The organism is [Clostridium] citroniae WAL-17108, assembly GCF_000233455.1.
Lineage (GTDB): Bacteria > Bacillota > Clostridia > Lachnospirales > Lachnospiraceae > Enterocloster > Enterocloster citroniae.
This window is the reverse complement of record NZ_JH376424.1, coordinates 104,678-162,348: the sequence shown is the minus strand read 5'-3', so window position 1 is coordinate 162,348 and position 57,671 is coordinate 104,678. Positions and strand designations below refer to the sequence as shown.

At 50.9% G+C, this 57,671-nt stretch carries 52 protein-coding genes (2 of these 52 running past the window's edge); 3 read left to right on the top strand and 49 right to left on the bottom strand.

Annotated features, from left to right (window positions below):
* The 3 genes from HMPREF9469_RS17925 to HMPREF9469_RS17915 all read right to left on the bottom strand — a co-directional run.
* Positions 1-154, bottom strand: partial view of a diguanylate cyclase domain-containing protein gene (locus tag HMPREF9469_RS17925; protein WP_242827924.1) — the start only. The gene continues 2,732 nt to the left of window position 1, outside the view; only the first 154 of its 2,886 coding nucleotides appear in the window; its start codon is at positions 152-154; the stop codon falls past the left edge of the window.
* A gap of 227 nt (positions 155-381) precedes the next feature.
* On the bottom strand, positions 382-819 hold the full coding sequence (locus tag HMPREF9469_RS17920) for a flavodoxin (protein ID WP_007864590.1): 438 nt from the start codon (positions 817-819) through the stop codon (positions 382-384).
* A gap of 4 nt (positions 820-823) precedes the next feature.
* Positions 824-1,447, bottom strand: coding sequence for a DUF3793 family protein (locus HMPREF9469_RS17915; RefSeq protein WP_007864587.1), 624 nt, complete (start codon positions 1,445-1,447; stop codon positions 824-826).
* A gap of 521 nt (positions 1,448-1,968) precedes the next feature.
* Between HMPREF9469_RS17915 and HMPREF9469_RS17910 the strand changes: the two genes are divergently transcribed.
* Positions 1,969-2,859, top strand: coding sequence for a LysR family transcriptional regulator (locus HMPREF9469_RS17910; protein WP_007864585.1), 891 nt, complete (start codon positions 1,969-1,971; stop codon positions 2,857-2,859).
* A gap of 41 nt (positions 2,860-2,900) precedes the next feature.
* Here HMPREF9469_RS17910 and atpC read toward each other — a convergent pair whose 3' ends face one another.
* The 9 genes from atpC to yneA form a co-directional block, all read right to left on the bottom strand.
* Positions 2,901-3,314 carry an ATP synthase F1 subunit epsilon gene (gene atpC, locus HMPREF9469_RS17905; protein ID WP_007864583.1) on the bottom strand — a complete coding sequence of 138 codons (414 nt, stop codon included), beginning with the start codon at positions 3,312-3,314 and terminating at the stop codon, positions 2,901-2,903.
* A 33-nt stretch (positions 3,315-3,347) separates the two neighbouring features.
* A complete protein-coding gene (atpD, locus tag HMPREF9469_RS17900) occupies positions 3,348-4,748 on the bottom strand; it encodes a F0F1 ATP synthase subunit beta (RefSeq protein ID WP_007864581.1) in 1,401 nt (466 codons plus the stop codon).
* Between the two features lie 17 nt (positions 4,749-4,765).
* Entirely contained in the window at positions 4,766-5,662 is an 897-nt protein-coding gene (gene atpG / locus HMPREF9469_RS17895; protein ID WP_007864578.1) for an ATP synthase F1 subunit gamma, read from the bottom strand.
* 19 nt (positions 5,663-5,681) lie between these two features.
* Positions 5,682-7,190, bottom strand: coding sequence for a F0F1 ATP synthase subunit alpha (atpA, locus tag HMPREF9469_RS17890; RefSeq protein WP_007864575.1), 1,509 nt, complete (start codon positions 7,188-7,190; stop codon positions 5,682-5,684).
* Between the two features lie 10 nt (positions 7,191-7,200).
* Positions 7,201-7,683 carry an ATP synthase F1 subunit delta gene (gene atpH / locus HMPREF9469_RS17885; RefSeq protein ID WP_227161307.1) on the bottom strand — a complete coding sequence of 161 codons (483 nt, stop codon included), beginning with the start codon at positions 7,681-7,683 and terminating at the stop codon, positions 7,201-7,203.
* A 25-nt stretch (positions 7,684-7,708) separates the two neighbouring features.
* The gene (atpF, locus tag HMPREF9469_RS17880) at positions 7,709-8,200 is read right to left on the bottom strand and encodes a F0F1 ATP synthase subunit B (protein ID WP_007864568.1); all 492 of its coding nucleotides are present in this window, start codon (positions 8,198-8,200) and stop codon (positions 7,709-7,711) included.
* Positions 8,201-8,224: 24 nt separating this feature from the next.
* Positions 8,225-8,449, bottom strand: a complete 225-nt coding sequence (gene atpE, locus HMPREF9469_RS17875; RefSeq protein ID WP_007864555.1) for an ATP synthase F0 subunit C — start codon at positions 8,447-8,449, stop codon at positions 8,225-8,227.
* 48 nt (positions 8,450-8,497) lie between these two features.
* A complete protein-coding gene (locus HMPREF9469_RS17870) occupies positions 8,498-9,187 on the bottom strand; it encodes a F0F1 ATP synthase subunit A (protein ID WP_007864552.1) in 690 nt (229 codons plus the stop codon).
* Positions 9,188-9,748: 561 nt separating this feature from the next.
* Positions 9,749-10,033, bottom strand: a complete 285-nt coding sequence (gene yneA / locus HMPREF9469_RS17865) for a cell division suppressor protein YneA (RefSeq protein WP_007864531.1) — start codon at positions 10,031-10,033, stop codon at positions 9,749-9,751.
* A 180-nt stretch (positions 10,034-10,213) separates the two neighbouring features.
* Here yneA and lexA point away from each other — a divergent pair, with 180 nt between their 5' ends.
* Positions 10,214-10,828 (top strand): transcriptional repressor LexA, encoded by a 615-nt coding sequence (gene lexA, locus HMPREF9469_RS17860; protein WP_007864529.1) that lies wholly within the window; start codon positions 10,214-10,216, stop codon positions 10,826-10,828.
* 90 nt (positions 10,829-10,918) lie between these two features.
* Here the strand turns inward: lexA and rsfS are convergent, their stop codons facing one another.
* The 18 genes from rsfS to HMPREF9469_RS17775 all read right to left on the bottom strand — a co-directional run bounded on the left by rsfS (position 10,919) and on the right by HMPREF9469_RS17775 (position 29,462).
* Positions 10,919-11,269 carry a ribosome silencing factor gene (gene rsfS / locus HMPREF9469_RS17855; protein WP_007864527.1) on the bottom strand — a complete coding sequence of 117 codons (351 nt, stop codon included), beginning with the start codon at positions 11,267-11,269 and terminating at the stop codon, positions 10,919-10,921.
* Positions 11,247-11,858, bottom strand: coding sequence for a bis(5'-nucleosyl)-tetraphosphatase (symmetrical) YqeK (gene yqeK, locus HMPREF9469_RS17850; protein WP_007864526.1), 612 nt, complete (start codon positions 11,856-11,858; stop codon positions 11,247-11,249). The genes rsfS and yqeK overlap by 23 nt, the downstream gene beginning before the upstream one ends.
* 12 nt (positions 11,859-11,870) lie before the next feature.
* Entirely contained in the window at positions 11,871-12,518 is a 648-nt protein-coding gene (gene nadD, locus HMPREF9469_RS17845) for a nicotinate-nucleotide adenylyltransferase (RefSeq protein WP_007864525.1), read from the bottom strand.
* A gap of 14 nt (positions 12,519-12,532) precedes the next feature.
* The gene (yhbY, locus tag HMPREF9469_RS17840) at positions 12,533-12,832 is read right to left on the bottom strand and encodes a ribosome assembly RNA-binding protein YhbY (RefSeq protein WP_007864524.1); all 300 of its coding nucleotides are present in this window, start codon (positions 12,830-12,832) and stop codon (positions 12,533-12,535) included.
* A gap of 11 nt (positions 12,833-12,843) precedes the next feature.
* Complete coding sequence (gene obgE / locus HMPREF9469_RS17835; RefSeq protein ID WP_007864523.1) at positions 12,844-14,133, bottom strand: GTPase ObgE; 1,290 nt, start codon at positions 14,131-14,133, stop codon at positions 12,844-12,846.
* An 88-nt stretch (positions 14,134-14,221) separates the two neighbouring features.
* Positions 14,222-14,512 carry a 50S ribosomal protein L27 gene (gene rpmA, locus HMPREF9469_RS17830; RefSeq protein ID WP_007864521.1) on the bottom strand — a complete coding sequence of 97 codons (291 nt, stop codon included), beginning with the start codon at positions 14,510-14,512 and terminating at the stop codon, positions 14,222-14,224.
* 3 nt (positions 14,513-14,515) lie between these two features.
* Positions 14,516-14,857, bottom strand: coding sequence for a ribosomal-processing cysteine protease Prp (locus HMPREF9469_RS17825; protein WP_040416756.1), 342 nt, complete (start codon positions 14,855-14,857; stop codon positions 14,516-14,518).
* 11 nt (positions 14,858-14,868) lie between these two features.
* Positions 14,869-15,177 (bottom strand): 50S ribosomal protein L21, encoded by a 309-nt coding sequence (gene rplU, locus HMPREF9469_RS17820; protein ID WP_007864499.1) that lies wholly within the window; start codon positions 15,175-15,177, stop codon positions 14,869-14,871.
* A 165-nt stretch (positions 15,178-15,342) separates the two neighbouring features.
* Positions 15,343-15,960: a hypothetical protein gene (locus HMPREF9469_RS17815; protein ID WP_007864497.1), complete on the bottom strand. Its 618-nt coding sequence runs from the start codon at positions 15,958-15,960 to the stop codon at positions 15,343-15,345.
* A gap of 438 nt (positions 15,961-16,398) precedes the next feature.
* Positions 16,399-17,838 carry a TrkH family potassium uptake protein gene (locus HMPREF9469_RS17810; RefSeq protein ID WP_007864494.1) on the bottom strand — a complete coding sequence of 480 codons (1,440 nt, stop codon included), beginning with the start codon at positions 17,836-17,838 and terminating at the stop codon, positions 16,399-16,401.
* Between the two features lie 12 nt (positions 17,839-17,850).
* Entirely contained in the window at positions 17,851-19,206 is a 1,356-nt protein-coding gene (gene trkA / locus HMPREF9469_RS17805) for a Trk system potassium transporter TrkA (protein WP_007864492.1), read from the bottom strand.
* A 60-nt stretch (positions 19,207-19,266) separates the two neighbouring features.
* Positions 19,267-20,472: a ribonuclease E/G gene (locus HMPREF9469_RS17800; RefSeq protein ID WP_007864489.1), complete on the bottom strand. Its 1,206-nt coding sequence runs from the start codon at positions 20,470-20,472 to the stop codon at positions 19,267-19,269.
* A complete protein-coding gene (locus HMPREF9469_RS17795; RefSeq protein WP_007864487.1) occupies positions 20,472-21,218 on the bottom strand; it encodes a TIGR03936 family radical SAM-associated protein in 747 nt (248 codons plus the stop codon). The genes HMPREF9469_RS17800 and HMPREF9469_RS17795 overlap by 1 nt, the downstream gene beginning before the upstream one ends.
* A 5-nt stretch (positions 21,219-21,223) precedes the next feature.
* Complete coding sequence (locus HMPREF9469_RS17790; protein WP_040416753.1) at positions 21,224-23,092, bottom strand: TIGR03960 family B12-binding radical SAM protein; 1,869 nt, start codon at positions 23,090-23,092, stop codon at positions 21,224-21,226.
* Between the two features lie 669 nt (positions 23,093-23,761).
* Positions 23,762-23,935, bottom strand: coding sequence for a TetR/AcrR family transcriptional regulator (locus HMPREF9469_RS33835; RefSeq protein ID WP_227161368.1), 174 nt, complete (start codon positions 23,933-23,935; stop codon positions 23,762-23,764).
* Between the two features lie 35 nt (positions 23,936-23,970).
* Positions 23,971-25,575, bottom strand: a complete 1,605-nt coding sequence (locus HMPREF9469_RS17785) for an ABC transporter substrate-binding protein (protein ID WP_007864481.1) — start codon at positions 25,573-25,575, stop codon at positions 23,971-23,973.
* Positions 25,572-28,154 carry a hybrid sensor histidine kinase/response regulator gene (locus HMPREF9469_RS17780; RefSeq protein WP_007864479.1) on the bottom strand — a complete coding sequence of 861 codons (2,583 nt, stop codon included), beginning with the start codon at positions 28,152-28,154 and terminating at the stop codon, positions 25,572-25,574. Before HMPREF9469_RS17780 ends, HMPREF9469_RS17785 begins: the two co-directional genes overlap by 4 nt.
* 267 nt (positions 28,155-28,421) lie before the next feature.
* Entirely contained in the window at positions 28,422-29,462 is a 1,041-nt protein-coding gene (locus HMPREF9469_RS17775) for an amidohydrolase family protein (RefSeq protein WP_007864476.1), read from the bottom strand.
* A gap of 123 nt (positions 29,463-29,585) precedes the next feature.
* Between HMPREF9469_RS17775 and HMPREF9469_RS17770 the strand changes: the two genes are divergently transcribed.
* Entirely contained in the window at positions 29,586-30,461 is an 876-nt protein-coding gene (locus HMPREF9469_RS17770) for a LysR family transcriptional regulator (protein ID WP_007864473.1), read from the top strand.
* Between the two features lie 36 nt (positions 30,462-30,497).
* Here the strand turns inward: HMPREF9469_RS17770 and HMPREF9469_RS17765 are convergent, their stop codons facing one another.
* The 19 genes from HMPREF9469_RS17765 to hisZ form a co-directional block, all read right to left on the bottom strand.
* Positions 30,498-31,241, bottom strand: coding sequence for an SDR family NAD(P)-dependent oxidoreductase (locus HMPREF9469_RS17765; protein ID WP_007864470.1), 744 nt, complete (start codon positions 31,239-31,241; stop codon positions 30,498-30,500).
* A 46-nt stretch (positions 31,242-31,287) separates the two neighbouring features.
* On the bottom strand, positions 31,288-32,550 hold the full coding sequence (locus HMPREF9469_RS17760; RefSeq protein WP_007864467.1) for an alpha/beta fold hydrolase: 1,263 nt from the start codon (positions 32,548-32,550) through the stop codon (positions 31,288-31,290).
* 29 nt (positions 32,551-32,579) lie between these two features.
* Entirely contained in the window at positions 32,580-33,536 is a 957-nt protein-coding gene (locus tag HMPREF9469_RS17755; RefSeq protein WP_007864464.1) for an ABC transporter ATP-binding protein, read from the bottom strand.
* A gap of 3 nt (positions 33,537-33,539) precedes the next feature.
* Entirely contained in the window at positions 33,540-34,520 is a 981-nt protein-coding gene (locus tag HMPREF9469_RS17750; protein ID WP_007864463.1) for an ABC transporter ATP-binding protein, read from the bottom strand.
* 17 nt (positions 34,521-34,537) lie between these two features.
* Positions 34,538-35,401: an ABC transporter permease gene (locus HMPREF9469_RS17745; RefSeq protein WP_007864462.1), complete on the bottom strand. Its 864-nt coding sequence runs from the start codon at positions 35,399-35,401 to the stop codon at positions 34,538-34,540.
* Complete coding sequence (locus HMPREF9469_RS17740) at positions 35,398-36,357, bottom strand: ABC transporter permease (protein ID WP_007864461.1); 960 nt, start codon at positions 36,355-36,357, stop codon at positions 35,398-35,400. The genes HMPREF9469_RS17745 and HMPREF9469_RS17740 overlap by 4 nt, the downstream gene beginning before the upstream one ends.
* 24 nt (positions 36,358-36,381) lie before the next feature.
* The gene (locus HMPREF9469_RS17735; RefSeq protein WP_007864454.1) at positions 36,382-38,073 is read right to left on the bottom strand and encodes an ABC transporter substrate-binding protein; all 1,692 of its coding nucleotides are present in this window, start codon (positions 38,071-38,073) and stop codon (positions 36,382-36,384) included.
* 416 nt (positions 38,074-38,489) lie between these two features.
* Positions 38,490-40,094, bottom strand: coding sequence for a phosphoenolpyruvate carboxykinase (ATP) (gene pckA / locus HMPREF9469_RS17730; RefSeq protein WP_007864450.1), 1,605 nt, complete (start codon positions 40,092-40,094; stop codon positions 38,490-38,492).
* Between the two features lie 107 nt (positions 40,095-40,201).
* The gene (locus tag HMPREF9469_RS17725) at positions 40,202-44,482 is read right to left on the bottom strand and encodes a PAS domain-containing protein (RefSeq protein ID WP_007864449.1); all 4,281 of its coding nucleotides are present in this window, start codon (positions 44,480-44,482) and stop codon (positions 40,202-40,204) included.
* Positions 44,482-44,847, bottom strand: coding sequence for an Hpt domain-containing protein (locus HMPREF9469_RS17720; protein ID WP_007864448.1), 366 nt, complete (start codon positions 44,845-44,847; stop codon positions 44,482-44,484). Before HMPREF9469_RS17720 ends, HMPREF9469_RS17725 begins: the two co-directional genes overlap by 1 nt.
* A 2-nt stretch (positions 44,848-44,849) precedes the next feature.
* Positions 44,850-48,437, bottom strand: coding sequence for a response regulator (locus HMPREF9469_RS17715; protein WP_040416751.1), 3,588 nt, complete (start codon positions 48,435-48,437; stop codon positions 44,850-44,852).
* On the bottom strand, positions 48,434-50,635 hold the full coding sequence (locus tag HMPREF9469_RS17710; protein WP_007864445.1) for an EAL domain-containing protein: 2,202 nt from the start codon (positions 50,633-50,635) through the stop codon (positions 48,434-48,436). Before HMPREF9469_RS17710 ends, HMPREF9469_RS17715 begins: the two co-directional genes overlap by 4 nt.
* A 194-nt stretch (positions 50,636-50,829) precedes the next feature.
* Positions 50,830-52,143: a bifunctional phosphoribosyl-AMP cyclohydrolase/phosphoribosyl-ATP diphosphatase HisIE gene (gene hisIE / locus HMPREF9469_RS17705; protein ID WP_007864439.1), complete on the bottom strand. Its 1,314-nt coding sequence runs from the start codon at positions 52,141-52,143 to the stop codon at positions 50,830-50,832.
* A gap of 11 nt (positions 52,144-52,154) precedes the next feature.
* Positions 52,155-52,874, bottom strand: a complete 720-nt coding sequence (hisA, locus tag HMPREF9469_RS17700; RefSeq protein ID WP_007864434.1) for a 1-(5-phosphoribosyl)-5-[(5-phosphoribosylamino)methylideneamino]imidazole-4-carboxamide isomerase — start codon at positions 52,872-52,874, stop codon at positions 52,155-52,157.
* Positions 52,852-53,859, bottom strand: coding sequence for a hypothetical protein (locus tag HMPREF9469_RS17695; RefSeq protein ID WP_416387687.1), 1,008 nt, complete (start codon positions 53,857-53,859; stop codon positions 52,852-52,854). The genes hisA and HMPREF9469_RS17695 overlap by 23 nt, the downstream gene beginning before the upstream one ends.
* A 99-nt stretch (positions 53,860-53,958) precedes the next feature.
* Entirely contained in the window at positions 53,959-54,546 is a 588-nt protein-coding gene (gene hisB, locus HMPREF9469_RS17690; RefSeq protein WP_007864412.1) for an imidazoleglycerol-phosphate dehydratase HisB, read from the bottom strand.
* Positions 54,547-54,623: 77 nt separating this feature from the next.
* Positions 54,624-55,913, bottom strand: coding sequence for a histidinol dehydrogenase (hisD, locus tag HMPREF9469_RS17685; protein ID WP_007864409.1), 1,290 nt, complete (start codon positions 55,911-55,913; stop codon positions 54,624-54,626).
* The gene (gene hisG, locus HMPREF9469_RS17680; protein ID WP_007864406.1) at positions 55,910-56,581 is read right to left on the bottom strand and encodes an ATP phosphoribosyltransferase; all 672 of its coding nucleotides are present in this window, start codon (positions 56,579-56,581) and stop codon (positions 55,910-55,912) included. The genes hisD and hisG overlap by 4 nt, the downstream gene beginning before the upstream one ends.
* 36 nt (positions 56,582-56,617) lie before the next feature.
* Positions 56,618-57,671: the 3' portion of an ATP phosphoribosyltransferase regulatory subunit gene (gene hisZ, locus HMPREF9469_RS17675; RefSeq protein ID WP_007864403.1), read on the bottom strand. Its footprint extends 212 nt past the window's final position; only the last 1,054 of its 1,266 coding nucleotides appear in the window; the start codon falls outside the window, past its right edge; it ends in the stop codon at positions 56,618-56,620.

The following is a 57,671-nucleotide window of genomic DNA, read 5'->3' as shown; positions in this document are numbered from 1 at the left end:
CGCCATTTTCAGCCTCCAACAGATTGTAATCCTTCTCGAAAATCCCCCTGAGGATAATCCGGTTCACCTCTATATCATCTACAATAAGAACGGTATCCCGGCCTCCGTATTCCCTTTCCCCTTCCTTTCCCAACTCCAATTTTTCTTCCAGCACCTTGTCCGTTCCCCTTCTTTCTTCTGCTGTCACAACAGACAAAAGCTGCATAGCAGAAACTTTATTTCTATCCTATACCATAACATTTTAAAAAGGAAAATGCAATTTTTTTACCTTTTATAACAGAAAGATCCCCCGGGCTCTATTTCCCGGAGGATCGTTCCTATCCCTTACCCTATTGTTTTCATAACCCGTCACCTATGACGGACCGGACAGGGTGATGTATTCTATGCCAGCAGTCCTGCCAATGATTTTCCCAGTTCCCTGCACTGACTCAGGGCATCCTCATCCGGAACCTCCTGGGCGATCACACCCTGGCCCCCTACCAGAACAGCCCCGGCATTCTGAACGCGCTCCTCCCAGTCACGCATCCACTGGCCGTCTCCCCATCCATAAGAGCCAAACAGACCGATCTGTTTCCCGCCCGCAAATGCCTCAACAGCCTCCATAAAGGGCTCCATCTCATCCTCCTCAAGGACTTCCGCCCCCATGGCCGGACAACCCAGTGCAAATACAGGCGCATCCTTCAGCACATCCGCGGATACGGACGAGACTTCCGCAACCGTACACTCCTTACCGGCTTCCTTCACACCTTCCGCCACTGCATTGGCCATTGCCTCCGTGTTGCCGGTCTGGGACCAATATACTACCATAATCTGATTCATGTTTTCATCCTCCTATTGTCATTGATTTATATTGTTTTAAACCATAAATCTCAAGAATATCCGCAATATCCATGCCGTGTGATACCATATGGATCACATGCTCCCTGGCATGATTATACCGCCTGAAAATGGACCTGCACTCATTGAGATTGGAGTATACCTTCCAATATCCAACGCACAGGAAATTCTTTCCGTTATTCTCAATAAATCCGATCACATCCTCCGGGGGATATCCCAACAGCACGCCGATCTCATGAGGAAAGCCGCGTCCCCCTTCCATATGGGCTTTATATCGCCGGGACACAAGCCTGAGTATGGAAACCGGATCCTGGCAGCCGTATCCAAACCGCTCCATCAGCTGCTTGATCTGCGGCTGGTCAAGATAAGACTCCAGCTTCTGTTTCCTGTAAAGGAGAAATGTGGTCTTTTCCCCGGATTCGTACAGTACATAGCACGAGATGGACGTTCTTCTGAAGGTTCTCAATACTTCCTGCTTTTTCCTGCTGCCGACAGTGAGAAGATTGGATATCTTCATCCCGGTGAGAAGCGGGGCACACTGCATGGCAATCTGTGTTTCCAGATTGTCATGGTTCATGGTCATCAACAGATGCAGGGTTTCTTTGCTCATATAGGGCACCTCCTGGGGCAGATGATAATTCGTTTTAGGCGCTATCTAACTGTTATATAAGGTTAGTTCTAGCTAACTTCTGTTCTATATTCTATCAGCTGCATCAGGAATTTGCAAGATAGGTAATTGGGAATGTTTCTCACTACAGGGATCTGAACCTAATTTTGGGCTTCAAGGCAGGGATGCTGTTGCGCGGAATCTTTGTGAGTTTTTTTCTCATTCATTGCTTGTGACATTTTTCCATCAAATTCAGTCGTATTTGCGCGATAAACTCTCGCGTGTTTTTTTCTCTTCGTTTTTATCTCATGTATTTTAACCATATATCCGGCCGCTGACACCAGACCCGACTGTCGTCAACTGTAACTAACTGCAAATAACAGTTTTTTATATTCTGAATGCAAATTCCGGGGAAATGTTATATAATGAACCCTAGGGTCTGTTTGAGGATTCATATCCGCTATCCGGCAAAAAGCAATTTTCAAACATACTCCGGACCAATGATAGATAAGTAGAGGTAAGTTATGGAATTATTACAATTGCGTTATTTTTTGACAGCAGCCGAATACCAGCATATGACAAAGGCTGCTGAGCATCTTCAGATAGCACAGCCCGCCCTTTCACAGGCCATCCACAGGCTGGAGGCGGAACTTGGCATCCCTCTGTTTGAGAGGAAAAGCAGGAGCATCGAGTTGAACGAAGCAGGACGTCTGCTCCAGAAGCGTCTGATCCCCCTTATAAGCGCCCTGGACCGTATCCCGGGAGAGCTGCGTGCCGGACAGTACCGTTCCAGCCATACCATCCACCTGAAGCTTCTTGCAGCGTCCACTTTGATCACCAACCGCATTATCGCCTATCGTTCCCTGCGGCCGGATGTAAATTTCCAGCTGAACCAATCTGACGCCACCACGGATTATGACCTTTGTGTATCTGCCATCCGCTCCGATGTTAAAAGCGATGAGTACTCCGACTACATGGTCATGCTGGAGGAGGACCTGTACCTGGCCGTGCCCACCCATTCCCCATATGGGGACAAGGACTCCATCTGCCTGGCTGATACCAATAATGCAGGCTACATATGCCTGGCCGGTTCCCGCCCCATACGCCAGATCTGCAACAGCTACTTTTCAGAAGCCAGTTTTACACCTAAGATCATATTTGAAAGCGACACCACCGAGTCCGTGCGCAATCTGATCGCGGCAGGTCTGGGCATTGGTTTCTGGCCCCAGTATTCCTGGGGGCCCCTGTCAGCGGAGTGGGGTCCTCTGGCCCCTCAATCGCCGGTCAAGCTCCTTCCCATCAAAGACCAGGTCTGCCGCAGACAGATCATCCTGATGTGCTCTCCCCATGGCAAGGAGAACCCCATTGTCAGGGATTTCTGTGATTTTCTGATCCAGAACTCAAAATGGCTGTAGGAAATCCCTACAGCCAACTTTTTGTTCCAAACCATATTTTATTATAATTCCTTCAGATGACTTCCCTTAAGCCTTGTCAAGGCCCTGGCCATGGATGCCTGGGACATTCTGAACTCCCTCAGGCTCTGCTTCTGGCGCATCTGCTCCTCCGCCCGTTCCAGGGCTTCCTTGGCTCTGACCGCGTCAATATCCTCCGGGCGTTCCGCCGTGTCCACGATCATGGTCACACGGTTATTGACCACCTGGACAATCCCACGCCCCACAACCGCTTCCTTCCACTGCCCCTCTCCGGGTATCCTAAACCGCAGTTCGCCCTCCTGGGTAGCCAGGATCATGGCTTCGTGATGGGGAAGAATACCAAACTCTCCGTCATGGGCGGGAACGACCAGTGTTTCACAGTTTCCATTATAAAAAATATGGTCGCTGGCCACTATCTTCAGCCAAAATGTAGACATATCCGGGCTCCTTTCCGTGAATCAGCCATATGCTTACCCTTCACTGTGTTCCATGGTTTCGGCTTTTTTTACAACCTCATCAATGGTGCCCACATTAAAGAATGCAGCCTCAGGATACTGATCCATCTCTCCGTCAATGATCGCCTTAAAACCACGGATCGTCTCTTTCACAGGAACGTACTTTCCAGGCACGCCTGTAAAATTCTCCGCCACATGGAACGGCTGTGACAGGAACCTTTGGATCTTCCTGGCCCGGTTAACAGTCAGCTTATCCTCTTCCGACAATTCCTCCATGCCAAGGATTGCAATGATGTCCTGAAGCTCCTTATATTTCTGAAGCATCTGCTGTACCTTGCCTGCAACCTCATAATGCTCTTTACCCACCACATCCTCCTCCAGGATACGTGAGGTGGATTCCAGCGGATCCACTGCTGGGTAAATCCCCTGTTCCACAATCTTTCTGGAAAGGACCGTGGTGGCGTCCAGATGGGCAAAGGTGGTGGCCGGAGCCGGATCCGTCAGGTCATCCGCCGGCACATAGACTGCCTGTACCGAGGTAACTGAACCATTCTTTGTGGAAGCGATCCTCTCCTGAAGCTCGCCTACCTCTGTTGCCAGGGTGGGCTGGTAGCCAACCGCGGAAGGCATACGCCCAAGCAGGGCGGATACCTCAGAACCGGCCTGCACAAAACGGAATATATTATCAATGAACAAAAGTACGTTCTGGTGCTCCACGTCCCTGAAATACTCAGCCATGGTAAGCCCTGTCTCAGCCACGCGCATACGTGCCCCGGGCGGCTCATTCATCTGTCCGAATACCAGGGCCGTCTTATCCAGAACCCCGGACTCGCCCATCTCTGTCCAAAGGTCATTTCCCTCACGGGAACGCTCACCCACGCCGGTGAATATGGAATATCCGCCGTGCTCAGTGGCAATATTGGTGATCAGTTCCTGGATCAGTACGGTCTTGCCCACGCCGGCTCCGCCGAACAGGCCGATCTTTCCGCCCTTTGCATAGGGAGCCAGCAAATCAATTACCTTGATGCCTGTCTCCAGCATCTCCACCACCGGGCTCTGGTCCTCAAAGGAGGGCGGGTCCCTGTGGATCACCCATTTATCTTCATGATCCAGGCTCTCTCCGCCGTCAATCGTCTCCCCAAGGACATTAAATAGCCGTCCCAGGGTTTTCTTGCCTACGGGCACCTGGATACCGGATCCCGTGGGCTCTACCTCCATATCCTTGCACAGCCCGTCACTGGAAGCCAGCATGATACAGCGGACCACATTGCCGCCAATATGCTGTGCCACCTCCATGACACACCGCTTTCCCTGGTTATCTACTGCCAGGGCATCCTTGATATGGGGAAGGTGCTCATCTTCAAACGCCACGTCAACCACAGGTCCCATAACCTGTATGATCTTTCCCTTGCTCATGGCTGCCTCCTTCTAAATTACGTAGTATGTTTCTTTTTCTGTGCCTTGGCACCGCTGATCACCTCAGTTATCTCCTGGGTAATGGCAGCCTGCCTTACACGGTTATATTCAATGGACAGTTCGCTCAAAATCTCATTGGCATTGTCGCTTGCCGACTGCATTGCCATCATTCTGGCATTCTGCTCACTGCAAAAGGACTCTACCAGGGCGCCGAACACAAATCCTGTCACATAGTTGGGTACCACATTGTCCATGACAGCACTGGGGGAGGGAACCATCTGTATCTCCTCCTGTATGATGTCGGCCGGAATCACAATGTTGCTGAAATCCTCCCGTTTAAGGGGAAGCAGCTGTACGATCTGGGCCTCCATCTTCATGCTGTTGATCATCTGGGTGTAGAGGATCCACACCTCATCCAATCTGCCTTCCTCATAATCATCCAGCACCGTGGACGCGATCATCCGCGCCCTGTGCATGGTAGGATTCTGCACCGTATAATGGAACTGCTCCTCCACAGGAACATGCTTTGCGCTGAAATAATGACGTCCCAGCTCTCCCACCACATAGAGGCGGTGATTGCTTCCCTGGTTCATCCACTCATGAGCCATCTTCAGCACATTATGGTTGTAAGCGCCTGCCAGGCCCTTGTCGCCCGTGATAACGATCAGGCCCTTCATCCTGTCCTGTTCCTTGATCTCTTTCCTGGGATTGAAGTAAAAATGCTCCACTTCCGGCATATGGCGCAGGATACGGCGTATCAAATCCTGTAATGTATAGAAGTAAGGCTCTGTCTCCTCCAGCAGTTTTTTGCTTTTCTTAAGCTTTGTGGAGGAGATCAGGTACATGGCATTGGTTATCTTCCTGGTATCCTGGACGCTTTTCATACGGCCCAGGATTTCTCTTGCATTTGCCATACTATCTCCTTCTTCCCTGTCAGATGGATGCCTTGTACTGGTTGGCGCTGTCCAGAATCTTCTGTACCAGCTCTTCGGTGAGATTCCCGGCTTCATCGATCTCTTTACCGATCTCCGGATGCTTTTCATCAAACCAGGCCAGCATGTTCATCTGAAATTCCTTAATCTTATCCACATCCACGCTAAGCATTACCTTGTGGGTGGCTGTACAGAGGGTAATGACCTGCTCATGCAGGCTGAGAGGCCTTCCCAAAGGCTGTTTGAGAAGTTCCATCAGACGCTTGCCGTAAGCCAGCTGCTCTTTTGTGGATTCATCCAGGTCTGAGCTGAACTGGGTAAATACTTCCATCTCGCGGTATTGGGCCAGATCGATCCTTATGCTTCCGGACGCCTTTTTCATGGCCTTTGTCTGGGCAGCACCGCCCACGCGTGATACGGAAAGGCCGACATTCACAGCCGGTCTCATTCCTGAAAAGAACAGATCACTTTCCAGGAAAATCTGTCCGTCTGTGATGGAAATGACATTGGTGGGAATGTATGCGGACACGTCCCCTGCCTGCGTCTCAATAATGGGCAGTGCCGTGATGGATCCGCCTCCCTTTGCATCGCTCAGCCTGCTGGAACGCTCCAGAAGGCGTGAGTGCAGGTAAAACACATCCCCCGGGTATGCTTCACGTCCCGGGGAGCGCTCCAGCAGCAGGGACAGGGCGCGGTATGCAACCGCATGCTTAGACAGATCATCATATACGATCAGAACATCCTTTCCCTGGTACATAAAGAACTCCGCCATGGCTGTTCCTGAATAGGGAGCTATGTACTGCAGGGGCGCTGCCTCGCTGGCCGTGGAGGCCATTACAATGGTATAGTCCATGGCGCCGCTCTTTTTAAGGGTGGATACCAGCTTTGCCACCGTGGATGCCTTTTGCCCGATCGCCACATAGATACAGATCACATCCTTCCCCTTCTGGTTCAGTATGGTATCTATAGCAATGGAGGTCTTTCCGGTCTGGCGGTCGCCGATGATCAGCTCACGCTGTCCGCGGCCAATGGGAAACATGGAGTCAATGGCCAATATACCCGTCTCCATGGGAACCCCTACCGACTTCCTGTCCACGATTCCCGGCGCTTCCTCTTCCACCGGCCGGTAATCCTCCTCCTTCACAGGGCCAAGTCCGTCAATGGGATTGCCCAATGCGTTCACAACCCGGCCTAAAAATCCGCTTCCCACAGGCACCCCGGCCCTCTTCTTTGTGCGGACCACCTTTGTACCCTGGGATATCTCCGTATCCTTGCCAAACAGGATAACACCGATCTCATCCTTACGGATATCCTGGACCATTCCCCGGACACCGTTTTCAAATATTACAATCTCTCCGTACATGGCATGTTCCATGCCGTATACAATTGCGATACCATCGCCTATCCAGATAACAGAACCTGTCTCCTGTTCCTGGCCGGCATGGGTATCATAATCCTCAATCTCACTTTTGATAATGGAGATGATTTCCTGGGAACTGATTGTGCTCATATCAATACTCCTATCTTACTACTGCCCGGCACAGCTGGTTCAGCTGTCCCTTCAGGCTGTAATCATATTCTGTATCCCCGGCTTTCAGGACAAATCCGCCCACCAGGTCAGGCTGCATTACCAGTCGGAGATCTATATCCTTTTTATGGTATCTGCTGCACAAAAACTGTTTCATTCCTGCAATCTGGGCCGCACCCGGCATGGTCACATAGTGGAGTTCCGCCTCCATCACGCCTTCCATCCTGAGGGAGTAGGATTGCCATGCATCTGCAATATCCCCCATCTGTCCGATGCACCCCGCATCGCAAGCCTTTTTCAGGAAACGCACCATCAGACCGGAATATTCCGGTTCTCTGAATACCTTTTCTATGACGGCATGCTTACTTCCCATGGGAACCACAGGACTTGTAAGTACCCTGTTCAGTTCAGGGTTTTCCTTAATCACATCCGCAGCGTTTTTTACCATTTGCCCCGGTATTTCTAATTCATACAAAACAATCGCATATCTCCTGGCCGTCTCAGTCATTTCGATCACCTGATTCTGCTAAAAAGCGGTTGTAAAGGTTCCTGTCATTCTCAGGTCCGCTCTGCTCGCTTAAAAGTTTTGCAGCAGCACTCATGGCCAGTCCGGCAACGGAGACCTTCAGGTCATTCATGGCCTTCTCCCTTTCCAGGGCGATGGTCTTATCAGCATCCTCCATCTTCTTTGCAGCGTCTTCCCTGGCCTGGGCAATGATACGGTTGTATTCATCCCCTGCCCTGGACTTGGCGCTCTCAATGATCCGCGATGCCTCCTCCTCGGCCTTGCCCATGGAAACCTCATAGCTGGCTTTCATCTGTTCCGCCTCTGTTCTGGTATTCTTTGCATCGTCCAGATCACGTTCAATCATCTGCTTCCTTTCATCCAGTATCTTACGTACCGGGCCAATAAGGAAGTGCTTCATGAATATGTAGAGCACCAGAAGGTTAATGACCGTAAAGGCTATATTCCAAATGTTTATATTTAACATATTCAAACGCCTTCCTGCTTGTTTTTATTTTAAGAACAGAATAATCAAAAGACCGATCACAAATCCGTAAATAGCGGTTGCCTCGGCAAGGGCACATCCCAGCAGCAGGGCCTTTGTGATCTTACCGTCTGCCTCGGGCTGCCTTGCGATGGCATCCACTGCCTTGGAGGTAGCCAGACCAATTCCAATTCCCGCACCAACACCTGTAACTACTGCAACACCTGCACCTAAAGCAATTAATCCTGTCATAATATGATTCTCCTTTTTCTCTTAAATTTTCTCATATACTGTTAATGGTTAATCTTCGATTGCCTCTTTTATATATAGTGACGTGAGGAACACAAACACATAGGCCTGGATCACTCCGTCAAATATATCAAAGTAAAAACTGAACGGCAGCGGCACGATCAACGGAAGGAGATGCTTGATCAATGCCATGACCACAATGGCGCCCAGAACATTGCCGAACAATCGCATACACAGCGAAAGCGGCCTGATAAACAGCTCCAGCACGTTAATGGGCGCTATAATGGCAATGGGCTCCGCAAAACTCTTGACCCAGCCCTTTACTCCCTTTTTCCTGATTCCGGCAGCTTCCACCAGCACAATGCTCATAACGGCCAGGGATACCGTCACATTCAGATCCTTGGTGGGCGACTTGAATCCAAAAAGGCCGATCATGTTGGCAACCCCAATGTAAAGCACCACGGTGATCAGGTAGGGAATATAATCCCGGCCATCCTTACCCAAAAGACCCTCAAAGAAGTCATAGATAAAAGAAAGGCCACTTTCCAGCGCGGCCTGCTTGTTGTTGATCTGCCTTACCTTAAGGCCATGGACAAGAAGCAGGGAACATGCCATCATCACTGCCATGATGATCCAGGTGACCACAACTGATTCCAGCACATCGATCCCTCCAAACAGCGGTATGGTAAACACCACATTGCAGTTCAGTTCGTCCATCAGCGATTCCACTAAACCATCCATATCTTCCAACCCCCTTTCTCTTCTTTTGCTTTGCCTAATTATAGTCACTGTGTTTTATAATTTCAAATACATATTATTTATAAATTGATAATATAAAAGTTATGAAACTAAAATATATACAATATACACTAAAAACAATATTGATTTTTGTTTATATTTTTATTGACCACCTTTGGTTTCTTTACACGGATTTTACATAGACCTAAAAATTTGCAAGTATTTATACAAAAAAATTCAGGAAATTATATGCAAGAATACATGCGGCAAAAAAATGCAGAAAACCCCTGAAGACATGCCGCTAAGGCTGTCTCCAGGGGATGTTAACGGATTCATCTTTCCCTCAGGCAAAATTCCCGCTTCTTTAGACGGTGAGCAGTAATAAATTTATCATAGAGGGAATCTGGCCACGGCAGAAACCTGGTCATGGCAGGAATCTCAGTTCCATGACAAAGCCTCCGTCAGATTCCTTAAGATGCGCTGATGCATTATAACATGCTAGGCATGGCCTGCGCCTCACAGGTATCTGAGATGTGCTTGACACTATATTATATATATAAGGAACTATTCAAAATATACCACTGTAAGATACTGTCCTGCATGGATCGTGTCCTTCTTCAGATTGTTCATCTGGATCAAACGGTCCACATATTCATGAGTGCTCATGGAACTTCCCTCTTTATACTGGTCAGCTATCTTCCACAGGCTGTCCCCTTCCCGGATCTGGATACTCTTATAATACGGCGCAGCCGTAGTCTCCTCTTTCGCCATGGAGGTGAACATAGCACGCCCCATAAACATGGTGACTAACAACAGCACTGCAAAACAGGTAACTATTAACTTTCTCATATGCAACCTCCCTAAGGCGGTTCCTTCATGCGCACTCCAGAACGTGTGTTCTTTTGTATATATATAATATAGCACCCGAACACACGTTTGTCAATGGTTTTTGCCGAAAAAACCGAACAAAGGTTTGCATTTTTACCGAACATATGTTACTATAGATTTAGAAAATGCAGGAGGTTGAATATGGCTCAGGATAAAATTACTTCTAAACAGCAGGAGATATTAGAATACATAAAAGACACTATACTTAAGAAGGGGTATCCCCCGGCTGTGCGTGAGATATGTGAGGCGGTTCATTTAAAGTCCACTTCCTCTGTCCACTCCCATCTGTCGGCCCTGGAGGATAAAGGCTATATCCACCGCGACCCCACTAAGCCCAGGGCGATCGAGATCCTGGATGACACCTTTAACTTTAACCGCAGGGAGATGGTGAACATTCCCCTGATCGGTACGGTTGCTGCAGGAGAGCCCATCCTGGCAGAGGAACGGATCGAGGATTACTTCCCATTTCCAGCCGAGGCGCTTCCCAACGCAGAGACCTTTATGCTGAAGGTAAAGGGAGAAAGTATGATAGGCGCCGGAATCCTGCCCGGCGACCAGCTGATCGTGGAGCAGCGCCCTACTGCTGACAACGGCGAGATTGTTGTGGCCCTGGTAGATGACTCCGCCACCGTGAAGCGTTTCTATAAGGAAAAGGGCCATTACCGCCTGCAGCCCGAGAATGATGCCATGGATCCCATCATAACGGACCACGTGGAGATTCTTGGCAAGGTGATCGGCCTGATCCGTATGATGTAGTCCGCAGAACATGCAAAGTCAAACCTATAATATAAAACGTGCGGTCACCGGAATACATGTCTTATCCCGGTGACCGCACGTTTTAGCATATTATAACTCGTCTATATCCACGAAGGTCTTTCCGTCCCTCCAGATCCGCTCCAGATCATAGAACAGCCTGTCTTCCTTGCAGAATATATGGACGATCACATCCTTATAATCCATAAGGATCCAATTGGCGTTCTGATATCCCTCGATCTGCTTGCACTCGCAGCCCTCCCTGCCCAGGACTTCCTCCACATTGTCAGCCATGGCCTGAACCTGATTGGGGTTGCTTCCATGGGCAATGATAAAGTAGTCGGCCAGAACAGACACGGACTGGATATCGATGATCTTAATGTCCTCGCCCTTTTTATCACTGAGGGCATTGTAAGCCAGCTTAACCATTTCCTTTGAGTTCATTGCTGTCTCCTTTCATCTCCTTAAAATATTCATATGCTTCAACTGTCATAGGGTCAATACTTCCGCCTTTTTTATCAAGATATTCCAGGGTTCCCGATAATATGGCATACATGGTTTCATCAAGGTTCTCGTATGCCAGCCTGCGGATCAACGGCAGATTCTCAGCCTTAAAGCGTCTGGGCTCAATGTAATCCGCAATATAGAGAATTTTATCCAGAACCGTCATGTCCGGTTTTCCCGTTGTATGGCATCCAATGGCATCCAGGATCTCCCTGTCCGTAATCTGGTACTTGTGCTCTGCCAGCCACGCCCCGTATTTTGCATGGAGCACTGGCAGGGCATTCAACTCCGCTTCCGTAACCTCAATGCCATGCTTGATGCATTTCTTCAGGATAATGTCATCCGAATAGCGTTTTCCGCAATCGTGCATCAGCCCGGCCAGTTCAGCCTTATCCAGGTCATATCCGTAGCGCATGGCCAGGTTCATACAGGTAAAGGAAACACTGAGGGAATGCTCGTAACGCATGGGAGCCAGCTTTGAACTGAGTTTTTTTCTCAGTATCATGATTTGACTGCATTGATTTTCCATATGCTCATCCTCCTAACATGTCTTTTTCCCACCGTCATAGCCTCCGGCTGCATTTTCCCTATACAGGCCGTGGACCCTGATATATTCTTCCACCGGTTCCGGGACTGCGTCCCGTATTGGCCGCCCTTCCGCCACTGCCTTCCTGATCCCCTCTGATGATATGTCCATCTCAGGACAGTGGATGGGATAGATCCTGGCGCCGTACCTAAGGGACAAACGGGCGATCTGTTCCTCCATATTCCTGTGGGGATGTCTGTAAGCCCTGCCTGCCACCAGGAGCACGGCCTGCCCCATCACCGCCTCGGGATGGTACCAATGTTCAATCTCATACAGGGAATCTGCTCCTATAATAAAATAAAATTCATCCTCCGGACGCTCCCTGTGCAAAAGGCTCAGTGTCTGCGCCGTATAGGTATCGCCTTTGCGCTTTAATTCAAAATCAGAATACAGAAAACAGGGGGTATCTGCAATTGCCAGTTTTACCATATCCCTGCGCATCTTACCCTCTGTGATCCTGTGGTCCTTTTTATGGGGCGGCACTCCGGATGGCATGAACCATATGCTCTCCAGCTCAAATTCCTCATATGCCCGCTTTCCCAGCCGCAGATGGCCATTGTGGATGGGGTCAAATGTTCCGCCCAGAATTCCTATCCTTGCCATAGAAATCCTCTCCCTTATTTTTCAGGCAGTACGATTTTTCTCTTTGTTTCGTCCTTTGCCGGCCGGTAAAGAACGATCTTTCTTCCGATCACCTGCACCACCTGGGAATGGGTGCGCTCTGCCAAAACCTCCGCAATGGAGCGGCCGTCATCCAGGCAGTTTTTCAGCACAGTGATCTTGATCAGTTCTCTGGCTTCCAGGGCCTCATCCACGGCCTGGGTGATCTCAGGCGTAAGGCTGGATTTCCCAATCTGGAATACAGGAACAATGTTCATGGCCAATCCCTTGAGATATGCTCTCTGCTTACTTGTCATATTATCTCCTTTTACTTATAGTAATCAAACTCCAGCCCGCACATACGGACCGTATCCCCTTCTTCAATGCCGGCTTTTTCCAGGTCGTTGAGGATCCCGGTACTCTTAAGGAACTTCTGGAAGAAATCAAAGCCTTTTTCAGAATCCAGATTGGTGTATCCCAGCATTTTCTCGATCCTGGGGCCCTCTACCACGTAGACTCCGTCTTCTGCCTTGGAAACAGTATACGGCAGGTTCCGGTCGCCCTCATACCCAACCTCGAATTCCTTTTCAAATATGACAGGCGCATCATCCACGGTCTTTAACAGATCATTGATATAATAGAGCAGTTCTTTCACGCCCTGTCTGCTCACAGCCGAGATGGCAAACACCCGGATGCCCTGGGGTTCAAACTCTGCCCGCAGTTTATCCAAAAGTTCACTTGCCTCCTCCTCCGTGTAAAATGCGTCCATTTTGTTGGCCGCAATCACCTGGGGGCGCTTTAACAGGTCCGGATTATACGCTTCCAGTTCCCGGTTGATAGTACGGATATCCTCCAGCGGATCACGGCCCTCCACGGATGCACCGTCCACCACATGGACCAGTACCTTGGTGCGTTCAATGTGCCTGAGAAAGGAATGTCCCAGGCCCACGCCCTCGGAAGCTCCCTCTATCAGTCCCGGGATATCGGCCATAACAAAGCCAGCCCCATCTCCCAGGTCCACCACGCCCAAATGGGGATTTAATGTGGTAAAATGGTAATTGGCAATTTCCGGTTTTGCATTGCTGACAACGGACAGCAGGGTGGACTTTCCAACATTAGGAAATCCTACCAGTCCCACATCCGCGATCACTTTAAGTTCCAGCTGTACCCACAGCTCTGCTCCCGGCTGTCCGGGCTGTGCATACTTGGGCACCTGCATGGTCGATGTTGCAAAATGCATATTGCCAAGGCCGCCCTTGCCGCCTCTGAGGATCACTTCACGCTGATGGTCACCCGACATATCCGCGATCACCTTGCCGGATTCAAAATCCTTGATCACGGTCCCCTCAGGCACCTTGACGATCAGATCATCGGCATCCGCGCCGTGACAGCGCTTTTTGCCGCCCTCCTCGCCATCCCTTGCAACATACTTGCGGATATGGCGGAAATCCACCAGGGTATTCTTTCCTTTGTCAACCTGAAAAATGACATCGCCGCCCCGGCCTCCGTCACCTCCGTCAGGACCGCCGTTGGGGACGTAAAGCTCCCGCCTGAACGACACATGGCCGTCTCCGCCCTTGCCGGATTTAATAAATACTTTTGCACTATCGGCAAACATACATAGCACCTCCTGTGGTGTGGTTCTTCAACAAAAATGCAGTTGAAGAAAAAAGGACTCCATACGCTAAGTATGGAGCCCTTCGAAATTATTCGTTGATTGCCCTTGGGTAAACAGAAACCTGCTTTCTGTCTCTTCCCTTTCTTTCAAACTTAACAACTCCGTCTACTAAAGCAAATAAGGTATCATCGCCACCCTTGCCTACGTTGTTGCCAGGATGAATGTGGGTTCCGCGCTGTCTGTACAGAATGTTGCCAGCCAGCACGAACTGTCCGTCAGCCCTCTTGGCACCAAGTCTCTTGGCCTCAGAGTCTCTACCGTTCTTGGTAGAACCAACACCTTTCTTATGAGCGAATAACTGAAGGTTCATCTTTAACATGTCTTACACCTCCTTATACTTAACATTAATATATGATTTCCCATAATCCTTCTCAATATTCCGAAGACCCAGAATAAGAGAATTCATAAGGAGCTTTGATTCAGGACTTATCTCTGAAGTAAAGCGGAACTCAAACTGCATGTTCTCCTGTCCTGCCCCGCCTTCAAATTCATCTTCCGTAAATGTCTCCACTGAGTTGAAAAAGTTCAGAGCTAATGCAGATACTGCAGCGCAGATGATATCCTCACCTTCCTCTGCATACTCAGCATGTCCCTCCATCACGATCCCTCTGTAGATGACATTGCCTGAATCCGTGGAATCTTTTAATACGGTTGCTTTAATCATCTCATTTACAATTAAGCGTTGATCTTGTCAATCTTAACCTGGGTATAAAGCTGTCTGTGGCCGTTCTTCTTGTGGTAGCCAGTTTTCCTCTTATACTTGTAAACGATAACTTTCTTAGCCTTACCTTCCTTCTCAACTGTTGCTGTAACAGTTGCTCCGGAAACGGTCGGGCATCCAATCTGCAGTTCGCCGTTGTTCACAACCAGCACCTGGTCAAAAGTTACGGTCTCGCCTGCGCCTGCGCCCAGTCTCTCTACCTTAATGACATCGCCTTCTGCTACTTTGTACTGCTTTCCGCCTGTTGCAATAATCGCGTACATGAAAGGCACCTCCTATAATCATTACTCGCCAGCTGCGGTGTTTCACGCCTCTTCTCCTCAAGGAAAATGGGCAGAATCTTAGAACCTCGCTGTGCGGCATACTTGATTATAATAGCATTTCCATTTCCCGATGTCAACAGAAATTTCCACTATTTTGAATATTTTTTAATCGATCTTCTCCACAGAACTGACGTCCATCAGTTCGATATACTGCCCTTCCTCCAGGGTCACGGTCACCGGCTCAAAAAAGGTCTGGTAGTCATCCATATAATCATAGTAATACCGGACATCATTATACAGGGCATAATGGGCGCCATCTGATGTAAGAGGCGTGAGCCTGTAAGTTCCCGGCTCCATGTCCCGGCCCGCCTTATACATTCCTGTGGTTCCGGCCGAAATATCAGCCTGATCCGCCGGGACCGCATATCCCCTGCTCAGGATCAGATGCTGACCATTGTACAGGGTGATCAGCCCGTGGTGCTGGAAACGGAACGTACCGATCTTTTTTTCGTCCCTGTCATTCTTATATAAGGTAAAGGTACAGGAGGAAAATGCATGATTCTCCGATGTGTCCTCTGTAAAAACAGCATATTCCCCAGCCGGCATGTCCACTCCGATCACGTAGCTCCCCCGGCCGTAAATCTCCTGGTCCGTTTTCCCATATCCTTCCTCAGCAGTCTGGTATGTCTCCTGTCCGCGGTCCTGGTTTTCCGCCAGCGCCGTATGGCTGCTCAGTGCAGCTGCCAATATGGCGCTGCCCAGGATACAAGTGAATCTCTTCATATCCGTTCCTCCTCGTTATGAGCACTTGGCGCCTGTCTCTCAGGCGCTTACGTGCGATACATGCCGCTGGCACTTAGTGAGGTCTCTCACGAACTTAGTGCAGGGGCTCGTTATGAGCACTTGGCGCCTGTCCTCTCAGGCGCTTACGTGCGATACATGCCGCTGGCACTTAGTGAGGTCTATTACGAACTTAGTGCAGAGGCTCGTTATGAGCACTTGGCGCCTGTCTCTCAGGCGCTTACGTGCGATACATGCCGCTGGCACTTAGTGAGGTCTTTTACGAACTTAGTGCAGAGGCTCGTTATGGATAGAAAGAGCATATCATTTTTCAAAGTCCGCCGTCAAGCCAGGTCACAGATTGTTCACCGGCATTTCACATTTTATTTATCAAATGCCGGATGCCAAACTGCATCTGGCGCAGGCGCTGCCAGGCGGGCATCAATTGCGTTTCCAGGTGCCTGGTGACAGGAGCACCAGCATGGGGAACAGCTCCAGCCTTCCGGCCAGCATATCGAAAATAAGCACGGTCTTGCTCAGGTAGGACATCATGGAATAGTTGGATGCAGGTCCCACCACCGACATGCCTGGCCCGATATTATTCAGATTAGCTGCCACGGCTGAAAAGGAAGTCATAAAGTCATAGTTGTCCAGACTTACGATCAGGGTGGAGATAGCAAATATCATAAAATATACAATAATATAGGCATTGAGGGAACGAAGGGTATTGTGTTCCAATGGTTTCCCCTCAAACTTCAGCACCTTCACGCTGCGCGGATGGATCACCGATGCCATCTCCTTTTTGATCTCCTTAAAGGCGATCATGATACGTGATACCTTCATGCCGCCGCCGGTACTGCCCGCGCAGGCGCCAATAAACATGATCAGCAGCAGAATGGCTTTGGAAAACTCCGGCCAGCTGTTATAATCAATGGTGGAATATCCCGTGGTGGTGATAATGGAGGAAACCTGGAAAGCCGCCTGGTGAAAAGCCATAAACAGGGTTGGGAACAGGTGGCGGATATTCATGGTGATGAACAGGACGGCAATGGCTACAATTGCCAGATATCCCCTCAATTCCTCACAGCGGAACGCATCCTTTGGTTTCCTGATCAGCATCAGGTAATATACATTAAAATTCACGCCAAACAGCAGCATGAACACGGTAATGACCCCCTGCTGGTAGACGGTGTAGTCGGCCTGGCCTGAATTACGGCAGGCAAATCCTCCTGTACCTGCAGCGCCAAAGCTCATGCAGATGCTGTCAAAAACAGGCATTTTCCCAACAAGGAGCAATATGACCATAACTACCGTCATACAGAAATAAATGGTATACAGCAGCTTGGCGGTGATCCTTATTTTGGGCACCAGTTTTCCCACGGAAGGCCCCGGGCTTTCCGCCCTCATGATATGCATGTTGTAATCCCCGGCCATGGGAAGGATGGCAAGGATAAATACCAAAATCCCCATACCCCCGATCCAGTGTGAAAAGCTGCGCCACATCAGGGATGCCTTGGACAGGTCCTCCACTTTGGGGATAATGCTGGATCCCGTGGTGGTAAAACCGGACACGATCTCAAACATGGCATCAATGATATGCGGGATCTCACCGCTGATCACAAAGGGCATGCACCCGAAAAAGCTCAGGATGATCCAGCCCAGGGAAACGGTTACAAACCCCTCCCTGGCAAAAAACATCTTTGTCTTTGGTTTCTTCCTGGTCCATGCAAATCCCAGAAGGCCGCACACAACGGCCACCCCCAGGTAGATATAACCAATGTTTTCTTTATAAACAGCAGCTGTCAGAACAGGCAGCAGCATAAACAGGGCTTCAATATTCATGATCCAGCCCAGCATATAAATAATGATACTCCGATTCATATCCTGCCCGCCTTATCCCAAAATGTCCTTTAAGTCATTAAGCCCTGTGTGTGTGGTCACAATGATGACCGAGTCACCAATCTGGATCACATCCTTGCCGCGGGGCGTGATAAACTTACCATTCCTGCTAATACAGGCAACCAGCAGATTGCTCTTAAGTTTCAGTGTTTCCAGCGGGATTCCCACTGCCGGCGAGTGTTCCCTCACCCTGAATTCCAGGGCCTCGGCCTTGTCCGCAACGATCTTGTAAAGTGTCTCTATGTTACTTCCCATGGAATTCTGCATGGCGCGGACATACTGGAGAATGATATCCGCGGTCAGCATCTTGGGATAGATCACACTTCCCAGGTTCAGGGAATTGATCACATTTTCAAAGGCGATCTTATTGACCTTTGTGATCAGCTTTGCCCGGGACTGGCTGGCCGCGTACAGGGAGAGCATGATATTTTCCTCGTCAAAACCGGTCAGGGATGCAAATGCCTCTGTCTGGCGGATCCCCTCCTCCAAAAGGAGCTGCTGGTCGGAGCCATCCCCGTGAATGATCATGGCTTCCGGAAGCAGTTCACTTAAGAGCCTGCACCGTTCCTCATCCCTCTCAATGATCTTTATCTTGATCTTGGCCCCGGTCAACGCCTTGGCCAGATACACCGTAAGTCTTCCCCCGCCCACAAACATGGCTGAGTTCACCGTATTATTCTCAATACCGGCCTTGCGGAAGAATTCGGCAGAGTCCGAATGGGGCGCGATAAAGGAGATCTTGTCCCCTCCCAGCATTACAAAATTACCATCCGGGATCACCACGTCCTCACCGCGCTCAACCGCGCAGATCAGCACATTGCTCTTTAGCTTGCTCACCACTTCCAAAACCTTCATCTGGTCCAGACAGGAGCCCTTTGGGATCTGGAATTTAAGCAGCTCGATCCTTCCCTTTGCGAACGGCTCGATCTTGATCGCGCTGGGGAAACGCAGCAGCCTGGCAATCTCCCTTGCAGCCGCAAGTTCCGGATTAATGGCCAGGGACAAGTTCAGTTCCTCACGGATATAATTGATCTCTGCCGAGTATTCAGGGTTGCGGATACGGGCAATGGTGTGGCAGTTACCTGCCTTTTTGGCAATCAGGCAGCAGAGCATGTTCAGCTCATCGGAATTGGTGGTGGCGATCAGAAGATCCGCCTCCTTGATCCCGGCCTCCATCTGGACCTGGTATACGGCTCCATTTCCCGTGACACACATGACGTCAATGCTGTCAGCCACTGCTTGCAGCGCCTCGCCGTCTGAGTCGATCAAAGTGATATCGTGATGCTCCCTGTTCAGCTGCTCGGCCAGGGTGGTTCCCACCTTGCCGCAGCCAACAATTATAATCTTCATTTCCTTCCCCTTTAACTCCCTTATGTGATATTCTTATGTGATATTCTAACGCGATCCGTTTTATTGTGTTTTGTCAGAAGGCGGAAGGACCTGCTCGTAAAGCGGTTTCCTCACCTTTTTCCTGGTAACCTCTACAAGATTCAGCCTGGTCATATCCACTACGGTTGTCTTTACCGGATCCTTTGAGACCACTTCTCCCAGATGGCGCATCAGCATCTCCCGGTCCTCCTCCTGTTCCATGTCAATGAAATCAATGAGAATGATCCCTGAGAGATTTCTCAGCCTGAGCTGGCGGCCGATCTCCTCTGCCGCCTCCATATTGATCCTGCATATGGTTTCCCGCATATTTTTCTTTCCCGCGTATTTGCCCGTGTTGACATCGATCACCACCATGGCTTCCGTGGGTTCGATCACCAGATATCCCCCGGATTTCAGCCATACATGTTTGCCAAGGGCGCGTTCCACTGCAGTGTCAATGCTGTACAGCTTGGTCAGTGGCAGCAGCTTGTCCTCATAAAACGACAGCTTCCCCGCATCCTCGGCCTGATACTGCTCCAGATACGCCTTCAGCTCTCTGTGATATTCCGGTATGTCTGTAATGATCCCATCCAGGGTACCGCTGTAGGAATCCCTGATCGCGCTGATATATCCGGGTACTGCCCTGTAGATACAGCTGTAACAGGTCCTGCAGGACGCCTCGGCAGCCAGTTTGCAATACAGGCCTTTCAAGTGTTCATATTCCTTTAGGAGCACTTCGTCCGCCACGCCGGCCCCATTGGTCCGCACAATAACGCCAAAACTCTCCTCTTCCCCGGAAAGCACTTCTTTTAACACTGCCTTGATCCTGGCCTTATATCCATTATCCCCTATTTTGGCAGAAAAGCCAACCCCTGTTTTTCCAACTGTCAGGACACAGTACCTTCCGGTAAATGCCAGCTTTCCTGTAAGGACAGGCGCTTTGGTCTTCACCGCATCCCGGCTCACCTGGACCGCGATCTCGTCTCCGGCCTTCAGCTTTCCGGTGGATTGTGAGACAAAGATATGTTCCTTATTCTCATCCAGGCTGTAATAACCGGTCCTGCCGTCTCCGATGTCCACAAATGCGGCATTGATATTGCCCACCACCTTCTGGACCTTTCCAATATAGATATTGTTAAGCAAAGAGGAGGAATCCTCCGGTTCCATCATGATCTGGGTGATCCCGCTCTTTGAGGAAACAGCCGTACAGACCTTTCCCCTCCACTGTGTTACGATCAGTTTATCCATTACAATATTTCCTGTCCCAGCTCTTCCAGCGGTATAAATGTGTGGTTTCCTTTTTCCTTTTGGTCCGTATCCCCAAGGTCCGCATAGACCTCTTCCCTCTGTATCAGGAAAGCAAATGCGGTCCGCTCCTGACCGAGATGGCCGTAATACGCATCCAATACCAGTTCAGGCTTTAAGTTAGATGAACTGCCCGTTGAGATCTTCATAAACAGCGCCGTGTTCCCATCCTCTCCCCGGGTCAGTCTCAGGTCATAGATCAGGGGTTTGATATCCAGTTCCGCCTGTCCCCGTTTGGTCTTTTTCGTTACCACCACTTCCGGCTGCTCATAAAAAGCCAGCAGTCCGCCAAACCACTCCTCCACGCTCATATCCTTTGGCTCGTATCCGGGCCTGAAGGCTACGGTGTAATCGGCGGCAGCCACTATGGACATGGCATTGCCGGCCGTGTCCGGAAGTTCCCTGAAGCTGATGATCTCAAACCCTTCCGACATCACCTGGTTCAGCCGGTTGATCATGGTCCTGGAATCCTCTGTGCCGGACACTTCTATATCCACATACTCCCCATTGCTTGTGATTCCAACTCCCAGGGGTGCTGCAAAAGACATGATCTGGTGAGGACTGAATCCCCCGCTGTAACAGATTTCCACATCTGAACGGCGGATCGCTTTTTGGAAATACCGCATCACATCCAGATGACCAATGAATTTCATGGTTCCATATTTTTTGAATTTTATCCGAATTTTCATATACTCTATTCCTTTACCGTTTCATAGCACACACCGGTGCCAAAATACCTGGCACCGCAGCCAGAACATGTTTGGCGGCAGTTTGGCGTTACCTGTTCCTTCACAGCCGTGTTCCACTCGCGGATCAGGAACTCTTTGGTCACTCCCGCATTGATGAAATCCCAAGGGAACACCTCCTCCAGGCTGCGCTCCCTGGTGGTGTAAAATCCAATATCCACGTTGCAGGTCTCAAACGCTTTCATCCAGATGTCATTGTTAAAATACTCGGACCAGGAATCATAGATCGCACCGGTCCTGTAAGCCTCCTCGATCACCGCGCCCACACGGCGGTCGCCTCTGGCCAGCACACCTTCCAAAACTGTCAGCTCCGCCTCATGCCAGTTATATTTCAGGCTCTTATAATTTCTCATTTCCCTGAACTTGCCGCGTACAATATTGGCCCGCTGGATAAACTCCTCTTTGGTGCACATCCTGGCCCACTGGAACGGTGTGAAGGGCTTTGGAACAAAGAAGGAGGAGCTTGCCACGATCTGTACCTTTCCGTTTCTTTGATCCTTGGGTATCTCATAGTATTCTTCCGCTATTTTTTCTGAGAGAAGAGCGATCCCCTCCATGTCCTCCACGGTTTCTGTGGGAAGCCCCAGCATAAAGTACAGCTTCACCCGGTTCCATCCGGCCTCAAAGGCGTCCTTTGCGCCTTTTAAGATGGTTTCCTCTGTCAGGCCCTTGTTGATCACATCCCTTAAGCGCTGGGAACCGGCTTCCGGCGCAAAGGTCAGGCTGCTCTTTTTAATATCCTGGACCTTGCTCATAACATCCAGTGAAAATGCATCAATCCTCAGGGACGGCAGGGAAATGTTGACCCCCTTGCCCTTGAACTCATCAATAAGGAAATTCACCAGCCCTTCCAGCTGGCTGTAATCACTGGAGCTTAAAGAACTCAGGGAAATCTCATCATTACCCGTGCTCTTTAGCATGTCCCGCGCATACTTTTTCAGGTATTCCAGGCTGTGCTCCCTCAGGGGCCTGTACACATCACCGGCCTGGCAGAAACGGCAGCCCCGGATACATCCCCGCTGGATTTCCAGCACCACCCGGTCCTGGGTCACCTTCATAAATGGAACAAGGGGTGTTTCAATATATCCCACGTCATCCATGTTCCTGACCACCTGCTTTGTGATCACGGGCATGGCATGGCTGTTGTTGGGAAGAAAGCTTTCAATGGTCCCATCCTCTTTGTACGTAACATCATAAAATGCCGGCACATAGATACCGGGTATCTCTGCCGCCAGCTCCAAGAACCTGCGTCTGCCGCCGCCGGCCTTTTTGTTTTCCTTATACCGGTCCATCAGATCAAAATAGACCGTCTCGCCTTCTCCTATATAAAAGATATCGAAGAAGTCCGCCAGCGGTTCCGGATTATAAGCACAGGGGCCTCCTCCCACAACAATGGGATCTTCCTCAGTTCTGTCACATGCGTGAAGAGGGATCCCGGACAGGTCCAGTATTTGCAGCACATTGGTGTAACACATCTCATACTGCAGGGTAATGCCCAGAAAATCAAATTTTTTCACCGGCTCCTGGGTCTCCAGGGTAAAAAGCGGAATGTGCTTTTCCCTGAGCACAGGGTCCAGATCCATCCAGGGCGAATAGACACGCTCACAGTAAATATCATCCCGTTTGTTAAACATGGAGTATAGGATCTGGATGCCCAGATGGGACATTCCGATCTCGTAGACGTCCGGAAAACACATGGCAAATCGGATGTCCACCTTGGATGCGTCCTTATTTGTCATGTTTACCTCCCCGCCAATGTATCGGGCAGGTTGCTGGATACTTAGTAATATTTCATCAGGTAACGCTAATTTTCTCATAAAATATCGTCCTTATTTTGGTAGTATTGCACAAAATCTTGTGCTTGTTTTTTTCTGTTTCAGGCATTGAAAAAAACTAAAAATTCCACTTTTTATGCTCCCATTTCGGCTGAAAACACCGGCTTTTCAAGAGGTTTTTGTCCCTTTTACGACAACTTTAAATTTTCGGACAAAACGAAACAATTCAACACCATGCATAATTATAGATGATAAATCGGTATTAAGCAATACATTTCACGTAAGCTCTTTAAGAACCTCTTTAAGAAGCCGCCTTTTTTAGCAATTCCTGCGTAAGGCTTTCGGTGAGAAATGCGTTGAGTGCTTCACAGAAAATCATTTCTGCCTCGTCCTTTGGAACCAGTACATTGTTGCTGGTTACTTGGCCGATCCAGCGCTGCGTCTGCAGTTGGGAAATCATATCAGAAGTTTAAACCCGGACTTTTTCACTCAGACCGGTCTGGGATTGTAACTGTTCAGGATATCCGATGTGAAGATTGGTGCAAAAACGGACTTATAAGCATGCTTAACGCCTGCATTTACAGCTATTTTCCCGCCATCCCGAACTGTTACTTTTAATTCATGCATTTGGTTAGTATTCGCTAACCGTTATTTGAAAAAATAGGGATTAAATCCCAAAAACGGTTTGCCTGCCATTCGTCTTCCTCCAGATCATTTCTGCTTCAGCTCATCAGTTCTTGCCTTTTCAAAATGCCTTTTTACAGATTCAGAGTAGATTTCGGAAACAGCCGCCACCACTGGTTCTGCCAAAGCGCCGAACAACGCCTCCTTATCATCAAAATGATGATAGAAGGCTCCATTGGTCACATGGGCGTCCTTGCATATTTCCCGGATGCCGGCCCGTTCAAACCCATATTTTATTAGTTCTTTGAAATATCATAGTAATACACACAAGTCTGATACGCCGGATTCTCATAAACGCCGCTGATCCTATTGCTTATAACATAATTCTGCATCATATCATATGCAAAGATCATATAGCATTCGTCCATTATGGTTTCCTGCATCTGTATATACAGCCTTTTCGCGGCATCCCTGTCCGTTGCTGTCAGCTCCACCGCTTCTTTATTCACAGACTCAAATATCCGGTCATCCAAATAGCAGAAATTGTAGCCAACAGAATCCCTGGCATTTACAAGCAGCGCTGAAAACCAGCTGGCAGGATCCGCATAATCAGGCCACCACTGCATTAACATGATATCCTGGCAGTCATCCGGGTCCGCGCTCCCTGCCAGCGCCCTCTGGGCATCCCAGTCCATGCCAAGAAGCTTCAGCGTCACTCCTATGCGTGCAAGATTATCCTTGTAGATCTCCAGCATCTTACTGTAAGACGTATTGCTCCTCATGTAAGAAACCGTCACCGTAACATCTGTGAGGCCGGACCTTTTAACGTATTCTCCTGCCTTTTCCAGGTCACAATCATAGCGCATCAGATCATCGCTATGTCCCCAAAGGCCGGCAGGAATCATACCATGAGACCGCGCGCCGTATCCTGCCAAAACCTCATCCACTGTTTCTTCATATGGAAACGCATATGCCAATGCTTTCCGAAAATCTTTGTTGTTACAGGGAGCGCTCTTTGTGTTTAACATCAGGATCACATTGGTAAATGTATTGGCATGGAGAACGGAAAACTTATCATCCTCCCCCAATGCCTTTAAATCTTCAATTGAAAAATCTGAGGCAAGCTGGGATTCACCTTTTTCAAGCAGTTCTCGGCGGGTACCGGAATCAGGAACCTCCTGTATATAAACGTATTGATACTGGTTGTCCTTCCAGCCGCCGCGATAGCCTTCATAGGCTGCCAGAGTGACTGCCCTTGCCGAAGCTGTGGAAATGGTATAAGGACCGCTTCCACCGTCATTCCCATCATTAAACCATTCCACATCTTTATCAAGAACATTGGGGCTCATGATATAGGCAGCATAGCCTGCTGACGCAATGAGAGGGATTGACGCACTGTAGCTGAGATGGAATGTTACTTCGTACTCTCCGGTTACTTCAATGGAATCCACGCTGTTCCAGATGTAAGCGGCCCCCTTGCCAAGATTAATGGTCCTGTCAATGGATTTTTTGACTGCTTCTGCATTCATTTTTTCTCCATCATGAAAGGTGACATCCTCTCTCAGCCGGAAAACCCACTGGGTGCCATCTTCATTGGATATCCAATTGGTGGCAAGCAATGGTTCAACCTCATCGGTCCGGTCATTGTAGCGGGTCAGGGTTTCATATACATTGTGAAGTATTTTCACACCGTTAGACTGCTCCGTACTTGGATCTAATGTCACATATGGTTCTGAATAATAAGAATGATACAGTACATCCGTGTCCTCACTGCCCTTCTCCCTGCTCTCCCGGCATCCGGTAAGCAGGGAGACAGTAAGCAGAGAAACAGTAAGCAGAGAAACAGTAACCAGGGAAGCAGCAAGCACTGACCCCATCAGAACGGATAATCCTCTTTTCATCCGACTTCACCTCTCCTTTTATTGGCAAGCCCTGCGTCTTTAAGTTCTCCGAAAAGCTTTTTCATATCAATTGGCTTTGCAACGTGGCCATTCATTCCTGCTTCCAGACAAGCCTGTATATCCTCCGCAAAAGCATCCGCAGTCATGGCAATGATGGGAATATTTCGTTTTACCTTATCAGGGAGAGCCCGAATGGCCCTGGAGGCATCACGGCCGTTCATAACAGGCATCTGGATATCCATCAGAACCGCGTCATACGTATCTGCTTCGGCATCACATAAAAGTTCTACACAGATCTGTCCATTCTCTGCCCTGACGGTACTGATATCGTAGTATTTCAGCATTTCCTCTATAATCTCCCAGTTTAAGTCATTGTCCTCTGCAACCAGAAGCCTCAGCCCCTGCAGTCCGCCTGCGTCTTCATCCGCGGATGCGGTTTCAACCTTAGAAAAATGCAGGAACTCGTTCATTTTATCATAGATCACAGACTTAAACATCGGTTTATTGATAAAAGCATGAACCCCTGCCGCCTTAGCTGCATCTTCTATCTCCGTCCATTCATATGCACTGATGATAATGATCAGAGCTTCATCTCCAACCTTGGCCCGAATGGCTGCCGCAGTCTCAATACCGCCCATATCCGGCATCTTAAAGTCAACAAGCACAACCCTATATCCCTGGCCGGCTTCATGCCTTGCTGCGGCCATTTCAACTGCCGTCCGCCCATTGTCTGCCTTATCAACCGTTACCCCCATAGATACCAGGGTATCCTCCGCGGTTTCAAGGAACACTTCATCATCATCCACAAGCAGCAGCTTAAGGGGCGGCAATACTAAATCATCCGTGGTGGTTTCAGCAATTGGAAGTGTCAGAGTGACAGTGAATTTAGTTCCTTTTCCAATCTCACTTTCACAGTCAATGGTGCCGCCCATAAGATCAGTCAGCTGCTTGGTAATGGCAAGTCCGAGGCCGGAACCCTGTACCTTATCAATACGGGTATCCACCGCGCGGGTAAAGTTCCGGTACATATCACTCATAAATTCCCGGGTCATGCCGATCCCGGTATCCTGAACCGTATAGGTCAGGATCACTTTGCCGCTGTCTTCAGGCAAACGTGTCTGCGCAAGTGTTAAGACGACTTTTCCCCCTGGATCTGTATACTTTACCGCGTTGGACAAAAGGTTGATGAATATCTGGTTGATCCGAAGTTCATCCGCATACAGGTATTCATATGTTATATGGTGCAGGCGGACCTCAAACATCAATCCCTTTTCCTTGATCTGGGGCCTTACGATGTTCACAAGATTTGTACCCGATTCAGCAAGGGAAAACACCACCGGGTGGAGGGTCATTTTTCCTGATTCAACGATTGAAATATCCAACACGTCATTGACCAGAGTAAGTAAATGGTTGCTGGCCAACGTGATCTTTTCAAGGCATCCCAGTACCTGCGGGGGATCATCAATATTTTTTCTTGCAATCGCGGTCATCCCAATGATGGCATTCATCGGCGTACGGATATCATGGGACATGGAGGAGAGAAACCTGGTTTTTGCCATGTTGGCATTCTGCGTCTCCTCCACGCTCTTTTTAAGCTGCCTGTTAATGGACATGATATGGCTTCCATCCAGCAGCAGGAGAAGGAGAAAGCCGATGGTTACATAAAAAAGCATATGCCAGTCAAACCCTATGTCAACCAGCGCTTTGGACTGGATATAACCTACAAACGTGCAGTTTAGTGTGTTCTCTATCTGGCTGCTGACATAATACGCATCTTCACCGGCCTGATCCTTCAGTTCCACCAGGCACTTGTCTTCTTTCTGGAAGGAGCTTTGGAATCGGCCTATATCCACATAGGAAAGACCATTGTTTTGTTTAATAAATGTCCAGAAGGTATCACCGCTCATGGAACCGGACTGAATGATATACCGTCCATTTATGTCTATCAGGGAAACCTCCGCCTCGCGGTAGGCACCTGGGAAAAGCCACTGGGAATGGAGCACATTGACAGGAATCGTTTTTACAAGTATGGCTTTTGCATCTCCTCCTCTGTCATCTCTGACAGTCAGCAAGCTGCAAAATCCAATACTATTGATCCCATCCACCGGATTAATATACGCGGAGGATATGTAGACAGTTCCCTCTCCCCTGGTTCCGTTTATCATTAAAGGAAGTATGTATGTAAATGACTCTGCCACCTGGGAGTAATCAACCTTGTTCCCATTGTTTCCGGAACCGGTAGATAAACCGGACAATGTATCATAATATAATATGTGTACAGAAACATCACTATTTATATTAACTTCCTTCAGATATTCAACGGCTTCTTCCGCCGAATACCCATGGTTCTCTATGTAGGCAGCCCAGCTGTCACACTCATTCTGCAGGCTGCTCATATACCCATAAGATAGTTGGGCGGTGGATTCCACGGCAGCAGTAAACGCATCCCGAGCCGCCCTTTCTTTATCACTTCGTACATTTTGGGAATAGCCCACGCAAAGGATCAATACAAAAACAGCGATTGCAATATTGCTGAGAGCAAGCGCAATGAATCTGTCCTTTCCTCGTTTGGTTTTCATACGCTTTCTCCTCTCTGGGCTTTCCGGGACCGCTATTCATCTTTATGGAATGACAATTTATCACCTAAAAAACATTTTATCATTAGATGGACCGGCAAACAAGAGAATAAAAGATTCCTGCATCATTTTTTCATAGGGAAAACGTTCAGGCAGTCGGCAAGCATATCCGGCATCTCTTTTCACACAAAAAACAACAGCACCGCAAAACCGGACTTTTCCGCTCCTGCAGCACTGCCGCCTATCCATTCCCTATCCCATAAACACGCTCTAAGAAACCTCAATCCCATACAAGCGCGATGCATTTCTCCATAGAATATTTTCCTTATCATCCCCTGAAAGATCCATCCCTCTCACGAAACCGGCTCCCTCTGTCAGCCATTCCGTCCGCACGGGATAGGAGGAACCGTAGATGATATGATCGGAGCCCAGCACCCGGACCGCACATTCCAGCGATTCCCTGCCCCACGGCTGGGCGTGGCTGGTCTCGAAAAATATATTTTCGGAAAGATACCGGGCCAGCTGCTCCCCGTTATCGTCAAACCGTTTGACCTGGTCCGCTCCCGCAGACCTTGTGGGAACCATCATTTCCTTGAATGCAAAGAAGCCGCCGCCCAGCATGGAATGTACCATCCTGACATGGGGATAGCGCTCAAACATGCCGCTCATCATTTCCCTGCACACAGCCGTCATCTGATCCACACAGCGTCCATAGGACCTGCGCAGGTTGTTGTAGGCGAGCAGGGAACCATGGTCCACCGGCACCGGGGTGTGGTGCACGTAGACGGTCATCCGGTACTCTTCCAGCTTTTCAAACAGAGGGGCAAACGCCTCGTCATCCAGATACAGGTTCCCGTAGTGGGCGCTCATCTGTACCCCCCTCATCCCCAGCTCTCTGTGGCAGCGTTCCAGCTCCGCAAAAGCCGCCTGCCCGCCGAACGGAGGTATGACTGCCAGCGGAATGAGGCGTCCGTTGCTGCGGCGGGCATAATCCGCCATCCCATCGTTAAAAAGCTTTGCCATAGAAAGTCCCAGCCATTCATGGCAGCATGGCACCTTCATAACCCCTTTGTCGATTCCCGCCAGGTCCATGTCATGCAGCTGCTTTTCCAGCTCATAATCTCCCTCTGCATAATTCACTCCGGGACAGCCTGCCGGGCGTTCGATGACAATCTCTTTTCTTTTGTCCCTGTCAAGAACCCGGCCCGCGGTCCCGTAAGCCCGGGGAATGTCCGCCAGGAACAGGGAAAGCAGTTTGTCATCTTTGAAAACCTGCTCCGGGAACCAATATACGTTTGCATCTATTACCATGTCCGATACCTCTTTTTCTTCATACTTAGTTTTAGAGCGTGTTCCGCCGGGAGTACTTGCGGTTTCCCGCAGAAAACCTTATAATACTTCTGGAAGGTATTATTACATCAGGGGAGAATATTAATGGATATTGATTACATTCACGAATTTGTTGTTCTGGCCGATACCGGCAATTATATGGAAGCCGCCGATAAGCTTTTTCTTACGCAGTCATCCCTTACCAGGCATATCCAGAAGCTGGAAGCCGACCTGGGCGTCCTCCTGTTTGACCGCTCCACCAGACACATTGAGCTTAATAAATACGGGAATCTGTTCATGCCCTATGCCCGGCAGATCTCTCAGCTTCAGAAGGAATATACCACCACATTCTGCAATGAACTGAACCGGGAACGCGGCACGATCCGGATCGGAGCCATACCTGTGATGGCCCAGTACCAGATCACGGATATCCTGGCGCGGTTCCAGCAGGAGAACCGGAATTTTATGCTGGATATCCAGGAAGCGGATTCCCTGAAGCTGATCCAGATGCTGCGCGATGAGGAGATTGATTTTGCAGTGATCCGTGAATCCGATGATGCTTCCAGCGCGTTTTGCAAAATCCCCATCACCCAGGATACGCTGGCGGCCCTGATGCCGGCCGGCCATCCCCTGGCAGTAAAGGACCACATTGAATTAAAGCAGCTTTACCGCGACTCTTTCCTGCTCCTGGGCCGGGACACTTTCATGTATTCCCTCTGTGTCCGCGAGTGCCGCAGCGCGGGATTTGAACCCCACATAGCATTTACCAGCAACCGGGTGGACAACATCATCGGCCTGGTCAGCAAGGGCATGGGCGTGGGCCTTCTCACCAAACGGCCCGTCATGTCCGCCAACCATTCGGAGATTGCAGTGGTGGACATCCTGCCTGCCATTACCACCACCATCAGCCTGGCCTACCTGCCCGGCAAAAAGCTGACCGCTCCCCAGCAGCAGCTGGTTAAAATTTTTGAGAGCCTGTGATGTGCAGGCTCTTTTCCATTGAATCCTTTTGGCCTTTCACCCCATATACATCCCGCCGTTTAACCGCAGCACCTGCCCGGTCATAAACCCGGCCTCCTCGCTGGCCAGATAACACACGGCCGCTCCAAAGTCCCGGGGCGTTCCGTTGCGCCCTGCGGGAATCCTTGGAATCAGCGTTTTATTGTCCAGCTCATCCTCCCACTCCACGGGGTGGTCGTTTTCCATGCCGCCCTTCGCAATACAGTTGACCGTAATCCCCTGCCCGGCCAGGGCCTGGGCGAGATACCGCGTCATGGAAATCACTCCGCCTCTGGCCGCACAGTCGGGCAGCCCTTCCTCCTGCATCCCGTTCTCCGCGCTGATGCCAGCCATCAGGATGATGCGGCCCGCCCGGCTCTTTGCCAGATAGGGGAGTGCTTTCTGCACCATGGTAAAGCTGCCTGTAATCTGGTGGTGAAGCTTCTGGTCCAGCTCCTGCTCCGTGATATCGGAAAGCCCTTTTAAGCGGGCCGGCGCGCCCTGGTTGGGGATAATCACATCCACGGAACCGAATCTTTGGCACACCTCCCCGTAGACCGCTCCGTCCCCATTTTCATTGCTCAGGGCAATACAGGTTCCCGGATGATGTTCTACCTCGGCGATCAGCCGCCTGGCATCCTCCATGTTGTGGGTCACCATAACCACGTTCATTCCTGCCTCTGTCAGCATGTGCACGGCCCCGGCCCCCACATGGCCCGTGGCCCCGGCAATCACTGCCGTACGTCCTTTTAATGTATACATATTCCTCTCCATCTGTCCGGCGTTCCGAAGCATATTTAATAATGCTTTAGATAAACCGCCCGTTCTGGTCAATCCACGAGTCCACAAAATCAAACAGCACCTTCACCGTATCGCCGAACTGTCCCGGATAGCTCTCCGCCTCGTAAGCCGGCGTAAAGTTATGCCCGGCGCCTTCCATAAAGCCCAGGGTCTTATCCGTGCTCCCGGCCCGCTCATAGATCACCTCGGATGCAAGGTATTCATAGCTGCCGGTCATGCCCACGGCAAGCATGGGAACATGGATTCCCGTCACATTGCCCGGAGGGCAGCAGTAGGACGAATCCCAGTCAACTCCGTACACTCCGTCCTCACCCACATGGAATTCCTCTGTGGTCCTGACCGCCTGGGACCGGAGAAATGTTTTCACCGTGGTCATAACGGCTCCGCTTCGCAGGGAACCCGTATTCTGCTGTCCGGGACGCGATACCCGGACGCTTGGCACCACCTGAAGGGTGATACTTCCGTCCCCGTGCAGCAGAGGCCATTCCTTCTTTGTGTGGGACAGCAGACTCAAATCCTGGGGAAACAGCTTGTTATTGGGCGCAATCTGGTTGGCCCCCGGAATCACCATGGGTTCATCATCCAGATAGTTTCCCCGGCCCTCCCCGATCTCCTTAAGACGGAGCAGCGCATGGCCGATCAGCCGGTTGCCCCTGGCGCCCTGGGCGCGGTAGAATTCCCGCTTGAATGTCTCGCTGTAATTGGAACCGTCCGGGTGAAACCCATGATCCATGTTAAAAAGATCCAGCTTTGGATTGCGCCTGGTTCCATTGAATTCTTCCTCGATTGCAGGATCCAGGCTGAACAGTGTCATTGCTCCGTTTCCAAAATTGGAATCCAGGAACATGACGCCGTCCGCCGCGGTCAGCTCCTCAGCCAGGCCGCAGGGAATCAGCTTTTCCGGTCCCTGAAAGACCTTTGCCCCATTCTCCGCCACGCACTGGTAAGCGCTCATCAGGGTAGCGCCCCCGCTGTGTCCCAGCAGCAGCACCTTCTCAATACCCGGATACGACTTCAGGAAATCCACCGCCCGCTTTACGTCCAGCATCTTGTCGTCCAGCGTGGATTTGTCATCCGCAACCACCGCGGTCAGAACACGGTATCCCCTCTTTGCCAGCTCCGGCGCGGGCAGAAATCCCAGATAGCTCTCATCCGAGTGCATCAGCACGATACCGATCTTGCTTTTCCTGCCCAGAAGATCCGGCTCATAGAGCAGGCCCGGCACCCGGTCCGGAAGCGGTACAAATGCGATTTTATAATTATCCGACATAATAATTCCTCTCTTTACTTCTTTTCTCTTTACCCATTGATCTCCGACACGCGGCAGCAGGACACAAAATGGCGGCCCGATACCTCGGTCAGTTCCTGGGGCTGTCTGCACGCCTCGGCCGCATAGGGGCATCTGGAATAGAACCGGCAGCCCGGCTTGGGGTTAATGGGCGAGGTGATCTCCCCCTTTAGCGGAAGCCGCTTCATGGGATGCAGGATATCGGTGGACGGAATGGCGGACAGCAACGCTTTTGTATATGGATGCAGGGTATGTGCAAACAATTCAGCGCTGGGCGCCTTCTCCACCAGCTGTCCCAGGTACATCACGCAGATATTGTCCGAAATATGGCGTACCACGGACAGGTCGTGTGTGACAAACATATAGGCAGCGCCGCTTTTCTCCTGAAGGTCCATCAGCAGGTTCAGCACCTGTGCCTGGATGGATACGTCCAGGGCGCTGACCGGCTCGTCACAGACGATAAATTCGGGATTCAGCGCCAGGGCCCGGGCGATTCCCACCCTCTGGCGGCGTCCTCCGTCCAGCTCATGGGGATAGGAACGGCGCAGGCGCTCATCCACCCCCACCAGGTCCATCAGGCGGCTGGCCTCATCCCGCAGCTCCGACCTGGAACGGAACCTTCCCGAGCGTTTCAGCGGCTCCATGATGGTGGATTCGATCCGCATCCGCGGGTTCAGGCTTGAATACGGGTCCTGGAACACGATCTGCATCTGTTCCCGTACCGTTCTCAGTTCCCCTCCCCGGACATGGGTGATGTCCGTTCCGTTTAACAGAATCTCACCTTCCGTGGCCTCCTGCAGACGGATGAGGGTGCGTCCAAGGGTGGATTTCCCACACCCCGATTCTCCCACCACGCCCAGGGTCTCTCCTTTTTCAATTGAAAATGACACGTCATCCACCGCGTGATTGATTCCCGCAGGCACTTTGAAGTATTTTTTCAAATGTTTCACTTCGATCAGGGACGGCATATACTAATCCTCCTTTTGTTTGAGACCGCATCTGCAAAAATGGCCGGGTGCAATTTCTCTGAATTCGATTTTCCCCTTGCTGCATCCGCCCTTTGCATGGGGACAGCGCGGTGCAAACGCACAGCCCTCCGGCAGGTCGGTGGGGTCAGGCGGCGAACCGGTAATGGGCTTTAGCCGCCTGGCCTGGCTGTTCATGCCGGGCAGGGAGTGAAACAGGCCAACGGTGTACGGGTGGGACGGATGCAGGAAAATGTCTTCCCTGCTGCCGTATTCCAGTATCTCCCCTGCATAGATCACGGCCACCCGGTCGCTGGTCTCGGCCACCACGCCCAGGTCATGGGTGATCAGCAGCATGGAGGTGTTGTATTTAACCTTTAAGTCCTTGATGAGGTCCAGCACCTGGGCCTGGATGGTCACGTCCAGGGCCGTGGTCGGTTCATCCGCAAGCAGCAGGTCCGGGCTGCAGGCCAGAGCCATGGCAATCACCACACGCTGTTTCATACCGCCGGAGAACTCAAAGGGGTATTCGGCAAACCGCTCCTCCGGAATCCCCACCAGCTCCAGCATTTTCCCGGCCTCCTCCTCCGCTTCCCTCCTGGTATAGTCGTTGTGCAGCAGCAGTCCCTCCACGATCTGCTCCCCCACCGTCATAATGGGGTTGAGAGCCGTCATGGGGTCCTGGAAGATCATGGCGATCTTCCCGCCGCGGATTTTCAGCATTTCCTCCGCCGGCTTTTTGAGCAGGTCCTCGCCTTCCAGAATAATCCGCCCCTGCTTCAGCCTGGCCGGCGGATTGGGCAGGATTCCAAGGATCGCCTTGGCAATGGTCGTCTTGCCGGCTCCCGTCTCACCCACCAGGGCCAGCGTCTCCCCCTTATCCATATCAAAGGAAATGCCGTTAACCGCATGGACCGTCTTCCTGCCGGATGTGTAGATCACCTCCAGGTCCCGCACCGAAAGAAATTTCTGTGTAGTTTCATCCATTTTCTTAAACACTCCTTTCAACTGCGAAGCTTCGGGTCCATGGCATCGCGCAGTCCGTCACCGATCAGATTGATAGCCAGCACGGTCAGCGCAATGACAATTCCGGGGAACATGATCAAATGCGGGTAATTCAGTATATGGGTTCTGGCATCCGCCAGCATGGCGCCCCATTCCGGCGTGGGCGGCTGGACTCCCAGGCCGATGTAGGACAGGGCCGCCGCCATGGTGATGTTCATGCCGATATTCATGGTGGCGTCCACGATCACCGGGGATACCACGTTTGGCAGGATGTGGCGGAACATAATGCTTAGATGGGAACAGTTGATGGACTGGGCCGCCTCCAGGTAATCCTTGGAGCGCTCCGAGAGAATCTGCCCCCGGATCAGGCGCACGTCAATGGGCACATTTCCAATGGCCAGGGCCAGCACCGTATGGAAGAATCCCGCGCCCAGCACAGCTGAAATGAGGATGCACAACAGCATACTCGGAAGGCTGGACCAGATGTCCAGAAAACGCATGATCAGAGTCTCCGTCCTGCCGCCGAAATATCCGGCGATACAGCCGATCAGGCATCCCAGCACCGCGCTGAACACTGCGGCGCAGATTCCCAGGGCCAGGGAATACCTTCCCCCGTAGAGAAGGCGGCTGAACAGGTCGCGTCCCATTGCGTCTGTCCCGAATATATGCTTAAGGGACGGCGTCCCAAACATACCCGCCAGATCCATTTCATTTACGCCGTAAGGCGCGATCATGGATGCGGCTGCACATGACAGGACAATGAGGGCCAGCAGGACCATTCCCACCCTGGAACCCTTATTTTTCCAGATTCTTGTAAATGTCTCTGCAAAAAGTGATGATTCGCCTGTTTGATTCATTTTCATGCCTTGACCGCCTTTCTCTTTTTCACGCCCGAATACTGAGCCTTGATTCTCGGGTCAATGAGTGCATAAATCAGGTCCACCGCCAGCATAACCAGGGCTGTGAAGACCGCAAAGAACAGTACGCAGGCCCTGACTACCGGATAATCCCGCATGTTGATCGCATTCAGCATATAAAGTCCCACGCCGGGAACGGAAAACACGCTTTCTATCACAGCGGACCCGGCCACGATTCTTGCAAACCCGGCGCCGATGGATGTGATGATGGGCATCAGCGCATTGGGAAGCATGTGCTTTAAAACGACCATTTTCTCATGCTGGCCCTTGGCCCTTGCCGTGGTAATGTAATCCTCGCGGAATACCCCCAGCATACTGGCCCTGGTCTGGCGCGCATTGACCGCGATGCCGCCCAGGGCGCTGCATATGATAGGCATTACATAATACTGGGGGCCTCCGATTCCGTAGGAGGGAAGCCAGCCCAGCTTTGCCGAGAACAGAAGGATCATCATCAGAGCCACCCAGAAATCCGGGCAGGAGATGAAAATCATGGCAATGGCCATGGTCAGGGAATCCTGCCATCTGCCCTCGTGGGTCGCCGCAAAGATCCCAAGATACAGGCCCAGTCCCAGGTTCAGCACCATGGCGCTGACGCCGATCAGGATGGTACGCGGCAGGCGCACCAGCATTTCCTGGTAAACAGGTTTGTCGTAAACCCAGGAATTCCCGAAATCCATCCGGATAAATGTATTGTAGAAATAGCTTCCCAGCTGTGCCGGATACGGCCGGTCGATCCCCATCTTTGTCCGCATGAGAGCGATATCGGACGCGGAGGCATTTCCTCCGGCGATCACAACAGCAGGGTCGCCGGGGGTAAAATACAGGATAGTAAATATGATAAATGCCGTTCCAAGCACAATTACGATCATCCAGAGCAGTCTCTTTAATATATATTTTCCCATATGATTCACTCCGATTTTTACAGGTTAATCCAAATAATAGTCGCATGCTCCCGGAAGAAGGAATTCACTCTCGCGGTACACCAGGTTTGCAAACTCTTTGCTGTACACCGCGTTCATCTTCGGCATGCACAGCGCATGATAATACGCGTTCTCCACAATGTAATCATGGACCTTGGCCATGTTTTCCTTGTTGTGTCCCTCTGCCGTGTTGGCTGTCTCAAACAGCTCCTGCAGTGTATCATCATGTAAAAATGCCATATTGAAACCGGTTCCGAACTCATTGTAATTGATGGGCCGGTTCCACTCTCCCACCTGTGTGCCGCCGCCGGGATTCCACAGCAGCAGATCCCAGGCTTTTGGATTATTCACATCGGACTGCACCAGCGCGCTTTCCTTGGAATTGATCTCCACATTGATTCCGGCCTGTAAAAGCAGGGCCTGGATCATGGTCATGATGCTCTTTAAGTCTTCCCGGTTAAATCCTTCCAGGGAGATGGTTTCCCCGTTATAGCCGGACTTGCCCAGATATTCCTTGGCCTTCTCCAGGTCATATGTATTCATGTATGTCTCCGTGTTCTCCCATGCCGGATCGTAATCGTCAAAGAACGGGGTTCCGAACGCCTTGGCCGCAATACATGTGCCGGTAGCTGCCGCGATCGCATTGTTGTCCAGTGCATAGAAAATGGCCTTTCTCAGGTTGACATCGCTCATAAGACCGCCTTCCGTACAGTTGGGAATCAGTACGTACATCTCAGATCCCTGGGTTACAAACACACCGTAACGGTCCGCATACTGCCCTCCCTCTGCAAAGTCGGCCAGGTTCTCTGCAGGAACTGCCTGTGAATACTGGATCTGGTCCGTACTGAGAGCAATGACATGCTGGGACGCCTCGGCAATAATATCATACTCAATGGTCTGTACATTTGCCTTGTGGTTCGCGTCTCTAAGTTCTTCAGACTGCCAGTATTTGTCATTGGCCACCAGGGTCAGATGGGAACCGGATACATACTCGCTGACCGTGTACGGACCAGTGCCGACAGGCTTGTCCGCAAAGCCTCCGATCTCCTCGTAGGATTTCTGCGAAACGATCATGGTGCGGCACCACGGCCACTCCAAAGCTCCCACCTGCTTAACAGGACCTGTCCATGTATACTCCACAGTATAGTCATTGACTGCCTTTACACTGTCAAAGATATCATATTTTACTGCATTTCCCGAATCCACGATCAGCCCAACGGAAAAAACCACGTCCTGGGCCTTGATCTGGTTGCCGGCTGCATCGTAGATGTTGTCATACAGCGTCACCCTGGTGTGAGTCTCATCCACGTTCTCATACTCCTTTGCCATGATCGGAACATACTCGCCTCCCCTGAAATCAAAGAGCGCCTCGTAAATATTGTAGTAAATATACTGTTTGCTGTGATCCCCGGCCCATGTATACGGCGCAAGGTCCTGAGGATCACTGGAAAGCGCAACCGTCACCTTTTCGTAGCGCCCGTCCGAGTCAGCCGTTGTCCTCCGCCCCGCTTCCGCCGTGGGGGCTTCGGACGAAGCCGCGGCCGCCTGCTCCTTGTTATCTTCCGGAGCACTTCCCGCCTCTGACGTCTTCGCCGCGGCTCCCCCGCCGCCACAGGCTGCCAGAGAAACTGCCATGGATGCCGCCAATGTCACTGCCATTACACGCTTTAACAAATTTCTGCCCCATCTTTTCTGCATTTCTTGTACCTCCCAATCAATTTGTGTGATTTTATTTTAGTATATTTGTCAATAATGAACAAACCGATTTTGGAAGTGATTTATGCAGTTTGTGCAATTAGTATGTTCTTGAGCAAGGTCCGGGCCTTGATACCCGTTGTTTCCCAAGGCCCTGCTATAGGCCTCCGGGAAGGGGGCATAGTGTCTGTTTTTATCAGATATCCCTTTGCGGGAAAAAGGGAATAGATATTGTTGGTCTTATAATAGATGGCTACAATAATGCGCTCCCCCCCCCCCCGGAACACAGGTCAATACAGGATTGTGAAAATTATAAAAAAGGCTCTCATCATACAAATAGGGGCAGGATTTTCTCAAATCCTGCCCCAACTGTCGACAAAGAGTCTAATGTCAATATGATAGCTGAAATTTATAACTGATTATAACTGAGGACCTGCGGATACTAATGCTTTTCCTGCTGCATTGCCCTCGTACTTAGCAAAGTTCTTCACAAAACGCTGTGCCAGATCCTGAGCCTTGGTCTCCCACTGGGAAACTTCGCTGTAGGTATCGCGTGGATCAAGGATTGCAGGATCTACGCCTGGAAGCTCGGTAGGAATCTCAAAATTAAAGTATGGAAGCTGCTTTGTAGGTGCCTTGGCAATGGAGCCGTCCAGGATCGCATCAATGATGCCGCGGGTGTCGCGGATGGAGATACGCTTTCCGGTGCCGTTCCAGCCGGTGTTCACAAGGTATGCCTTTGCGCCGCTCTTCTCCATTCTCTTAACAAGCTCCTCTGCATACTTGGTTGGATGCAGTTCCAGGAATGCCTGTCCGAAACAAGCTGAGAAGGTAGGAGTCGGCTCTGTGATCCCACGCTCTGTACCGGCAAGCTTTGCTGTAAAGCCGGACAGGAAGTAATACTGTGTCTGCTCCGGTGTCAGGATGGATACTGGAGGAAGCACGCCGAATGCATCTGCTGACAGGAAGATAACATCCTTTGCAGCAGGAGCAGCGGAAACCGGACGTACGATCTTCTCAATATGGTCGATCGGGTAAGATACACGTGTGTTCTCTGTCACGCTCTTATCATCAAAGTCGATCTTTCCGTCAGCATCAAGGGTAACGTTCTCTAAAAGAGCATTGCGCTTGATCGCATTGTAGATATCGGGCTCAGAATCTTTGTCAAGATTGATAACCTTGGCATAGCATCCGCCCTCAAAGTTAAACACGCCGTTGTCATCCCAGCCGTGCTCATCATCTCCGATGAGAAGACGCTTGGGATCTGTTGAAAGAGTGGTCTTGCCTGTTCCGGAAAGTCCGAAGAAAATAGCGGTATTCTCGCCGTTTAAGTCGGTATTGGCAGAACAGTGCATGGAAGCAATGCCCTTTAACGGCAGGAAGTAGTTCATCATGGAGAACATGCCCTTCTTCATCTCACCGCCGTACCATGTGTTGACAATAACCTGCTCGCGGCTGGTGATATTGAACATGGCGGCTGTCTCTGAATTCAGGCCCAGCTCCTTGTAGTTCTCTACTTTTGCCTTGGAAGCATTGTAAACAACGAAATCCGGCTTAAAGTTCTCCAGCTCCTCAGCGGTTGGCTGGATAAACATATTCTTAACGAAATGAGCCTGCCATGCAACCTCAACAATAAAACGGATTGCCATACGGGTGTCCTTGTTTGCTCCGCAGAATGCGTCTACAACAAACAGTCTTTTGTTGGAAAGTTCTTCCAGAGCGATCTTTTTTACCGTATCCCAGGCTTCCTGGCTGGCCGGATGGTTATCATTCTTATATTCATCAGATGTCCACCATACGGTGTCCTTGGAATTCTCGTCCATGACAATGAACTTGTCCTTAGGTGAACGTCCTGTGTAAATACCGGTCATAACGTTAACGGCACCGAGTTCACTTACCTGTCCCTTCTCATAGCCCTCCAGTTCGGGTTTTGTCTCTTCTTCAAACAACATTTCAAAAGAAGGATTGTAAACAATTTCTGTAGTTCCGGTAATTCCATACTGACTCAAATCAACATTTGCCATCTTTCATTATCCTCTCTTTCATTTTATCGAAATCCTTCTCATTATCTCATTTTGTTAATTAAAAGTCAATATTTAAAAGAGTAAAATCGAAGATAATGTTCGGATATTTATACAATCCCCTTTAACGCACGGCTGAGGACTGTTTTTAGTATCTCCATGTCAATGGGTTTCGCGATATGCGCATTCATCCCCGCATCCAGCGATTCCTGCACATCCTCGGAAAATGCATTGGCTGTCATGGCAATAATGGGTATCTGCCCGGCGTCCTCCCGTTTCATCCTGCGGATGGCCTGGGCGGCCTCATATCCGTTCATCTTGGGCATACGTATGTCCATCAGGACAGCGTCATAGGTGCCAGGGGCCGCGTCCATGAAGGCATTTAATGCCAAAGCCCCGTTCTCCGTCACATCCGAATGCGCCCCCTGCATCTTAAGCAGTTCGCAAAGTATCTCGGCATTGATATCATTGTCTTCAGCGATCAGGAACCTGCGGCCTGCAAATATCTGGTCCGGTGCAGCCACATCATGGCCCGCTCCTGAGGATTCCGTGCCGGCTTCATCCCCGTCCCCATACTCACATTCCAGTTCAACCCTGAATGTAGTGCCCATATGGACCTTGCTCTCAACGGAAATATCCCCTCCCATGAGATCTACCAGTCCCTTGGTAATGCTAAGTCCCAGTCCTGTACCTTCCACCCTCGCCGTATTGCGTGTAAAGGGTTCAAAAATATGGGATAAAAACTCTTCCTTCATACCGATCCCCGTGTCCGACACCGTAAAACGGTAGCGGGCATACCCCTGGGGCCTGACCGGTGTTACTTCCTCTGCCAGGAAATCCACCCTACCCCCTTCCGGAGTAAACTTGACCGCATTGCTGAGAAGGTTTATGAGTATCTGGTTCATACGCAAGCTGTCACCGTAATAATAAGCGTGCTCAATCCCCCTACTTTGGATGGTAAATGTAAGTCCCGCCGCCTTTGCCTGAGGTTCCATGATGGCGGACAGCTTTTCCAGCAGACCGGACATGGATATCTTCATATGGTTCAGGCTGATCTTAGACTGCTCGATCTTGCTCATGTCAAGGATGTCGTTGATCAGGCTCAAAAGATGGCTGGATGAGACTGATATTTTCTGAAGGCAGTCCTCCACCCTCTCCCGCTCATCCAGATGGGCCTTGGCCAGCATCGTCATGCCCATGATGGCATTCATAGGGGTACGGATATCGTGGCTCATGGTGGAGAGGAAATCACTTTTAGCCTGGCTTGCCTCCCTGGCAACGGACAGAGCCTCCTCAAGGGCGTTCTTCCTTCTGCGCTCCTCTGCCAGCATATCCGTCACATCCGCCCTGACAAGGCACACGGTGCGGTGGTTCTCATCCCCCCACAGCACATTGATCTGCTTATAGCGGATCCCGTCCTCCCCATGGTATGGAAACACAAAATCATACCCACCCGGTTTTAATGCGAGCGTCTGCAGAATATATTCCAGGTTAAACTGGTTCAATGCATGATCCCTATCCTCACCAGGATCATACTGCCTTACAAATTTCTCTGTCGCCTTGTCGTAATCGTCAATTTTAAAAGGCGGAAGGTTCTCCAACACGGTCTGGCGTGTATGCATGGTCAGTCGGCCGGTGTACACATCGATGATCCCCACCAGTTCAAAGGTGTATGCCATAATGTTCAGGAATCCCTGCTGCTCCCGCACCGAATCCGTTATATCCGTGCGCACAAGGCAGACTCTGCCCAGGCGAAGGTCTATCTCCGATACTGTCATATTCTTGGTACGGATATCCCGTTTCTCATCCATGATGGAATATGAAAATGTATACGGCCCATCTTTTTCCAGGCGCCTGCGGATCTCACCCGGATCCAGGGAATTAAAAAACTGTTCCCTGTCCTTGGGCACGATCACCTGCCCCAGCATATAGCTGAGATGCCCTGAATGGCATCCTGACCGGCTCGGAAGACAGCTGGAGTTCTCATTACAGGTCAGAACCTTATAGGTGTCCTGCTCCAGGTCCAGGTCTATGACAAAATCGTAGCTGGTCACGGAAAGCTGGTGCAGGATCCTGTCATTGATCACCTGTTCCGTAATGTCCGTTACTGTCAGGATTCCCGTCACATCGCCCGTGTCAGGCGCATCTACCAGATTCACCTTAAACTGTACGTACCGGCCGGTGGTTTCATTGGGCAGCCTGATAAAACACCGGAGTATCTTCTCCGTATCATTCTCCTGGAAGGCTTTCATGGCGGGCGCATTCAGATAAGTATCCAGAAAGAGACGGCGGTCTGCTTCATCTTCCACCAGACCGGCAAGGCCGGTGAAGAAGGTCTCACGGTCATATCCGAAGGATTCCAGAAGATGGGAGTCCGTATGGTCACTGATCTCAATGATCCTGTTACGGGTAATATTGCAGTGGCCCATGACCAGTGCATTGGGATCCGTGGTCCCGTAATGCTGCATCAGCCGTTCCTTAAACTGCGTGCGCAGCTGCTCCTGCTCTTCACGCTCCTTTGTCACATCATGGTAAACCGCATAGAACCGGTTTTCACCGCCCTCACTGCGGAGCATGCTGAGTGTGTTTTTGACCCAGACATAGGTGCCGTCCCCCCGCAGGAGACGGTATACCATCTCAAAGTTGCTTTCACCCTGTTTAATAAACCCTGCTATATCGTCACCCACCTGTTCCCTGTCATCGGGATGGACACCCGACAGGGCATCCTGGCTGTAGAGCGCCCAGGCCTGCTCCAGAGACATACAGGTCAGAGCGGCAAATCCGTCCGACATATATTCAGGAATCATTTTGCCGTCCTTCTCACACCTTACAACGGCAATCCCGCCGGGCAGGTTCTTGATCACGGTCTGGAAATACTCTTCCAGCCGCTCCTTCTCCCTGCGTGTTTTCACCTCCTGGGTCACATCCCGCACATACTTTATATACGCCGGGATCCCATTCCAGTCGCTCTCCTTAAAACGGGTCACGTAAAAGCGGTCTGAGCCCTCCACCCGCATCTCGTGTTCCCGGCCGTCCTCCATATCTGATCCTAAGGTGCAGAACCTGCAGGGACTGGCCTTTCCATGAAGGGCCGCATAACATTTCTGGCCCACACAGTTTTTTGAATCCGTAAAAAGGACTTCATTTTCATTCACATACAGAAGATCATAATTCTCCCTGTCGATCACATAGATGGAATCCGCCATCTCATTGGCAATTGTCTGGAACAGCCGTGTCTCCGCGGACATACCCGTGATCACAAGATAGATCCTTGGGTCTTCATCCAACGGTCCCATACGCCTTCCGCTCATATGGATCCAGACCAGCCGCCCGTCCTTGTGGAGGATGCGGTAAAACACATCCAGCACCATGCCGTTACTGATCGTGTGATCCACAGCGTTTCGGACCCTCTTCTGGTCCGCCTCATAGACAACATCCAGGGCATCTCTCCGGATCAGGGTTTCATACTCATCCCGTGTATAGCCGGCCAGGGCAATGACCCCATCGGAAAGAAAGGATGCTTCATAGACATCCTTTTCTTTCCGGAATATGGCAATGCCTCCGGGAATGGAGTTGATCAGATGGTTCATTTCCATCTGTGTGTTTTTAAGGTCGGAAATGTTGTGGAACACGCAGTGCAGCAAAGGGCATCCCTGGTCTTCGCCGATCCATTTGATCTGTACCCGCACCCATACAATATGCCCGTCCCGATGCTGTTTGCGGAACTCAAATTCATCCACGCCTTTGCTTTGGACCACCTGCAAAGCCCTGGATACCACCATGGCCGTATCCTCTTTATAGGTCATCTCAGCCGCATCCTGCCTGATCATTCCCTGGTATTCTTCCACCGTATAACCGGTTAGTGCCGGAACACCATCTGAAAAATAGACCGTATCAAAGATATCCGACACCCGGTAAATAGCTACACCGCCAGGAATCGCGTTGATGATATCCTCCATCTTCGCCTTGGCGCCGGCCAGTTCCTTTTCCATCCTCACCTGGCTGCTCACATCGTTTAACACCCCGTAGAGCATAAGTTCCCCGCTGTCCTTCTGTTTTGCGGAACCCTCCAGCCGGATCCACTGGTAATCATTTTCCCTGTGATGGAACAGACGGAAAGTATGGGTAAACCTGCCTTTGCTTTGGATCAGCTTGGCCAGCTTTTCCTTCAGGAGGCCGGCATCCTCAGGATGGACCCTGTCCCAGTCCAGCATCCGTCCCGAATCCGGACGTTTTTTGCCGGAGCAGCCCAGGATCTCATAAAAAGCAGGGTTGCAGTATCCGGGCAGTATCTGCCCCTCCTTGATCTGACAGATACAAAGACCGCAGGGAAAGCTGTCAAACGCAGTTCCCATATAGCCTTCACAAAAAGAGGTGCCCTCCATTGTCATTACCGCCCTTCTTTTAATCTTGCCCTAAGCTCGTCCACCCGAAAAAACTCTGTTTGAACGATCTGATACAGTGCCCCATAATCCACAGACGCTGTTCCCGCACGCAGAGGCTCCACAACAGCGCAGACCGCGTGAAAAAGAGGTGTCAGCCCCATGTTTCCCACAACCCCTTTCAGCGTATGGGCAGCGGAAAAAGCCTCCTCATAGTCCTGCTTCTCAAGGGCTTCCCCCAGCTTCTCAAGGTTATCATCCTTAAACAGCATGTCCAGGAACTTTATATACATGGCCTCATTTCCCATAAACCTTGCCATGGTGGAGTGGTAATCCGCCCCGTAGGCCTCAAACATTTCCCTGAATCCCCCCATTGTCATGCCTCCTTTCCAAAAATAAAGTCGTACAGAGTCTGGAACAGCCGATCCGGCTCAATGGGTTTTGCCAGATGGGCATCCATGCCCGCCGCCTTACTCTTCTCTATATCATCATCAAACGCATTGGCTGTCATGGCAATAATGGGGATCTCCCCGGCATCCCCGTTGCTCAGATGGCGTATGTTCCTGGCCGTGGTCAGTCCATCCATCAGCGGCATTCTGATATCCATCAGTATGGCATCATAATACCCTTCCGGCGACTTGCTGAACAGCTCCAGGGCCCGCAATCCGTTCTCAGCCGTATCCACCTTAAATCCCTTATCCTCCAGCAGCATCACGGCCACTTCCGTGTTGATCATATTGTCCTCTGCCAGCAGCACGCGTTTGCCTGTAAAGTCGTACTCCGATGACTCAGGCTGGCGGTCCTGTTCTTCCTTTTCCCCCAGGGCCCTGGTAAAGGCTGATATCAGCGATGACTTGAACATGGGCTTGCTCATCAGCAGGTTCACTCCTGCCAGCTTTGCCTCGTGTTCAATGGTGACCCAGTCATAAGCTGTCATGATGATAATGGTCACATCCGGTCCCACAATACCCCGTATGCGGCGTGCCGTCTCAATCCCATCCATCTCCGGCATTTTCCAGTCTATGAGAATCATGTCAAAATATTTCCCATCGGTCCACAGATCACTTACACGTTTCACCGCCTTGCGCCCGCTGTCCACCCACTCCGCCTTGACCCCCATCTCCTCCAGGGTTACAATGGCGCTCTCACACACAGCCACGTCATCATCCACCACCAGGGTTTTCAGATGGGAGAAGTTATAGGTGGTCTTCTTTTTATTGTGGCGCAGCTTTTCTTCCTCCGTAATGCCCAGTTTCACATCCACCGTAAACTCAGTGCCGATTCCTTTGATGGAGCGCACAGTGATCTTTCCGTCCATCATATCCACAATGTTTTTAGAGATAGCCAGCCCCAGCCCGGTACCTCCGTACGGCGCTGTGGTGCCTGTGGATTCCTGTGAAAAAGGCTCGAAGATATGGGGAAGGAACTCCTCGCTCATACCCACTCCTGTGTCGTTTACAATGAACCGCAAAACAGCGTCATTTTTCGTTCTTCTGTGCAGCGCGGCAGACAGCGTAACCTTTCCGCCTTCATTGGTAAACTTAATGGCGTTGCTCAGGATATTAATCAGCACCTGCTGCAGCTTCATGGCATCGCCAATATAGTAATCATCCAGCACCGGGTCCAGGATGCATTCATAGTCCACTCCCCTGGCAGCGGCCTGGGCATAGCAGATGGAATTGATGCCGTTAAGGAATTCATCCGTGGGGATCTTCTCGCTCTTTAACAGCATTTTCCCGCTCTCGATCCGGCTCATATCCAGGATATCATTGATCAGGGAAAGCAGGAATCTGGAAGATATTCCGATCTTGGAGATGCAGTCCTCCACCTGTTCATCATCCCCAATGGACCTGGCCGCTATGGTACTCATGCCGATAATGGCGTTCATAGGCGTCCTTATCTCATGGCTCATCCTGGACAGGAAATCAGATTTAGCTGCATTGGCCTGTTCCGCGGCAACCAGCGCCGCTGCCAGGTCCTCCTTCTGCCGCTGCTCCTTGCGGACCACGTCCGTCACATCTGTGCGCACTACCCCAACCCGCCCTAAGTCCTGGTTAATATAAAACACCTTAAACCGCTTGATCCTCTGGACTCCGTGTTCATCCCTCATCTCCACAATAAAATTGTACATATCATGAAGAGCCAGCTGCCTTTGCATATAACCGAAATCCATCTTTTCCAGGTATTCGTTCCCGGCCTCCTGGTCCATATACCGGCTGGCCACATTGCGGATCTCCTCCTGGAAATATCCCTGCCTCGCCACGGTTGCCTTCTGGCTGCCGCAAAAGGATATGGGGTGGTGTGTGCCTTTATGGATATCGATCTCAGTTATGATATCGTAATCCAGCTCCGCAATCTTATAGAGGAGCTGTTCCTGAAGTTTTTTCTCAGTGATATCAAAGGTGTAGAAAAATGCAATGATATCCCCTGTTTCAGGATTCAGGCATACCCTGAAGCTGGTATTGCTCCAAAAGGCCCCGCCATCCCTGCCTCTGCGCAGGAAATCAAAATGATAATCTGTTTTGCCCGAAGCAAAATCCGACAGCACCTTTTCTCTGCGCATGGCGCGCAGGATATCCTGTCCGTACTTGGCATCCACAGCGGAGGCCGACAGATTCTCAATGGTCTGTTCATAAGTATCCCCCACCTTGGCAATGGAAGCCTCGGCTGTGGACAGATAACTCTCCAAATTATTCCTGGTAATATTGATCCTTCCCTGGATCAGTCCCCCCTCTGTGGACAGCTCCGCAAAATAAGTCAGTTCATTCTCATACAGTTCCCTGACCCGCTCCTGCACCTGCTTCTCATCCGTGATGTCCACAAACACACAGTAAAAATACTGTTCTCCGTCTTCCCCGGTGAACAGCTGCGCTTTGATCGATATCCATTTTACACCGCCGTCCTTGCACACCAGGCGGTTTTCGTTGCGGATGGTATTCCCGTGCTCCAGCTGGGAGCGCAGCTTTCCCTCCATCACCGCCAGATCCTCCGGCCAGATGACCGCAGACATGCGGTTTCCCATGGCTGCAAATTCCTGACGGGTGTATCCTATAAAGTCAAACAATCCATCATTGGCATCAATGACGGAAAAATCAGCATCAAACCGGCAGCGGAATACGGCTCCCGGAATATTATTATAGATGTGGAGTATCTCCTTCTGTGCCTGCTTCTGGGCTGTAATATCGCTGCATACCGATGTGATGGCAGGCCGGTCGTCCTCTGAAACAGTCTTATGCCCTACATCATGGACCCAGATATAGGATCCGTCCTTTTTGCACATCCTGTATTCCACCGCATACTCTTCCCCTATGTCCAGCTGCTCTGCCATCAGCTGCTCCACCATGGCCCGGTCCTCAGGATGGATACAGTTTGCAAACTGTCCGCGGATCGCGTCCGTAAATTCCTTCTCATCCCCGTATCCCAGATATTCCAGCATCCTGCGGTTAATGAAATAAAAGGGGAACCCGTCCCCCACATAATACCCCAGCATACCGCCTGCAAATGCCTCGTTAAGAAGTTCCTGCCGCTGTCTGGCAATATTTTCCATCACCAGGGTCTGGGGATAGTGTTCCCCTTTTCCCTGGCTGCTGCTGGGTTCTGAAAAGTTCAGATCACAGACCAGCCACCGGCCCTTTTGCTGTTTTAACACAAAAAAGCAGCGCAGATGCCAGGCATATACGGAGTTCTTCAGGCTGAAGGCTGCTGACATTACATATACGTTTTCCCCCAGCTGCTGCTCATTAAGAACCGAAAAATCCACCTGGAAGGGTTCCGGTATCTCCCTTATATCCTCCCTCAGGTATCGGGCCATATCCTCCCTGCCATCCGCATACTCCTGTTCGCCGGTTCCCACAAAGTGTATGTCATCTGCCAGGAACTCCTCGGCCAGCCCCGCATCCCTCAGTTCAAACCAGCAGCGGCAGAACTGCCGGATCGTCTGATTCCCACTGTTCGGATTACTCATACTGTTTCCTCTTTCCACAAGCCGCAGCTCTCCTTGTTTGTATTTTTCTCAGAAGCTTCCGGTTTCCTGCGTTTTGACTGTTCCTGCAGCCGCGTGCCGGGCTGTGTCAGCGCCACGCCGGCAGATGCATAAAACAATACGCTGCGCTGTATCCGTTTGGACAGGCTCTGCATCAGGTGGGGTTTGCATATAAAATCATCCGCCCCCAGTTCCAATGCCATGTTTTCCAGTTCCGGGTTGGACAGGGCCGTGGTTATGATGGGAAGGTTCCACAATTCCTTGTCCCGCTGGATGGTTTTCAGCACCTGAAAACCATCTGTATCCGGAAGTGTTATGCTTAAAACAATTGCCGCTATCCCCCTGTGGTTCTTTATGTATTCCAGGGTATCATCACAGGTGGCGGTCCCCACCACCTGGTAATGCCCCTTGAATGCCTGTTGCACAGACTCCCGATAAACCGGGTCCTCGTCCGCCACCAGCAGCACGGGCAGTTCCTCCCCGGAGCAAGTCTCCTCCTCCGGTACCTGAAGCCCGCTTTCCTTATGAGCGGCCAGAAGGGCCTCAAAATCCTTGCAGGGCATGGGCCTTGCAAAGTAATATCCCTGTACAAAATCACATCCCAGCTCACTGAGCCTGAGCAGCTGTTCCTTGGTCTCCACGCCTTCCGCCACCACTCCCAGGTCCATCCAGCGCGCCAGGTTGATGATAAACTGAAGGATTCCCTGGCTCTTGGGCTTGGCCATCTCGTTATGGATAAATTTGATGTCCAGCTTCAGGATATCGATGGGCATGTCATTGAGCATATTCAGGGAGGAGTATCCGCTTCCGAAATCATCCATCTCAATAACAAAGCCCTGTTCGCGCAAAAGGGTCACTGTATCGATGATCTGCTTTGGGTTTTCCGTATAAGCGCTCTCTGTGATCTCCAGATGAAGGCGGGAAGGGGAAAGTCCGTATCGTTCAACGATCTGGATCAGGGTGGACACAAGGTCCTCATTGTAAATATCCGCCCTGGAAACATTCACAGACACGGATATGGGATAATATCCCCGGTCATCCCAGGAACGGATGGCAGCACAGGCCTTATCCCACACAAACTGGTCCAGTTTTGTGATAAAACCATTCTTCTCAAACAGAGGGATAAACTCTGCCGGGGATAAAAAGCCCCACTCCGGGTGGATCCACCGGACCAGCGCCTCCGCTCCTATAAGGTTCTCATCCCTGATCCTGTACTTTGGCTGGAGATAGACCAGGAATTGGTTCCGGGCCAGGGCCGTCTCCATGCTGTCCGTAATGGCCTGTTCCCTCAGCAGCTGGTTGCGCAGGGTATCGTCATAGATCGCAAAAAACTTTCCGTACTGGCCTTTGATGCTCCTGGCAGCCAGAAGGGCCCTGTCGCACATCTGCTCCACGGAAACCATGCGGTCCTCCACATAGTAGATGCCCCATTTCATTACAATGTTGTGGACCTCCAGCAGCTCATTGGTCTGGATATTGGCTTCCATGAACATATCGTTGGTATATTCCCATTTGTGCTCTATCATGCAGGCAAACTGGTCTGAATTCAGGCGGCCGCAGATTCCCCTGCCGCCCAGCTTCTCCTCGTATGCCTTTCCAATCCCGCACAGCAGGCGGTCGCCTGTCTTCACTCCAAACACATCGTTAATCAGCTTGAAATTCTCAATATCGGAACAAACAATGTCATAGTGGGTATCAGGGTTTCGCAGCAGGACGTTTCTCACCTGCTCATAGAAAAACTCCTTGCTGTACAGTCCGGTCAGCCGGTCATACTGCATCAGGTTGATCATGGCGGCTGTTTCCCGCAGCCGGATAATACCTGCCACGCGGTGCAGGATGATCTGAGGCTTATAAGGTTTAGCCACAAAATCCGTTGCCCCATGGGACAAAGCGGCAACCTCATCCGACTCGGCGTCATTTTGTGTTGTTACAATAACGGGAATGGAGGAATAAGCGGGATCTGCTTTCATGATTGAGAGAAAGGTGTAGCCATCCATAACCGGCATGATAATATCCAATAAAATAAGGGAAATCCCTTCTCCGTACTGTTTTAATATATCAAGGGCCTCCTGGCCGTTTTCCGCCTCCACAACATCATAATCCTCGGACAGAATCTGGCACAACAGGCTTCGATTGAGCATATTGTCTTCCACAACCAAAATCTTCTTTCGTGAAAACATAGCTTTACTCCTCTTCTTTAGGATGAAAATACTGGCAAATATACTATTTATTCTATCATAGCAGGCTGAAAAACTCAATGATTCCTTTTGTTTCCGATCAGGGACAATGTCTATCTGTAAAAAGTGCCTGCCCGGGAAGGAAACTCCGGGCAGGCACTGATTCAAAGATGGATGGAGCCATTCTGTTTTTTATTCTACCGGTTAGCCAGCTCCTCCGTTATCTCCTCCCAGGAGATTCCCCTGTCAGCCATAAGCACCATCATATGGTAGAGAAAATCCGATATCTCATACTTGATCTCCTCAGGGTTGGGATTCTTGGCCGCTATGATGATCTCAGTGGCCTCCTCCCCCAGTTTTTTGAGGATCTTGTCAATACCTTTGTCAAAGAGATAATTGGTGTAGGATCCCTCCTTCGGATGTTCCTTCCGGTCCAGGATCACACCGTACACATCCTCAAACACCTTTAAGGGGTTTGTCTCCTTGTATTCCTTTTCAGCCAGGGTGGTAAAGAAACAGGTCCTGCTTCCCGTGTGGCAGGCGCCGCCGATCTGCTTGACCGTGGCCAGGATCGTGTCATTGTCACAGTCCAGCTTCAGGGATTTCACATACTGGAAATGTCCGCTGGTCTCTCCCTTCAGCCACAGTTTCTGCCGGCTTCTGCTGAAATATGTCATCTTTCCCGTGGCAAGGGTGGCCTCATAGGATTCCTCGTTCATATACGCCATCATCAGCACTTCCGAGCTTTTATGATCCTGCACGATCACAGGAACCAGCCCATCGCTGTTCAGCTTAAAATCCTTCCACGCCACCGTGCTCTCAAAGGTATCTGTCTCAATACCGGCTCCCTTGAGCATCTGCTTCATCTCCATGCAGGTATCCATGGATTCCTCTTCCAGGGTGAGGATGGCCCCCTTGACCAGAGGGCAGCCAAAATGGATCTTAAGTTCCCCCGCCATGTCCTGGACAGACTGGTGGCCTCCGCAGAAGATCAGGGCTTCATGCCCGCTCTCCCCAATCTCCCCCAACTCCTGAAGGGAAGGTACCTGGGCCGAGGTTTTAAGGATCATCACCGAGGCGCCCAGCTGCGCATATTCCTCCGCCTGGGGAATATATGTAATATCCGGAAGGTATGCATAGATCTTCTCGCTGCCGAAACGGTCCGCAGCCTCCTTCATCATGTCCACATTGTCCTCCCGGCTCACATCCAGGAATACGGCGCTGGCTCCGGCGTAGAGATACTTCTTTACGTCCTCCAGCCTTCTCACACGGCCTCCTGCCAGGATCGGTTCATCCACGGTTCTGGCAGTCTCCTTTATCAGACCGATCACCGCCTCGTGATCCTCATCATTCTCAGAATGATCATAGAGCAGCACCTGGTCGGCCCCGTTGTCACAGCCGGTCCTTGCCAGGTCCGTAAGGGGTTTCCCATATTCCGCCTGTCCGTTCCAGGAATAAGCCTTTCCTTCCTTTATGCCAAATCCCAATATCAGCTTCTTATAATCTGTCATTTGAGTATCTCCTAGTTTTCGTAGAGTCTGACTGCTTCCTTCAGGTCGATTCTGTTTTCGTAAAGAGCTTTTCCAATAATGGCTCCCCTGATCCCTGCCTCATGCAGATCCTGAAGGTCCTTCATACAGGATACCCCGCCGGAGGCTATGATGTCAAGTCCCGTATCCTCTGTCAGCTGCCTGGTTGCCTCCACATTGGGACCTGACAGCATACCGTCCCTGGATATATCCGTATATACAATATGCCGGACTCCAAATTCCTTCATCTTTATGCAGAGATCCCGGGCGGTTACGGCGCTGACCTTTTCCCAGCCCTCCACCGCCACCATGCCGTCCCTGGCATCCACGCCAGCCACAATGGCATCCTCCCCGAACTTTTCCACCATGTCCTTTAGGAATTCCGGATGGGTAGCCGCCTTGGTTCCAATGATCACGCGCCTTACCCCCAGGTCCAGCATACTGCGCACCGCCTCCTCCGAACGGATGCCTCCTCCGATTTCAATAGGGATGGTTACGCTGTCCACGATCTTCTGAATGGCCTTTGCATTGACCGAGTGCCCTGCCAGCGCTCCGTCCAGGTCCACCAGATGCAAAAAGGTGCCTCCCTGAGCCTGCCACCAGGCGGCCACCTTCCATGGCGCATCGGAATACACGGTAATATCCTTAAACCCGCCCTGCCTTAAGCGTACACACTGTCCGTCCTTCATGTCAATTGCCGGATATAGCTGCATATGAATCTCCTCTTTCCTCTTCTTTTAAACGGATCTTAAGATCCTGATTCAACTTTTCCAAATATTGCCCAGTCCTTCTGCCGCCGGCCGCAATATGGGCGTGGTCATCCTCTGTGACAATAATCACAAGCCCTCCTGTATTCTCCACCCTGCTGATCCTGGTGTAAGGGATCACATCAAATGCATAAGCCGCAGTTATGACAAAATGCTCCGTCAGGTAAATGCCTGCTCCCTTTGCATATTCCTCTGTGCAGGCCAGTTCCCGGTCCGCTGCCAGAAGTTCACCGCCCCTTCCTGAAAGCCGCCTTCTCTGGGCGCCCAGACGCCTGAAATACAAGATCATGTAAATGCCCCCGGCAGCGGCCATAAGAAACGGCAATACATAAAACAGGATTGCACGGGGATACTGCTCCAAATACGTTCTTGGAACCGTGTCCAGGTAATATCCGCCCACAATTTCCGACAGGTCCTCCATTGTAATGGGAATCTGTGATTCCGACCACAGCCGGCTGTAGGATTCCCTGGCATATCCCAGAAGTTCCGGCACCACAGGCTCCCCATATCCGTACACGGCCACGGCCGGGGGCTGCTTGGCCCCGGCGTCCCCATATGTATACTCCATAAGGGCCATCAGTTCTTTTGGAAGTTCTCCCCTTACGGAAATGATGTAGGGGCGGAACATAAAATCAAAGCCGAAATAATAGTCATCCGCCTTCTTCACATGTTCCGCAAAGCTGTCTGTCAGGTACTGGAGTTTTACATAGCTGTATCCCGCCGGTTGGTCAGATTGAAAGGGTACCGGCTGGTTTAACTCTTCCCTGTACCTCTCCCTTAGATCCCCATCCAAAAGAAGGCAGGCCAGGGCAGAAGACAATCCCAGGATGAGGAGCACTGCGCCGGCCAAAAGTCTTATATCCCTGTATCTCAGATGATTCATTTTCCTGGATAGGGAAGGTATCCCCGTTCCCTGTTTTCCCAATTCCATCCCTCCCCCAAAGCCCATCCAAGCAGTACTCATATGCATGCGGACGGTACTCATATGTAAGCAAACGGTACTCTGGTACGGGCAAACGCCCGGTCCCTCCTACAAGCTGCCCTTGGTGGACAGCACGCCTGTCAGTCTGGGTTCCGCCGCAACCGCCCCGTCCAGGGCCTTTGCAAAAGCCTTAAAGGCCGCTTCAATGATATGGTGGTTGTTCATCCCCGACAGCTGCTTAACATGCAGGTTCATCTCAGCCGCATAGGACACCGCATAAAAAAATTCCCGCACCATCTCTGTCTCCAGGTCCCCCACCTTTTCCCTGTCCAGGTTCAGGTCATAGACCAGATAAGGTCTTTTACACAGGTCCAGGGCGCACAGCACCAGGGATTCATCCATGGGAAGGATCTGGTAACCGTAGCGCACAATTCCTTTTTTGTCCCCCACCGCCTGCCGGATGGCCTGGCCCAGCACGATTCCGGTATCCTCTACGGTGTGGTGGGTGTCCACCTCCAGATCCCCCTCCACGGTCACGGACAGGTCAAAGAACCCGTGCCGCGCAAAACTGTTTAACATATGGTCAAAAAACCCGATCCCTGTGTGAATGTCCCCTGTTCCGCTTCCGTCCAGGTTCAGGGTCATATGGATCTTTGTCTCATTTGTATTCCTTACGATCTCAGCTATCCTATCCATGTCTTCTGTCTCCTCTTAAGGATATTTGCCCTCAGCGGACAAGAGGGACACACGCCCCTTGTCCGCTGAGGGTATGGTCACTCAAAACGCACCCGTACGGAGTTGGCATGGGCCGTCAGATGTTCGGCCTCTGCAAAAAGTTCAATCTCCTTATGTGCTTTTTCCAGGGCTTCCCTGGAATAGTAGATGATGCTGGATTTCTTGATAAAATCATCCACTCCCAGGGGTGAAAAGAACTTGGCCGTACCATTGGTGGGCAGGATGTGGTTGGGACCTGCAAAATAATCCCCCAGCGGCTCGGAACTGTATTCACCGATAAAGATGGCGCCTGCATTCTGAATCTTTGTCATGACCTCAAACGGATTCCTGGTCACGATCTCCAGGTGCTCCGGCGCAATACTGTTGGATGCCTCCACTGCCTTTTCCATGGATTCCGCCACCAGGATATATCCGTAATTGTCCAGGGACTTGCTGATGATCTCACTTCTGGGAAGCACCTTTAAGAATCCCTCCACCTCCAGGGACACCTTCTTGGCCAGATCCATGCTGGTGGTCACCAGGATAGCGCTGGCCAGTTCATCGTGTTCTGCCTGGCTTAATAGGTCCGCTGCAACAAACCGCGGGTTGGCGCTGTCGTCCGCGATCACCAGGATCTCGCTGGGTCCCGCAATGCTGTCAATGCTCACATGGCCGTATACCGCCTTTTTGGCCAGGGCAACAAAGATATTGCCCGGTCCAACGATCTTATTCACCCTTGGGATGGACTGGGTCCCGAAGGCCAGGGCTGCAACTGCCTGGGCGCCTCCCACCTTGTACACCTGGGTGGCACCGGCCAGATGGGCGGCTGTCAGGGTCACAGGGTTCACCTTTCCATCCTTACCCGGAGGTGTCACCATAACGATCTGTTTCACTCCCGCCACTTCCGCAGGAATGATGTTCATCAGCACGGAAGACGGATAGGCGGCTTTTCCGCCAGGCACATATACGCCCACGCTTTCCAGGGCGGTCACCTTCTGGCCCAGGATGGTCCCGTCAGGCTTTGCGTCAAACCAGCTGTTCCTTTTCTGCTTTTCATGATAACTGCGGATATTCTCCATGGACTGTTTCATCACGTCCAACAGCCCTGCATCCACCTGCTCCATGGCTTCCTGTATCTCCGCCTCCGTCACCCGGATACCGGAAGCGTCCAGATAAGCATGGTCAAACTTTGCCGTGTACTCAAACACGGCTTCGTCCCTGCGGTTTCTCACATCATTAACAATGGCTTCCACGGTTTGGGTATAGCTGTCATAATTGTTGGGATCCCTTTTTAACATATCCGCCAGGATATTTTCCATGGATCGATCATCTAAGGTTATGATTCTCATTCTGCTTTCTCCTCCTTATGAGCGCATGAATCCTTCAGTATGGCCTGGAAATCCTTGATTATCCTTGTAATGCGCTCATTCTCCGTCTTCATGCTCACCTGGTTCACCACCATGCGGGCGGACAGGCTGCACACTTCCTCCAACACTGCCAGGCCGTTTTCACGCAGGGTTGAGCCGGTCTCCACAATGTCCACGATCACCTCGGACAGCCCTACAATGGGGGCCAGTTCAATGGAGCCCCCCAGCTTGATGATCTCCACGGTCTGATACTTCTGGTTGTAGAAATAATCCTTTGCTATATTAGGGTACTTGGTGGCAACCCGGATCAGCTCGTGGTGCTTCAGGCTCTCCCTGGCCGACTCGGGACCGCATACGCACATCCTGCATTTCCCCACTCCCAGGTCCATGACCTCGTAGAGCTTGCGGCCCTCCTCCAGTATGGTGTCCTTTCCCACAATGCCGATATCGGCGGCTCCGTACTCCACATAGGTGGGCACGTCACTGGCCTTGGCCAGGAAAAACCGGATCCCCAGCTCTTCATTTACAAATATCAGCTTCCTGGAATCCTTATCCTTCATCTCATCACAGGAAATGCCGATCTCCTCAAATAATTCCATGGCCTTCCTGGCCAGTCTGCCTTTTGCTAACGCTACCGTTAAATATCTCATCTGTTCTCACCAGTCCTTACATTCATCAATCCCGTGTCACTCATACGCGGAAACAGGAATCTCATCCGCGCTGTGGTTCACCATGTCCATGGCCGTGACCACCAGGCCCTCCCCCTTTAAATACAGGAGGTTTCTCATATGCCGCTGTGCTGCCATGGCCTTATAATCCTCGATCTCCTTGTCCGGGCGCCGCTTCATGGACTGGACAGCCAGACCCTTGTCCTTAAAGTACCTGCCCAACCGTATGGCATTGTCCCTGGCGGACGCCTCGTAGAGGATCACGGTATTCACCAGCGTCACCGGGGTGTCGATCTGCTGTCTGGACAGGGCTGCCATAAGCTGGTCCACCACAATGACAAATCCCACGGCCGGAGTATCCTTTCCAAACTGCACCAGCAGTTTGTCATAGCGCCCGCCTGTGACGATATAATCACCTGTCCCATATGTATATGCTTTGAAAATGATCCCCGTGTAGTAATGGTATTTGCTGAGCATACCCAGGTCATACGTCACATAACCGGCCAGCCCATAGCTTTCCAGAATGTGGTGCACCTGCTCTAGCCGTTCAATGGCGGCCAGGGCGCATGGGTTGGCTGTCAGTTTCTTTGCCTCCATGATCTGCTCCAGGGAGCCAAACAATTCCGGGAGTTTTAAGAACACCTGCTTTAATCCCGGGTCGATCCCCTGGTTCTTTAACAGCTCCTCCACCCCAAAATCGTTCTTGTTTTCAATGAGCTGATTCAGCTCCTCCTCCACATCCCCGTTTAACCCGGCTTCCTCCAGAAGGCTTCTGTAGAATGCCACCTGGCCCAGCTCCACCTGAAACTCCTTTAATCCGGCCGCTTTCAGGCTGTCTATGACCATGGCGATCATCTCCGCATCTCCGTCCGCGGAGTCATCTCCGATCAGCTCCACCCCGGTCTCCGCCCGCTCTTTCAGCCGTCCCTGGTAGCTGCTGTTGTTCTTAAAGGTCCGTTCCAGATAACAGAGCCGCAGGGGCATGGTATCATCCATAAAATATTTGGCCACACACCTTGCCACTGCCGGAGTCATATCCGGCCGCAGCACCAGGGTACTGTTGTCCCGGTCA

Excerpts from the sequence above, each read along its gene's own strand:
- lexA (WP_007864529.1), top strand. The coding sequence starts at position 10,214 with ATGGCTCAGGATAAAATTACTTCTAAACAGCAGGAGATATTAGAATAC.
- trkA (WP_007864492.1), bottom strand. The coding sequence starts at position 19,206 with ATGAAGATTATAATTGTTGGCTGCGGCAAGGTGGGAACCACCCTGGCC.
- hisIE (WP_007864439.1), bottom strand. The coding sequence starts at position 52,143 with ATGACAGATTATAAGAAGCTGATATTGGGATTTGGCATAAAGGAAGGA.
- HMPREF9469_RS17790 (WP_040416753.1), bottom strand. The coding sequence starts at position 23,092 with ATGAGAAAATTAGCGTTACCTGATGAAATATTACTAAGTATCCAGCAA.
- HMPREF9469_RS17910 (WP_007864585.1), top strand. The coding sequence starts at position 1,969 with ATGGAATTATTACAATTGCGTTATTTTTTGACAGCAGCCGAATACCAG.
- HMPREF9469_RS17785 (WP_007864481.1), bottom strand. The coding sequence starts at position 25,575 with ATGAAAAGAGGATTATCCGTTCTGATGGGGTCAGTGCTTGCTGCTTCC.
- atpA (WP_007864575.1), bottom strand. The coding sequence starts at position 7,190 with ATGAGCACAATCAGTTCCCAGGAAATCATCTCCATTATCAAAAGTGAG.
- HMPREF9469_RS17725 (WP_007864449.1), bottom strand. The coding sequence starts at position 44,482 with ATGACAATGGAGGGCACCTCTTTTTGTGAAGGCTATATGGGAACTGCG.
- HMPREF9469_RS17695 (WP_416387687.1), bottom strand. The coding sequence starts at position 53,859 with ATGGAATTGGGAAAACAGGGAACGGGGATACCTTCCCTATCCAGGAAA.
- rpmA (WP_007864521.1), bottom strand. The coding sequence starts at position 14,512 with ATGTTAAAGATGAACCTTCAGTTATTCGCTCATAAGAAAGGTGTTGGT.
- atpG (WP_007864578.1), bottom strand. The coding sequence starts at position 5,662 with ATGGCAAATGCAAGAGAAATCCTGGGCCGTATGAAAAGCGTCCAGGAT.
- HMPREF9469_RS17710 (WP_007864445.1), bottom strand. The coding sequence starts at position 50,635 with ATGTTTTCACGAAAGAAGATTTTGGTTGTGGAAGACAATATGCTCAAT.
- yqeK (WP_007864526.1), bottom strand. The coding sequence starts at position 11,858 with ATGGAAAATCAATGCAGTCAAATCATGATACTGAGAAAAAAACTCAGT.
- HMPREF9469_RS17810 (WP_007864494.1), bottom strand. The coding sequence starts at position 17,838 with ATGAATCGGAGTATCATTATTTATATGCTGGGCTGGATCATGAATATT.
- obgE (WP_007864523.1), bottom strand. The coding sequence starts at position 14,133 with ATGTTTGCCGATAGTGCAAAAGTATTTATTAAATCCGGCAAGGGCGGA.
- HMPREF9469_RS17750 (WP_007864463.1), bottom strand. The coding sequence starts at position 34,520 with ATGGATGAAACTACACAGAAATTTCTTTCGGTGCGGGACCTGGAGGTG.
- hisA (WP_007864434.1), bottom strand. The coding sequence starts at position 52,874 with ATGCAGCTATATCCGGCAATTGACATGAAGGACGGACAGTGTGTACGC.
- HMPREF9469_RS17765 (WP_007864470.1), bottom strand. The coding sequence starts at position 31,241 with ATGTATACATTAAAAGGACGTACGGCAGTGATTGCCGGGGCCACGGGC.
- hisG (WP_007864406.1), bottom strand. The coding sequence starts at position 56,581 with ATGAGATATTTAACGGTAGCGTTAGCAAAAGGCAGACTGGCCAGGAAG.
- HMPREF9469_RS17745 (WP_007864462.1), bottom strand. The coding sequence starts at position 35,401 with ATGAAAATGAATCAAACAGGCGAATCATCACTTTTTGCAGAGACATTT.
- hisB (WP_007864412.1), bottom strand. The coding sequence starts at position 54,546 with ATGGATAGGATAGCTGAGATCGTAAGGAATACAAATGAGACAAAGATC.
- atpE (WP_007864555.1), bottom strand. The coding sequence starts at position 8,449 with ATGACAGGATTAATTGCTTTAGGTGCAGGTGTTGCAGTAGTTACAGGT.
- rsfS (WP_007864527.1), bottom strand. The coding sequence starts at position 11,269 with ATGAACTCAAAGGAAATGGTTAAGCTGGCTTACAATGCCCTCAGTGAT.
- atpC (WP_007864583.1), bottom strand. The coding sequence starts at position 3,314 with ATGTCTACATTTTGGCTGAAGATAGTGGCCAGCGACCATATTTTTTAT.
- yneA (WP_007864531.1), bottom strand. The coding sequence starts at position 10,033 with ATGAGAAAGTTAATAGTTACCTGTTTTGCAGTGCTGTTGTTAGTCACC.
- pckA (WP_007864450.1), bottom strand. The coding sequence starts at position 40,094 with ATGGCAAATGTTGATTTGAGTCAGTATGGAATTACCGGAACTACAGAA.
- nadD (WP_007864525.1), bottom strand. The coding sequence starts at position 12,518 with ATGGCAAGGATAGGAATTCTGGGCGGAACATTTGACCCCATCCACAAT.
- HMPREF9469_RS17715 (WP_040416751.1), bottom strand. The coding sequence starts at position 48,437 with ATGAGTAATCCGAACAGTGGGAATCAGACGATCCGGCAGTTCTGCCGC.
- HMPREF9469_RS17920 (WP_007864590.1), bottom strand. The coding sequence starts at position 819 with ATGAATCAGATTATGGTAGTATATTGGTCCCAGACCGGCAACACGGAG.
- HMPREF9469_RS17735 (WP_007864454.1), bottom strand. The coding sequence starts at position 38,073 with ATGCAGAAAAGATGGGGCAGAAATTTGTTAAAGCGTGTAATGGCAGTG.
- HMPREF9469_RS17755 (WP_007864464.1), bottom strand. The coding sequence starts at position 33,536 with ATGCCGTCCCTGATCGAAGTGAAACATTTGAAAAAATACTTCAAAGTG.
- HMPREF9469_RS17720 (WP_007864448.1), bottom strand. The coding sequence starts at position 44,847 with ATGGGGGGATTCAGGGAAATGTTTGAGGCCTACGGGGCGGATTACCAC.
- HMPREF9469_RS17795 (WP_007864487.1), bottom strand. The coding sequence starts at position 21,218 with ATGAAAATTCGGATAAAATTCAAAAAATATGGAACCATGAAATTCATT.
- HMPREF9469_RS17815 (WP_007864497.1), bottom strand. The coding sequence starts at position 15,960 with ATGAAGAGATTCACTTGTATCCTGGGCAGCGCCATATTGGCAGCTGCA.
- HMPREF9469_RS17770 (WP_007864473.1), top strand. The coding sequence starts at position 29,586 with ATGGATATTGATTACATTCACGAATTTGTTGTTCTGGCCGATACCGGC.
- HMPREF9469_RS17740 (WP_007864461.1), bottom strand. The coding sequence starts at position 36,357 with ATGGGAAAATATATATTAAAGAGACTGCTCTGGATGATCGTAATTGTG.
- HMPREF9469_RS17825 (WP_040416756.1), bottom strand. The coding sequence starts at position 14,857 with ATGATTAAAGCAACCGTATTAAAAGATTCCACGGATTCAGGCAATGTC.
- HMPREF9469_RS17780 (WP_007864479.1), bottom strand. The coding sequence starts at position 28,154 with ATGAAAACCAAACGAGGAAAGGACAGATTCATTGCGCTTGCTCTCAGC.
- HMPREF9469_RS17800 (WP_007864489.1), bottom strand. The coding sequence starts at position 20,472 with ATGGATAAACTGATCGTAACACAGTGGAGGGGAAAGGTCTGTACGGCT.
- hisD (WP_007864409.1), bottom strand. The coding sequence starts at position 55,913 with ATGAGAATCATAACCTTAGATGATCGATCCATGGAAAATATCCTGGCG.
- HMPREF9469_RS17760 (WP_007864467.1), bottom strand. The coding sequence starts at position 32,550 with ATGTCGGATAATTATAAAATCGCATTTGTACCGCTTCCGGACCGGGTG.
- yhbY (WP_007864524.1), bottom strand. The coding sequence starts at position 12,832 with ATGACAAGTAAGCAGAGAGCATATCTCAAGGGATTGGCCATGAACATT.
- rplU (WP_007864499.1), bottom strand. The coding sequence starts at position 15,177 with ATGTACGCGATTATTGCAACAGGCGGAAAGCAGTACAAAGTAGCAGAA.
- atpF (WP_007864568.1), bottom strand. The coding sequence starts at position 8,200 with ATGTTAAATATAAACATTTGGAATATAGCCTTTACGGTCATTAACCTT.
- HMPREF9469_RS17915 (WP_007864587.1), bottom strand. The coding sequence starts at position 1,447 with ATGAGCAAAGAAACCCTGCATCTGTTGATGACCATGAACCATGACAAT.
- HMPREF9469_RS17870 (WP_007864552.1), bottom strand. The coding sequence starts at position 9,187 with ATGGATGGTTTAGTGGAATCGCTGATGGACGAACTGAACTGCAATGTG.
- HMPREF9469_RS17775 (WP_007864476.1), bottom strand. The coding sequence starts at position 29,462 with ATGGTAATAGATGCAAACGTATATTGGTTCCCGGAGCAGGTTTTCAAA.
- atpD (WP_007864581.1), bottom strand. The coding sequence starts at position 4,748 with ATGAGCAAGGGAAAGATCATACAGGTTATGGGACCTGTGGTTGACGTG.